The sequence below is a fragment of the Mycobacterium sp. NPDC051804 genome (genome assembly GCF_044452905.1).
Taxonomy (GTDB): Bacteria; Actinomycetota; Actinomycetes; order Mycobacteriales; family Mycobacteriaceae; genus Mycobacterium.
On record NZ_JBITCD010000005.1, the window covers coordinates 456,786 to 513,165 of the forward strand.

Annotated in this window: 54 protein-coding genes and 4 tRNA genes (2 of these 58 only partly in view); 38 read left to right on the plus strand and 20 right to left on the minus strand. The window is 65.0% G+C overall.

What is annotated here, in order from left to right; all coding sequences use genetic code 11:
- The 3 genes from ACIA48_RS21950 to ACIA48_RS21960 all read right to left on the minus strand — a co-directional run.
- Positions 1–101, minus strand: partial view of an LCP family protein gene (locus tag ACIA48_RS21950; RefSeq protein WP_396736281.1) — the 5' end (the start) only. The gene continues 2,014 nt to the left of window position 1, outside the view; only the first 101 of its 2,115 coding nucleotides appear in the window; the start codon lies at positions 99–101; its stop codon lies beyond the left edge, outside the window.
- A gap of 206 nt (positions 102–307) precedes the next feature.
- Positions 308–1,471: a tRNA dihydrouridine synthase DusB gene (dusB, locus tag ACIA48_RS21955; RefSeq protein ID WP_396736857.1), complete on the minus strand. Its 1,164-nt coding sequence runs from the start codon at positions 1,469–1,471 to the stop codon at positions 308–310.
- Complete coding sequence (locus ACIA48_RS21960; protein WP_396736284.1) at positions 1,459–2,466, minus strand: acyl-ACP desaturase; 1,008 nt, start codon at positions 2,464–2,466, stop codon at positions 1,459–1,461. The genes dusB and ACIA48_RS21960 overlap by 13 nt, the downstream gene beginning before the upstream one ends.
- 194 nt (positions 2,467–2,660) lie before the next feature.
- Here ACIA48_RS21960 and ACIA48_RS21965 point away from each other — a divergent pair, with 194 nt between their 5' ends.
- Together ACIA48_RS21965 and ACIA48_RS21970 are read left to right on the plus strand one after the other, a co-directional pair.
- Entirely contained in the window at positions 2,661–3,092 is a 432-nt protein-coding gene (locus ACIA48_RS21965; protein WP_396736859.1) for a hypothetical protein, read from the plus strand.
- Between the two features lie 85 nt (positions 3,093–3,177).
- Positions 3,178–3,603, plus strand: coding sequence for a hypothetical protein (locus ACIA48_RS21970; protein WP_396736287.1), 426 nt, complete (start codon positions 3,178–3,180; stop codon positions 3,601–3,603).
- A 3-nt stretch (positions 3,604–3,606) separates the two neighbouring features.
- Here the strand turns inward: ACIA48_RS21970 and ACIA48_RS21975 are convergent, their stop codons facing one another.
- The gene (locus tag ACIA48_RS21975) at positions 3,607–4,191 is read right to left on the minus strand and encodes a TetR/AcrR family transcriptional regulator (RefSeq protein ID WP_396736289.1); all 585 of its coding nucleotides are present in this window, start codon (positions 4,189–4,191) and stop codon (positions 3,607–3,609) included.
- A gap of 74 nt (positions 4,192–4,265) precedes the next feature.
- On the opposite strand from ACIA48_RS21975, the gene ACIA48_RS21980 reads away from it, so the two are divergent.
- Entirely contained in the window at positions 4,266–5,273 is a 1,008-nt protein-coding gene (locus ACIA48_RS21980) for an oxygenase MpaB family protein (protein WP_396736292.1), read from the plus strand.
- Between the two features lie 3 nt (positions 5,274–5,276).
- Here ACIA48_RS21980 and ACIA48_RS21985 read toward each other — a convergent pair whose 3' ends face one another.
- Positions 5,277–5,633: a DUF2510 domain-containing protein gene (locus ACIA48_RS21985; RefSeq protein WP_396736294.1), complete on the minus strand. Its 357-nt coding sequence runs from the start codon at positions 5,631–5,633 to the stop codon at positions 5,277–5,279.
- A 74-nt stretch (positions 5,634–5,707) separates the two neighbouring features.
- Between ACIA48_RS21985 and ACIA48_RS21990 the strand changes: the two genes are divergently transcribed.
- Entirely contained in the window at positions 5,708–6,025 is a 318-nt protein-coding gene (locus ACIA48_RS21990) for a hypothetical protein (protein WP_396736297.1), read from the plus strand.
- A 99-nt stretch (positions 6,026–6,124) separates the two neighbouring features.
- Entirely contained in the window at positions 6,125–8,116 is a 1,992-nt protein-coding gene (locus tag ACIA48_RS21995; protein ID WP_396736300.1) for a serine/threonine-protein kinase, read from the plus strand.
- 208 nt (positions 8,117–8,324) lie between these two features.
- On the opposite strand, the gene ACIA48_RS22000 is transcribed toward ACIA48_RS21995, so the two are convergent.
- A tRNA-Lys gene (locus ACIA48_RS22000) sits at positions 8,325–8,400 on the minus strand.
- Positions 8,401–8,556: 156 nt separating this feature from the next.
- Here ACIA48_RS22000 and ACIA48_RS22005 point away from each other — a divergent pair.
- From ACIA48_RS22005 to ACIA48_RS22040, 8 genes are all read left to right on the plus strand, one after another.
- Positions 8,557–8,629: transfer RNA gene (locus tag ACIA48_RS22005), tRNA-Glu, on the plus strand.
- Positions 8,630–8,662: 33 nt separating this feature from the next.
- Positions 8,663–8,739: transfer RNA gene (locus ACIA48_RS22010), tRNA-Asp, on the plus strand.
- Between the two features lie 44 nt (positions 8,740–8,783).
- Positions 8,784–8,857: transfer RNA gene (locus tag ACIA48_RS22015), tRNA-Phe, on the plus strand.
- A 1,325-nt stretch (positions 8,858–10,182) separates the two neighbouring features.
- Complete coding sequence (locus ACIA48_RS22020) at positions 10,183–14,226, plus strand: Ig-like domain-containing protein (protein ID WP_396736302.1); 4,044 nt, start codon at positions 10,183–10,185, stop codon at positions 14,224–14,226.
- 469 nt (positions 14,227–14,695) lie between these two features.
- Positions 14,696–15,034, plus strand: a complete 339-nt coding sequence (locus tag ACIA48_RS22025; protein WP_396736305.1) for a DUF4333 domain-containing protein — start codon at positions 14,696–14,698, stop codon at positions 15,032–15,034.
- A 93-nt stretch (positions 15,035–15,127) separates the two neighbouring features.
- A complete protein-coding gene (locus tag ACIA48_RS22030; RefSeq protein WP_396736308.1) occupies positions 15,128–16,486 on the plus strand; it encodes a cytochrome P450 in 1,359 nt (452 codons plus the stop codon).
- Positions 16,483–17,424 (plus strand): alpha/beta fold hydrolase, encoded by a 942-nt coding sequence (locus ACIA48_RS22035; protein ID WP_396736311.1) that lies wholly within the window; start codon positions 16,483–16,485, stop codon positions 17,422–17,424. Before ACIA48_RS22030 ends, ACIA48_RS22035 begins: the two co-directional genes overlap by 4 nt.
- Positions 17,421–18,266 carry an SDR family NAD(P)-dependent oxidoreductase gene (locus ACIA48_RS22040; protein ID WP_396736314.1) on the plus strand — a complete coding sequence of 282 codons (846 nt, stop codon included), beginning with the start codon at positions 17,421–17,423 and terminating at the stop codon, positions 18,264–18,266. Before ACIA48_RS22035 ends, ACIA48_RS22040 begins: the two co-directional genes overlap by 4 nt.
- On the opposite strand, the gene ACIA48_RS22045 is transcribed toward ACIA48_RS22040, so the two are convergent.
- The 4 genes from ACIA48_RS22045 to ACIA48_RS22060 are packed head-to-tail and all read right to left on the minus strand — an operon-like array spanning position 18,263 to position 21,031.
- Positions 18,263–19,267, minus strand: coding sequence for a zinc-binding dehydrogenase (locus tag ACIA48_RS22045; protein ID WP_396736317.1), 1,005 nt, complete (start codon positions 19,265–19,267; stop codon positions 18,263–18,265). The two genes, ACIA48_RS22040 and ACIA48_RS22045, sit on opposite strands and share 4 nt — an antisense overlap.
- Positions 19,268–19,270: 3 nt before the next feature.
- The gene (locus ACIA48_RS22050; RefSeq protein ID WP_396736320.1) at positions 19,271–20,056 is read right to left on the minus strand and encodes an MBL fold metallo-hydrolase; all 786 of its coding nucleotides are present in this window, start codon (positions 20,054–20,056) and stop codon (positions 19,271–19,273) included.
- On the minus strand, positions 20,053–20,508 hold the full coding sequence (locus tag ACIA48_RS22055) for an ester cyclase (RefSeq protein ID WP_396736322.1): 456 nt from the start codon (positions 20,506–20,508) through the stop codon (positions 20,053–20,055). Before ACIA48_RS22055 ends, ACIA48_RS22050 begins: the two co-directional genes overlap by 4 nt.
- A gap of 28 nt (positions 20,509–20,536) precedes the next feature.
- Positions 20,537–21,031, minus strand: coding sequence for a DUF2834 domain-containing protein (locus tag ACIA48_RS22060; RefSeq protein ID WP_396736325.1), 495 nt, complete (start codon positions 21,029–21,031; stop codon positions 20,537–20,539).
- A gap of 70 nt (positions 21,032–21,101) precedes the next feature.
- Here ACIA48_RS22060 and ACIA48_RS22065 point away from each other — a divergent pair, with 70 nt between their 5' ends.
- Both ACIA48_RS22065 and ACIA48_RS22070 read left to right on the plus strand, forming a co-directional pair.
- Entirely contained in the window at positions 21,102–21,695 is a 594-nt protein-coding gene (locus ACIA48_RS22065; protein WP_396736328.1) for a TetR/AcrR family transcriptional regulator, read from the plus strand.
- Positions 21,696–21,744: 49 nt separating this feature from the next.
- Entirely contained in the window at positions 21,745–23,307 is a 1,563-nt protein-coding gene (locus ACIA48_RS22070; protein ID WP_396736331.1) for a phytoene desaturase family protein, read from the plus strand.
- A 14-nt stretch (positions 23,308–23,321) separates the two neighbouring features.
- Here ACIA48_RS22070 and ACIA48_RS22075 read toward each other — a convergent pair whose 3' ends face one another.
- Positions 23,322–24,728, minus strand: a complete 1,407-nt coding sequence (locus tag ACIA48_RS22075; protein ID WP_396736334.1) for a DUF222 domain-containing protein — start codon at positions 24,726–24,728, stop codon at positions 23,322–23,324.
- 131 nt (positions 24,729–24,859) lie between these two features.
- On the opposite strand from ACIA48_RS22075, the gene ACIA48_RS22080 reads away from it, so the two are divergent.
- On the plus strand, positions 24,860–25,840 hold the full coding sequence (locus ACIA48_RS22080; RefSeq protein WP_396736337.1) for an NAD-dependent epimerase/dehydratase family protein: 981 nt from the start codon (positions 24,860–24,862) through the stop codon (positions 25,838–25,840).
- A 1-nt stretch (position 25,841) separates the two neighbouring features.
- Here the strand turns inward: ACIA48_RS22080 and ACIA48_RS22085 are convergent, their stop codons facing one another.
- Together ACIA48_RS22085 and ACIA48_RS22090 are read right to left on the minus strand one after the other, a co-directional pair.
- Positions 25,842–26,018, minus strand: coding sequence for a hypothetical protein (locus tag ACIA48_RS22085; RefSeq protein WP_396736340.1), 177 nt, complete (start codon positions 26,016–26,018; stop codon positions 25,842–25,844).
- A gap of 20 nt (positions 26,019–26,038) precedes the next feature.
- Positions 26,039–26,392: a UBP-type zinc finger domain-containing protein gene (locus ACIA48_RS22090; protein WP_396736341.1), complete on the minus strand. Its 354-nt coding sequence runs from the start codon at positions 26,390–26,392 to the stop codon at positions 26,039–26,041.
- 211 nt (positions 26,393–26,603) lie between these two features.
- Between ACIA48_RS22090 and ACIA48_RS22095 the strand changes: the two genes are divergently transcribed.
- Genes ACIA48_RS22095 through ACIA48_RS22130 form a run of 8 tightly spaced genes read left to right on the plus strand, consistent with a single transcriptional unit; the run spans position 26,604 to position 35,852 of the window.
- A complete protein-coding gene (locus tag ACIA48_RS22095; protein ID WP_396736861.1) occupies positions 26,604–27,368 on the plus strand; it encodes an MlaE family ABC transporter permease in 765 nt (254 codons plus the stop codon).
- Positions 27,365–28,168, plus strand: a complete 804-nt coding sequence (locus ACIA48_RS22100; protein ID WP_396736344.1) for an ABC transporter permease — start codon at positions 27,365–27,367, stop codon at positions 28,166–28,168. Before ACIA48_RS22095 ends, ACIA48_RS22100 begins: the two co-directional genes overlap by 4 nt.
- Before the next feature lie 4 nt (positions 28,169–28,172).
- Entirely contained in the window at positions 28,173–29,570 is a 1,398-nt protein-coding gene (locus tag ACIA48_RS22105) for an MCE family protein (protein WP_396736347.1), read from the plus strand.
- Positions 29,567–30,592, plus strand: coding sequence for an MCE family protein (locus ACIA48_RS22110; protein ID WP_396736350.1), 1,026 nt, complete (start codon positions 29,567–29,569; stop codon positions 30,590–30,592). The genes ACIA48_RS22105 and ACIA48_RS22110 overlap by 4 nt, the downstream gene beginning before the upstream one ends.
- Positions 30,589–31,947 (plus strand): MCE family protein, encoded by a 1,359-nt coding sequence (locus ACIA48_RS22115; RefSeq protein WP_396736352.1) that lies wholly within the window; start codon positions 30,589–30,591, stop codon positions 31,945–31,947. The genes ACIA48_RS22110 and ACIA48_RS22115 overlap by 4 nt, the downstream gene beginning before the upstream one ends.
- Entirely contained in the window at positions 31,944–33,254 is a 1,311-nt protein-coding gene (locus ACIA48_RS22120) for an MCE family protein (RefSeq protein ID WP_396736354.1), read from the plus strand. The genes ACIA48_RS22115 and ACIA48_RS22120 overlap by 4 nt, the downstream gene beginning before the upstream one ends.
- Entirely contained in the window at positions 33,251–34,372 is a 1,122-nt protein-coding gene (locus ACIA48_RS22125; RefSeq protein ID WP_396736356.1) for an MCE family protein, read from the plus strand. Before ACIA48_RS22120 ends, ACIA48_RS22125 begins: the two co-directional genes overlap by 4 nt.
- Before the next feature lies 1 nt (position 34,373).
- Positions 34,374–35,852 carry an MCE family protein gene (locus ACIA48_RS22130; protein WP_396736359.1) on the plus strand — a complete coding sequence of 493 codons (1,479 nt, stop codon included), beginning with the start codon at positions 34,374–34,376 and terminating at the stop codon, positions 35,850–35,852.
- On the opposite strand, the gene ACIA48_RS22135 is transcribed toward ACIA48_RS22130, so the two are convergent.
- Positions 35,849–36,292 carry a nuclear transport factor 2 family protein gene (locus ACIA48_RS22135; RefSeq protein WP_396736361.1) on the minus strand — a complete coding sequence of 148 codons (444 nt, stop codon included), beginning with the start codon at positions 36,290–36,292 and terminating at the stop codon, positions 35,849–35,851. The genes ACIA48_RS22130 and ACIA48_RS22135 overlap by 4 nt on opposite strands.
- Before the next feature lie 31 nt (positions 36,293–36,323).
- Here ACIA48_RS22135 and ACIA48_RS22140 point away from each other — a divergent pair, with 31 nt between their 5' ends.
- Genes ACIA48_RS22140 through ACIA48_RS22155 form a run of 4 tightly spaced genes read left to right on the plus strand, consistent with a single transcriptional unit; the run spans position 36,324 to position 38,829 of the window.
- Entirely contained in the window at positions 36,324–36,767 is a 444-nt protein-coding gene (locus tag ACIA48_RS22140; RefSeq protein WP_396736364.1) for an SRPBCC family protein, read from the plus strand.
- A 14-nt stretch (positions 36,768–36,781) separates the two neighbouring features.
- Complete coding sequence (locus ACIA48_RS22145; protein WP_396736367.1) at positions 36,782–37,861, plus strand: CaiB/BaiF CoA transferase family protein; 1,080 nt, start codon at positions 36,782–36,784, stop codon at positions 37,859–37,861.
- Positions 37,862–37,920: 59 nt separating this feature from the next.
- Positions 37,921–38,361, plus strand: coding sequence for an SRPBCC family protein (locus tag ACIA48_RS22150; RefSeq protein WP_396736369.1), 441 nt, complete (start codon positions 37,921–37,923; stop codon positions 38,359–38,361).
- 12 nt (positions 38,362–38,373) lie between these two features.
- The gene (locus ACIA48_RS22155; RefSeq protein WP_396736371.1) at positions 38,374–38,829 is read left to right on the plus strand and encodes an SRPBCC family protein; all 456 of its coding nucleotides are present in this window, start codon (positions 38,374–38,376) and stop codon (positions 38,827–38,829) included.
- A 3-nt stretch (positions 38,830–38,832) separates the two neighbouring features.
- On the opposite strand, the gene ACIA48_RS22160 is transcribed toward ACIA48_RS22155, so the two are convergent.
- Positions 38,833–40,005, minus strand: coding sequence for a pyridoxal phosphate-dependent aminotransferase (locus ACIA48_RS22160; RefSeq protein WP_396736374.1), 1,173 nt, complete (start codon positions 40,003–40,005; stop codon positions 38,833–38,835).
- 145 nt (positions 40,006–40,150) lie between these two features.
- On the opposite strand from ACIA48_RS22160, the gene ACIA48_RS22165 reads away from it, so the two are divergent.
- The 4 genes from ACIA48_RS22165 (at position 40,151) to ACIA48_RS22180 (ending at position 46,937) form a co-directional block, all read left to right on the plus strand.
- Positions 40,151–41,362 (plus strand): acetyl-CoA C-acetyltransferase, encoded by a 1,212-nt coding sequence (locus ACIA48_RS22165; RefSeq protein WP_396736377.1) that lies wholly within the window; start codon positions 40,151–40,153, stop codon positions 41,360–41,362.
- 14 nt (positions 41,363–41,376) lie between these two features.
- Positions 41,377–43,521, plus strand: coding sequence for a 3-hydroxyacyl-CoA dehydrogenase NAD-binding domain-containing protein (locus tag ACIA48_RS22170; protein WP_396736380.1), 2,145 nt, complete (start codon positions 41,377–41,379; stop codon positions 43,519–43,521).
- Positions 43,522–43,610: 89 nt separating this feature from the next.
- A complete protein-coding gene (locus ACIA48_RS22175; protein ID WP_396736383.1) occupies positions 43,611–45,446 on the plus strand; it encodes a S9 family peptidase in 1,836 nt (611 codons plus the stop codon).
- Between the two features lie 9 nt (positions 45,447–45,455).
- Positions 45,456–46,937 (plus strand): class I adenylate-forming enzyme family protein, encoded by a 1,482-nt coding sequence (locus ACIA48_RS22180; RefSeq protein ID WP_396736385.1) that lies wholly within the window; start codon positions 45,456–45,458, stop codon positions 46,935–46,937.
- On the opposite strand, the gene ACIA48_RS22185 is transcribed toward ACIA48_RS22180, so the two are convergent.
- Positions 46,934–47,359 (minus strand): pyridoxamine 5'-phosphate oxidase family protein, encoded by a 426-nt coding sequence (locus ACIA48_RS22185; protein ID WP_396736388.1) that lies wholly within the window; start codon positions 47,357–47,359, stop codon positions 46,934–46,936. The two genes, ACIA48_RS22180 and ACIA48_RS22185, sit on opposite strands and share 4 nt — an antisense overlap.
- Positions 47,360–47,404: 45 nt before the next feature.
- Positions 47,405–47,641, minus strand: coding sequence for a hypothetical protein (locus ACIA48_RS22190; RefSeq protein WP_396736391.1), 237 nt, complete (start codon positions 47,639–47,641; stop codon positions 47,405–47,407).
- A 157-nt stretch (positions 47,642–47,798) separates the two neighbouring features.
- On the opposite strand from ACIA48_RS22190, the gene ACIA48_RS22195 reads away from it, so the two are divergent.
- A complete protein-coding gene (locus ACIA48_RS22195) occupies positions 47,799–49,202 on the plus strand; it encodes an amidase (RefSeq protein ID WP_396736393.1) in 1,404 nt (467 codons plus the stop codon).
- 11 nt (positions 49,203–49,213) lie between these two features.
- A complete protein-coding gene (locus ACIA48_RS22200) occupies positions 49,214–50,203 on the plus strand; it encodes an LLM class F420-dependent oxidoreductase (protein WP_396736396.1) in 990 nt (329 codons plus the stop codon).
- Between the two features lie 3 nt (positions 50,204–50,206).
- On the opposite strand, the gene ACIA48_RS22205 is transcribed toward ACIA48_RS22200, so the two are convergent.
- Positions 50,207–50,815: a hypothetical protein gene (locus ACIA48_RS22205; RefSeq protein ID WP_396736399.1), complete on the minus strand. Its 609-nt coding sequence runs from the start codon at positions 50,813–50,815 to the stop codon at positions 50,207–50,209.
- Between the two features lie 295 nt (positions 50,816–51,110).
- On the opposite strand from ACIA48_RS22205, the gene ACIA48_RS22210 reads away from it, so the two are divergent.
- Positions 51,111–51,455 (plus strand): cupin domain-containing protein, encoded by a 345-nt coding sequence (locus tag ACIA48_RS22210; protein WP_396736402.1) that lies wholly within the window; start codon positions 51,111–51,113, stop codon positions 51,453–51,455.
- A gap of 8 nt (positions 51,456–51,463) precedes the next feature.
- Here ACIA48_RS22210 and ACIA48_RS22215 read toward each other — a convergent pair whose 3' ends face one another.
- Together ACIA48_RS22215 and ACIA48_RS22220 are read right to left on the minus strand one after the other, a co-directional pair.
- Entirely contained in the window at positions 51,464–53,113 is a 1,650-nt protein-coding gene (locus ACIA48_RS22215; RefSeq protein ID WP_396736404.1) for a DNA repair helicase XPB, read from the minus strand.
- Positions 53,114–53,121: 8 nt separating this feature from the next.
- Positions 53,122–55,368, minus strand: coding sequence for a helicase-associated domain-containing protein (locus tag ACIA48_RS22220; protein ID WP_396736407.1), 2,247 nt, complete (start codon positions 55,366–55,368; stop codon positions 53,122–53,124).
- Between the two features lie 57 nt (positions 55,369–55,425).
- Here ACIA48_RS22220 and ACIA48_RS22225 point away from each other — a divergent pair, with 57 nt between their 5' ends.
- The 3 genes in view from ACIA48_RS22225 to ACIA48_RS22235 are tightly spaced (each overlapping or abutting the next) and all read left to right on the plus strand, a layout consistent with a single transcriptional unit that may run on beyond the window.
- Complete coding sequence (locus ACIA48_RS22225; RefSeq protein WP_396736410.1) at positions 55,426–55,629, plus strand: hypothetical protein; 204 nt, start codon at positions 55,426–55,428, stop codon at positions 55,627–55,629.
- Complete coding sequence (gene moaC, locus ACIA48_RS22230; RefSeq protein WP_396736412.1) at positions 55,629–56,135, plus strand: cyclic pyranopterin monophosphate synthase MoaC; 507 nt, start codon at positions 55,629–55,631, stop codon at positions 56,133–56,135. The genes ACIA48_RS22225 and moaC overlap by 1 nt, the downstream gene beginning before the upstream one ends.
- Positions 56,132–56,380, plus strand: the 5' portion of a protein-coding gene (locus ACIA48_RS22235; protein WP_396736415.1) for a molybdenum cofactor biosynthesis protein B. 243 nt of this gene lie beyond the right edge of the window; only the first 249 of its 492 coding nucleotides appear in the window; its start codon is at positions 56,132–56,134; its stop codon lies off the right edge, out of view. Before moaC ends, ACIA48_RS22235 begins: the two co-directional genes overlap by 4 nt.

Below are 56,380 nucleotides of genomic sequence, written 5' to 3' on the forward strand. Positions count from 1 at the left end.
GCACTTCGGGTAAGCCATTGATGGGTCTCGGACGGGCCGTCCGGCGACGACGACTCATCCCGGCCATGACGGCCAGGAGTGGCGTTATCGCCGTCACTCATCCTTCTACCGGCCTCCGACTCATCAACCGCCGTACGCGACGTTGCTCCGACTTACGCGGGCGCTTCCTTACAGGTCACAGCACCCAGCGGCACCTTGGTGGCCCCGACGCTGGAGCCGATTTACGAACGAGACTCATATCGTACTGAGACATCCTGAGAGATGTGATGTCAGAGTCGTCTCAGGTGGGAGACGACTTTGAGACAAACTAACCTCCTGAATGCATGACCTCAGCACCCGCTGGAACGGTGCAGTCGTCGGGGTCCGTTAGCCAGCCCTCGGGTAGCGACACCGCGGCGGGTGAACCCTGCCGGCCCCGTGGCCCCGTCGCCGCGGTCGGGAACGGAACCTCCGGATCGAGACCTTCGAGAAGCGTTCGTAGTTCTGCCAGGGTCTTGACCAGCGCCAACGCCCGTCGCAGGTCGGCACCGGCGGGCAGGCCGTGCAGGTACCAAGCGATGTGCTTACGAATGTCGCGCATGCCCTTGTCCTCGCCGAAATGGGCGGCGAGGAGTTCGCCGTGGCGCAGTATGATCGCCGCGACCTGGCCCAGATTCGGCGGGATGGCCGCCGCGGTACCGGTGAAGGCCGCCGACAATTCGGCGAACAGCCAGGGGCGACCGAGACAGCCTCGGCCGATGACCACGCCGTCGCAGCCGGTCGCGTCCATCATGGCCAGCGCGTCAGCGGCTTCGAAGATGTCGCCGTTGCCGAGCACAGGAACCGTGGTGACGTGCTGTTTCAGCGCCGCGATCTGCTCCCAGTCCGCCTCGCCGGAGTACCGCTGGGAGGCAGTGCGCGCATGCAGCGCGACGGCGGCCGCACCTTCCTCGGCGGCGATCCGGCCCGCGTCGAGATGGGTGTGATGATTGTCATCGATCCCGATCCGGAATTTGACCGTGACGGGGATGTCAGTGCCCTGGCTCGCCCGCACCGCCGCTGCGACGATCTGGCCGAACAGCTTGCGCTTGTATGGCAGCGCCGCACCGCCGCCTCGCCGGGTGACCTTCGGGACCGGGCACCCGAAGTTCATGTCGATGTGATCGGCGAGGCCCTCGTCGACGATCATCTTGGCTGCCAGATAGGTGTTGTGCGGATCGACGGAATAGAGCTGAAGCGATCGCGGTGTCTCGTCCTCGGCGAAGGTGACCATGTGCATGGTCGACGGATGACGTTCGACCAGCGCCCGCGCGGTCACCATCTCGCATACGTAAAGCCCGCTGACCGTGCCGGCCCTGGCCAGCTCCAGCTCCCGGCACAGCGTGCGGAAGGCGACGTTGGTGACGCCCGCCATCGGCGCCAGCACGACAGGACTGCGCAGCGCGATGGAACCGATCCGCAGAGCGGGACGAGCGTCGGTCAGGACGCTGATGAGGTCACCAGGAGATTCTTGGCGGCCTTCTTCTCGGCCACCTTCGCGATGCGTTCGAGCCTGCGCTGCTTGGCGACCTCGAACTTCACGCAGGTGTCCTCGAGTTCCTCGACATGCGCGGCCAGCTCGTCGCGCAGTCGGCAGGCCTCACCGGTGAAGTCGTCGCGCTCAAAGATGCGCCACTTCTTGAGCACCGGCATCACCACATCGTCGAGGTGGATCCGCGGATCGTAGACACCGCCGGAGGCGATCGTGACCGCCTTGCGACGGAAGTCCGGGATCGTGTATCCGGGCATCTTGAAGTTGGTCAGCACCTTGTGCAGCGAGTGCATCGCCTGGTTGGGAGCGATGTCGAACCCGGCGGCCGAGACGTCGCGGTAGAAGATCATGTGCAGGTTCTCGTCGGCCGAAACACGTTGCAGCAGTTGGTCGGCGACGGTTTCGTTGCACGCCTTGCCGGTGTTGCGGTGCGAGACGCGGGTCGCCAGCTCCTGGAACGTCACGTAGATGACGGAGTCGAACAGCGAGTCGGCGAACAGGTCGGCCTCGATCTGCTGGTTCTGGCCGGGGGAGAAGCCGCGGGTGACCTGCTCGATGCGCAGCTGCTCGAGCTCGACGGGATCGATAGAGCGGGTGACAACGAGGTAGTCACGCAACGCAATGCCGTGCCGGTTCTCCTCGGCGGTCCATCGGTTCACCCAGAAGCCCCACGGTCCATCCATGCTGAAGTTCATCGCGATCTCGCGGTGATACGACGGCAGGTTGTCCTCGGTCAACAGGTTGGTCAGCATCGCCACCTGGGCGACCTCGGAGAGCTTGGACTCCTCGGGATCCCAGTCCTTGCCGCCGAGGGCGTAGTAGTTCTTGCCGTCCGACCACGGGATGTAGTCGTGCGGGTTCCAGTCCTTACGCATGGTCAGGTGTCGGTTGACGTTCTTCTCGACCACTGGCTCGAGCTCGGTGAGCAGCTGTAGGTCGGTCAGGTCTTTCGACATGGGCCCCTCCCGAGTTATCTGTACCTGTTGGTTGCACTCAATATATCTGTGTACCCCGGTGACATTCAAGTCGCCACGCTGTGTGTCACATAGGCAACACAGGACCCACTTGCATTGGCTAATATTTCGCCGGGCAAACAATTTGCGGCCCGGAAGCCAGGCGAAGACGAGTCGGAGGACGGGCACAAGTGGACATGCTCAAGATCGTTACCGGCGGGATGCTGGCGGCCGCAGTCGCGAGTGCCGGAATGTGTTTGGGCGCGGGGACCGCGAACGCTGCCCCGGATGTCGTCAATCGCACCTATAACGACGCCAAGCGGATGATCCAGCAAGCAGGTGGCACCGCGGTCATCGCGACGCGAACTGGCGCGGCGCTCGAAGACGGAAAATGTTTGGTGGTGAACGCCTGGGATGCCGGTTATCAGCGCATTGTCCGGGGCGGCATGCGGGCGAACAACGAGGTGCTGGTCGCCTTGAACTGCAACGGTGTTCTCGCTGGACCGGGCTCTTCGGGCAACTCCGTGGCGAGTCCGGTCGGTCGTGAGGCAAAGCTCGAGGCCGAGCAGGAAGCGGCCAAACGAGCAGCACAGCAGCGGCAGGCCCAGACGGCAGCGCCGAACGGATAGCTTCTGCGGTAGCGGCGCACGCCAGGAGGCCATAGGCTACGGTCATCAACCGTTTAGGTCCATGGACTGTGGAGGTCGGGCGCACGTGAAGAAGCTCATCGTTCTTGGGGCCGGCTCGGTATTCGCCGTCGCGGCTGCGTCGTCTCTGTTGTTCGGGGCGGGCATCGCAGCAGCCGCCCCTGATGTCGTGGGCGACAAGTACTCGGATGCCGAAGAGGCGATCAAGGACGGTGGAGGCACCGCGGTCGTCGCGTCGCGTTTCGGCGACAAGCTCGACGAGGGTGACTGCATCGTCACCAATGCCTGGGATGCGTCGTTCCTGCGTATCGACTCGTCCGACGATTCTCAGGTCAACGTTGTGTTGAACTGCAGCGGCGCCTACGCCACGGCTACCAATCCCGGCGCGTCGACGCAGAATCCGCTCGGTCGCGAGGCCAAGTCCCAGGCTGAAGAAGAGGCCGCGCAGCAAGAAGAGGAAGAGCTCGCGGCGCCCGAAACGCCTGGCGAATAGCGGTCAGAAGCTCGATACTCGGCTCAGCAGCATCTCGACGCAGTAGTCGATGAACTGCTCGCGTGATGCTGCGAGCCTGCCGTTCAAATAGGCGGTGAACAGCGCCGTCAGCGCACCGATCAGTCCGGTGGCCACCATGGCCGCTTGGGCGGGATCGCTGATGCGCGTCAACTTGCGCTGTACCAGCTCGATGAAGCTCGGCATCCATTCGGCGCCCGAGCGGGTCAGCACCGGCTCCTTCTCGGGTGCCAGCAACAGAACCCGCCCGCGCGCCGGATCGTCGACCATCAGCGCGACGAATTGCTCCACCGCATCGCGTGGGGTGTTCGCCGTGGTCAGCGCGGACATCGCTCTGGCGCAGACGTCGTCGTACACCGCGCGGACAAACTCGTCGCGGTCGGCGAAGCTTTCGTAGAAGTACCGCTCCGTCAGGCCGGCCGATTGGCACACTCCGCGCACGGTGAGGGCGGGGCCTTGCGCGCCGCCGAGGCGTGCGACACCGGCGGCGATCAGTTCGTCACGGCGCAGTGCCTGGCGGTCTTCCAGCGGTACGCCCGACCATCTGCCCCGTCGTTGACCCGAAGGCACATCCCTCCTAGACTTCATTTTGACAACGCCTGTAGTCAGGATAGGTCATTCCGACTGGATGGGGAGCTAACCCAGTGACTCAAGATACGTCCGCGACATGCCCCGTGGCCAACGACGAGGCGCCGGTCACGGCCGGGTGCCCTGTTTCGTCTGGTGGATATGACGCCCTGCCGCAGCCGTTGGGGCCCGACTCGCTGACGTGGAAGTACTTCGGCCGGTGGACGGGGATGCTGCAAGGGCCGTGGGCGGGTTCGATGCAGAACATGCACCCGCAGTTGGGTGCCGCCGTCCAGGAGCATTCGATCTTTTTCATGGAGCGGATGCCTCGGCTGTACCGGTCGGTGTATCCGATCGGCGGCGTGGTTTTCGACGGTGATCGCGCGCCCAAGACAGGTGCGCAGGTCCGCGACTACCACATCGGGATCAAGGGTGTTGACGATCAGGGTCGTCGCTACAGCGCACTTAATCCAGATGTCTTCTATTGGGCACACGCGACGTTCTTCAAATCGACACTGCTGGCCGCAGAGTGGCTCGGCGGTGGCCTCACCGAGGCGCAGAAGCGCCAACTCTTCGACGAGCACATTGTGTGGTACTCGATGTACGGCATGAGCATGCGGCCGGTGCCGAAGTCGTGGGAAGAATTCCAGGAGTACTGGGATCACATGTGTAACAACGTGTTAGAGAACAACTGGGCCGCACGTGAGGTGCTCGATCTGTCGTCGATGACCAAGCACCCCTCCCTGGAGTGGATGCCCGATTGGATGTGGAAGTTGAACGTCGCGGGGATGCAGCGGTTCTTCAACTTCACCACCGTCGGCCTGTTCGATCCTGCGGTGCGCGAGCTGATGGGGTACACCTGGACACCCCGCCAGGAGCGGCTGCACAAGCTGTTCGGCAAGGTGGTGTACCGGGTCGTCAAGCTGCTACCCCAACGCGTGATGATGCACCCGCGCAAGCGATCTGCATGGGATCGCGCGAGCGGCCGACTGCCCGCGGACTCACCGTTGGTCGAGACGCCCGCGCGCAATCTTCCGCCGTTGGAATATCGCGACAACCCGCATTACTACTCGCCGAAGGTCTGAGACCTAACGTAAAACGGTGTGCGCCGTCCAGGCGACCCCGTCAAAATATCTTATCCGGCAATGGTTTTGAGGATCTGCAAACCAGCCCGCCTGCACCGGAGGATACCGGCCGAACACGCCACGCTGATCGCCGCGCAGGCTCAACCGGTGTTCGTAGTCCGCGCGGGCGCGTAAGCCGGCGTTGCGGATGGCGAGAGCCTTCCTGCGGCGGTTGACGAACAGGAGTAGTCCAACGATTGCGGTCACGGCGATCGCTTCGTACCAACCGTTCACGAGCCACCAAAACGTCATCACTACCGCGACGCCGGTGACCACGGGGTGACGTCGCCAAAAGGCGCGGGGGATGTGCTCGTAGAGCATGTCGTGAGATTACGCCCTGCGGGTGGCGGCGCGAAACACCAGCTCAGCAGCGCGCGGCGAGGCAGAATACGGGAGTGACGAAAGCCGGCTTATGGCTCAACGTGTCAATCGCGGTGCTGGGCATCGTCGCGTTCACAGTCGCCACGGCCGTCATGGGCTACAAATGGCTGGGCACCGACGAGGCCAACCGGGTGTACGCGTGCGGAAGCGGCAGCCGAGGGGGCCTGTGCACGACCGGCGAGACGACGTTCATGGTTCTGACTATCGTCTTCGGCGCCCTCGCGATCGGGTTGATCCTGCTCCTCATCTGGGGCGTGCGATCGGAGCGGCGCAAGGCGCGCCGATCATCACCGCAGCGCACGGCTTTCGTCACCACCGTCAGGCGTTTGTAGCGCTGGACGTTCCCGTCGAAGTCGCACGTCCTCACCAGGAACTCCCAGGCCACCGGTGCCACAGCGCTAAGATTTAGGTGACCTGGAACGAGGGTGCGCATGACCGATCCGACTGTCCGCCAGCCCGCCGAGTTCACTCAAAATCGGGTGTCGACCGACACCGCGGACGAAACCGGAAGCGGCACCGGAACACTCGGCTCGGCGTATGACATTTCCAGGCCATTCGTCGAGATCACACAGATCGAGGTCGGCCAGCGCCTCGACGACTTCGATCTGCTCGTCGAACTCGGCAGCGGCGCGTTCGCGCGAGTCTTTCTCGCCCGGCAACTGTCGTTGCAGCGACTGGTGGCGGTCAAAATATCCGCGAACCGCGGCCACGAACCACAAACCCTCGCTCAGCTTGATCACGACCACATCGTTCGAGTCTTCGACCAGCGCATTCTCCGCGATCGAGACTGGCGGCTGCTGTACATGCAGTATTTGCCCGGCGGGACGCTGCTCGACCTCGGTCGAGTGATTTTCGCTGGGGAGCGGCCACCTGACTCCGGTCAGGCGTTGCTCGACGCGGTAGACATCGCACTGGAATCCCGCGGCGAGAGCCGGCCAACAGAATCAATCAATCGCGCTGAGCTAGCGACCCTTTCCTGGCCCGAGACTGTTGCGTGGCTGGGGAAACGACTCGCTGGAGCATTGCAATATGCGAATTCACGGGGCGTCCTGCACCGCGACATCAAGCTCGCGAACGTCCTGCTCGCCCCCGATGGCACCCCCAAACTCGCCGACTTCAACGTCAGCTACTCCCGCAATGTTTCGGGCGCAAGCCCTTTCGACTATTTCGGCGGCTCACTGTCGTACATGTCTCCCGAGCAGCTCATGGCTACCCGGCCCGGACACACGCATGAGGCGTTAGACCTCGATACGCGCAGCGATATCTACTCACTCGCGGTGGTGTTGTGGGAATTGCTGACGGGCAGGAAACCATTCGATGACTCCGAGGCGCGAGCGGCTCGCGAGGACTCGGCCCGATCGGTCGGTGACACCACCGCGCTCGATCTGATGCTGACCACCCGCGCAAGAGGGGTTACGCCGGAGGCAATCGCCGCGCTACCCAGTGACTGCCCTGCCGCGCTGCGCCGAGTTCTGCTGAAGGCGCTGAGGGCCGATCGCGATCAACGCTGGGCCTCCGGCGCGGAACTCGCCGAACAACTCCAGCTGTGCCTTGACCCTCAAGCTCGCGACTTGGTGGATCCGCCGGCGAACAGTTGGCGCCTTCGGCTGCGGCCGTTCTTTCTGCCGATCGCCGCGTTGGCCATCCTGGTTCCGAATCTGATCGCCAGCGCATACAACATTCAGCACAACCAGCTGCTTATCGTCAACCAGCTCACAGCACAGGCCCAGGACCGGTTCGTGCTGGTCACCACAATAGTCAACTTAGTTTTCTTCCCCCTGGGGGCTGCGGTTCTGCTCTATTGGTATCGCTACATCATCCTAATTCCACGACGTCTGCGGCGTGGGCCAGCGCCGCCCGCAGAGACCTTGGCCCGAGCTCGCCACGACTGTCTTGTCGCAGGTGACCGGGCGGTGGTCGTCGTGTTCAGCTTGTGGTTGCTGTCAGGGCTGACATTTCCGCTCACCATGCAATTCGCAGCGGGTGGGATACCTGGTAGGTCTGCAATCCATTTCTTCGGGTCGATCACCGTGTGCGGCGCGATCGCGATCGCGTACCCATTCTTCCTTTTGACCTTCCACATCGTGCGCAGCGTCTATCCAGAACTGGTCGCATACGGACAGACGAATGTGGGAGAGGCCGAGCAGTTAAATGCGCTCAGCCGCCGACTGTCGCGCTACTTGGCGATCGCAGCCTCCGTGCCGTTGCTCGGCGTTGTGGCCGTCAGCTTCCTGACCGCCCCCGAGATCGCCGCAGTCATCGTCCCGATCAGGGTGCTGTGCATCGGGGGAATTGCCGGGTTCGTGCTTGCGTACTGGCTGTCGAGGCTCATCGAATCCGACATTCGCGCGCTCGAGCGGGTGATTAGCCACCGAGCGCCACAAGAGCTCTCATATTTAAGCCGCCCTGCGCGAACACTCTGACAGACGAGGCGGAACCCGAAGAGCCCCACCGCCGCTGTCGACATTAAGAACTAAGACACGTTGAACGCCAAGGGTTTCCAGATATCTTGACTGTTTCGCGACAGGGCTGACGGAGTGGTTTGATGCTCGTCACGGTTGCGGAGTCGCAAGGCTCCGACGAGGTTCGGGCGTATCGGGCCCGTCGGTGCAGCTTGTCGACGGGCAGTTCTGGTGCCCCCACTAGGACTCGAACCTAGGACCTGCGGATTAAAAGTCCGTAGCTCTACCAACTGAGCTATAGGGGCGCGAGGCATCAGGATACTGGGTGCTCCGGTGGGCAGGAGCGGGGCGACCCGGGAATGTCGCCGGGCACCGCGTTTGAGGATTGGGGTGCCCGTACCCTAAGCTAGCGAGGCTCCCAGCGTCACAGCGTTGTGAGTACCCCGGAGAGATTCGGCTGGGCCCCCTTCGTCTAGCGGCCTAGGACGCCGCCCTTTCAAGGCGGTAGCGCGGGTTCGAATCCCGTAGGGGGTACGCGCGACGCATTACGATGGGTCGCAAAAGCAAGGCCCTGTGGCGCAGTTGGTTAGCGCGCCGCCCTGTCACGGCGGAGGTCGCGGGTTCGAGTCCCGTCAGGGTCGCCATGTAGTGGCGAGGCATTTGGTTATCGAGATGGCCGGTGCCTTCCGGCCAGGTAGCTCAGTTGGTACGAGCGTCCGCCTGAAAAGCGGAAGGTCGCCGGTTCGATCCCGGCCCTGGCCACGTCAGAGGTGTTCTGCGCTTAGCGCCACCCAGTATTGACGTCTCTTCGTCGATCTTGCCGACTGCTCGATCGAGTACGTACTTCTGTGTGCACCTGGCCGCGGGACATGTAGACGTCTTGAGTCATCGAGGGCGGGCGTGTCCCAGTCGGTCGGCGCCGATATGCCAGCGTCATCGATCAAGGTGGCCAACGTCTTCCAGGATGAATGCGACGAGACGTCCGGTAGCCCGAGCGATTCACGGACCTCGCGCCACTGCTTGCCGAAGTTGTCGGGGTCCCGCAGCGTGCCAGTGCGACGGGAAGATCACCCCAGCCACGGCAAGTTTCGGTATCGATGCGCACCACGCCAATCTCAATCGCGGTTGTCTTGCTGAAGGGTTCACCCGGCGCCCCAGGGGTTTGGCCTTGGCAGCATCGAATCATGAAACCGGTCACGCCCACTAAGAGAGTGGGAGCGGCCGAACACTAGCTACGCCGTTGGATGCACCAGTAGGGAAAACCCCCTTACCGGAGCACGGTCGAATCGGCAAAATAGCTGAAAGGTCCGCCGGGCAAACCCCTCCGCGGCCCGGCGGACCTTCTGCAGCAACCGGCGAAAGTTACAGACTGCACTAACCTAATTTTCGTTCCTGTCGCCAGTTCGCTGAAACAATACGCAAGGGTTGTGCGTTGCTTACCGTCCGGGGTGGCGTCGCGGGGCAGGCTCGCTGCTGAACTTCCAGGTTCACCCCGCCTGACGCTTCGCGCCGGAAGGAGGCGTCACCTCCTTCCAAGCGAGTAAATTTTGGAAGCGGCGTTTGGCGCGAGGCCGAAACAACAAGCTGGGACCTCAGCCCGGCCAGATCTGTTACAGATAACTTGGCCGGAATTATTGGGCGGCAATCACGACTCAGGGTGGGCTCATGTGCGGTGACCGTAATGGTGGGGTTCTCGAGGGCTGCTCGTTGCCCGGGTGAGGGCCGTCGGGGCACGCAGGGAAGTAAGGAGCATGTCTTAGCAGTCTGCACTCGTGTTCTGCGCAAGCCTTGAGGGCAGAGAACAAGGGATATCCGTAAGCCGCCTTACTGCAGTTCACACTGAATCTGGCTGACACTTGATCGTTCAAGACCCGGTCAGAAGCTTTTGTGACCTGCAATGTTAGCGTGGTCAAATTCAAATAGCGATCAGCAAACTCGTAGCGTATGCAACAACCGGCGCATCTAGTTTGCCCGCGGGGTAGTGATCTTGGCGACATCGTTTCTAAGCTAGCGACGGGGCCTGAGAATTCTCAGGGAAATTCTGTCGAGAACGACCGGTTCACCCGGTCTTCACACCGGGGACCTTAATGCGCACAGCTACGTCACTTCACCATGCCCTTCGGGGCCGGCACCTCGCAGCCGTATCGCGCCATTTCAGTTGCGCAACCTACATCGGTCGAGTCGGGGCGCTGGCGGTCGCGCTAGGCATCGGGTCAGCCGTCGCGTTCGCGCCAGGTGTGGCCTGGGCTGAGGGCACCGGCGAAGACACCGCCTCCGTCGATAGCGGGCCGGCCAATCCGCAACCGGTCAACGAAGCTGAGGACGGGGGCAACGAGGGAGATTCCAATCCGGGGAATCCGGGCGGTGTGACCCCCGCCCCAACCACGACGACGACGGGTAGTCAGTCCACCACGGTCATCGGTGGTGGGGGCTCGCCTCAGGTGACGATCAGCGGGTCGACGGTCGACCTGTCAGGTACGACCACTGAGCAGACCCCGGCGTCCAGCGCGCCGACAACCGCGAAAGCCACGCCGACCGCGACGGTGGAACCGACGACTCCGCCGCAGCCGAGTTACACCCCTGAGCCGCCGCCAAGCACCGTTCCCGAGCCGATAAGTTCGACCGTTCCCGAACCTGACCCGCCCGCCACTGCCCCTGAAGGTGGTGCGCAAGAGTTGAACGCGGGCGTGGGGGATTCGCAAAACTTCGTCGATGGTCAGGGTGATCCGTCGGGGACGACGATGATCACCGCATTCGACGGCGGCGCTGACCCTGGTGCCGGGCAGTTCGGGTTGCGGATGTCGGGCCCGACCGGGGTAGATGAGCCTCAGAATCTGATGGCCGCTGATTTTTCGGCGGGTTTGACGACGTTGGATGAACCGGCGCCACCACCGCCAGCTCCGGATCCGTTTGAGGCAATATCGGTGTTCGTTGGGTCGATCATCAGCCAGGTGGTCAATGCGGTGAGCGCGGCGCTGGCCCCGGTTTTCGGTCCTGGTGCGCCGCTCTATAACTCGGTGATTTGGGGCGCGATCGAGGCGGTGCGCCGCCAGACCAATCAGGCCTGGGCCAACTCGACGCCGGTCGTGGACTTGCAGACCACCGGTCAGCAAGATCTTGATGACCGCGAAATCCACGGCACGCTGAACGGTTCAGATCCCGACGACGACGCGTTGACCTACAGCGTGCCCACCAGTGGGGTGGGCGCCCCCACGAACGGCACGGTCACCATCGACGCCGCGGCAGGCACGTGGACCTACAAGCCCAATGAGGGTTACACCGGATCCGACAGCTTCACCATCACTGCATCAGACGAACTCGCCGGCTACCACATCCACGGCGCCGGACAAGCCCACACGGCAAGCGATTCCATCACGGTCACCGTGTCCGCGGTTACCCCGACCAACAACCCACCGGTGGCGGGCGCATCATCCGATCCGGTGATCGACCAGCTCACCGGCGTGGTCACCGGGCAGGTCAGCGCCACCGACCCCGATGTCGGCGACACAGTGACCTATGCGCTTGCCAGCCCGATCAACCCCGAGATCGGCGTAATCGACGTGAACCCGACCACCGGCGCGTGGACGTTCACCCCCGAGCCGGACGCCCGGCTGGATGCCTACCTGACCGACATCGACGACGACGTCGACTTCACCATTAACGCCACCGACAACAAGGCGATCACACCGATCGCCGTGTCGGCGCCCATCGATCCCGCCGAAGCTGTGGTCACGGACACCGTTGGCGTCGGTGACGGCCCGTGGGGAGCGGCGGTGAGCGGCGGCTACCTGTACGTCGCAAACTCTAGCGACGGCACCGTGACCGTTATCAACACCGCCACCAACACTGTCGTCGACACGATTCCGGTCGGCTCGGACCCGATCGGGGTGGCGGTCAGCGGTGACCGCCTCTACGTCGCCAACGGCCAGGACGGCACCGTGACAGTCATCAATACCACCACCAACACAGTCGTTGACACCAACCTGGCCACCCCCGAGCCCGATCCCATCATCGTCGGCGACGTCATCAACTCGCCCGGGATCGCGGCCAGCGGTGACCGCCTCTATGTCGCCCACGACAACGACATCGTGACCGTCTTCGACACCACCACCTACACCGTCGTCGGCGCCATCCCCGTCGGCACCACTCCGTCCGGGTTAGCGGTCAACGGCGACTACCTCTACGTCAACAATCAAGCCGACGGCACCGTGACCGTCGTCGACACCATCACCAACACCGTCGTCGACGCCAAACCCGCCACTCTGGAGATAGACCCCATCACCGTTGGCAGCGGTCCGATCGGCGTGGCAGCCAGCGGCGCCCGGCTCTACGTTGCCAACAGCGGTGACGGCACCGTGACCGTCATCGACACCACCACCCAAACCGTCGTCGACACCATCACCGTCGGCAACCCTGTGGGCGGGGTGGCGGTCAGCGGCGACCGCGTATACGTCTCCAGTCCCTTGGACGGCACCGTGACCGTCGTTGACACCACCACCAATACGGTGGTCGAAACTGTCGCGGTGGGCGCCTTCCCGGCGGGGATCGCCGTGAGCGGCAACACAATCTACGTCGCCAACTTCAGCGACGGCACCGTGTCGGTGATCACCAGCGTGCACGAGGGTCCCGAGCTGACTCCAAACGAGGACGGCACCTTCGACATGGAGCTGCGTTACGGCAGCCCGGGCGAGTTCGAGGACGTGGTCATCCCGGAAGCGGGTCAGCCTGGGGCGCCGCAGTATTGGCGCGTGGTGTCACAGACCTACGACCCCGAGACTGGCACATTCGTGGCGGTGTTGGAACCAACGCTGGGCGCTGAGTTGCTGGCGGGCCAGAACGTGACGCTCAATGACTCGTTCACGCTGCAAGCCACACCTGCCAGTGATACCCAGACGCAGTTCGCCACGTTCTCGCTGCGTGCCGGGTCGGCGATGATGGCGGCGCTGGACGATCCCGGCGGCGGGACGCCGCTGCCACAGCCCCCGGGCGCCAACCTGGAGGTTGTAGAGGACGCGATCGAAGTCGGCGGCAAGCCGACAGGTGTCGTGGTCACCGAGAAGTACGCCTACATCATGAACTTCGAAGAGGACGGCAGCGTCGCTGTCATCGGCGCGGACCCCGACGACACCGCCACTTACAACAAGGTGATCACCACGATCGACACGGGCAGCGCGCCCGTCGTGGGTACGGTGGCCGGCCACAACCTGTATGTGGTCAACACGGGCGTCACGGTGGCTTCCTATCAAAATCCCGAGCAAGCGCCGCCCTCGACCGTCACAGTGATCGACACCCGCGACAACACGGTCGTCGTCGAAGCAATCACCATGGAGCCGTGGTCGTACTCCCCGACGGCAAGCCACGACGGGAATCGCGTCTACGTCAGCAACCTAATGGACGGTCACGTGTATGTGATCGACAGCGACCCGAAAAGCCTCACCTATAACCAAGTGATCGACGAGATTGTGGTGTCCCCGCCGACCGATTTCAACACCGGCGACATGAATCAGTTGGCGATGGGACAGTTCAATTCCGACGGCACCCGCCTCTACGTCATGCATGCGAACGGGGCTCCCGGCGCGCAAGTTCCAGAGATCAGTGTGGTGGTGATCGACACCGATCCGACCAGCGGTACCTACCACACTGTTCTGGATGCGGACACCACGACGCCTGCGGTGGATTTCATCCCGATCGACGGTTTCGCGCCCGGTCTCGCCGCCACCAACGGGACGCGCTATTACGCCCCGACCTGGGATCCCTCTTTCGTTCAGAATCCCGGGCAGCTCCCTGCCTCTACGGTGACTGTGATCGATATCGACCCGAACAGCCCGACTTTCAACACGATTGTCGACGGGGACACTTCGACTCCGGAGATCGACGGAATCCCGGCTGGCACTGCAGCACTCAACGCGGCCGTCAGTCCGGACGGCAGCGTGCTCTACGTGGTCAACTCCGCCGACGGAACGGTCACGGTAATCGACACGGTGACCAACAACGTGATCACCACCTTCACTTACAACTCCGGGGCAGGAAACGCGTTCGACACAAACCTGCTCGGTGTCAGTCCCGACGGAAAGCAGATGTACATCAGCAAGAACGGCAGCGGCACTGTCACCTCGGTCAGGATCGTCTGAGTGGAAGGCGCGGAAACCAAGGCCAAGGAACGGTATTCACTGGAGTCGCCCCTTCTGCGGGCTGTAGCGAGCTAGGTTTGGCGATGCAGTCATCGCGAACTTTCAGAGCGCGGCTACTGAGTCGGGCGCCCGCGACGCGTTAGCAACAGCTTCGGGTCACCACCTCCTACTTGACGGTAATTCGTCGTTAATGCCTGCGACACAGCGAGAGTCACTGGGAACGAGCCGGGGTATAGCTCGATCAAAAGCCCAATGCGCACAGACCAACCGGGAACTGCATCCGCGTGTCGAGGATCATCAACCTAAAGCGGAAGGTCGAAGGGTCGATCCCGGCCCTGGTCTGCTTCGACTTTCCCTCGTCTTAAAGCGCTGATTCGTCGCGTGTCCTCGGTTCCCAAGAATCCGTCAAGGCCTTGCCCGCATCCTTGCGTGGACCGGCCACCGCGGCCGGGTGCGAAAGGAACGATCGATGAACCGATCTGCCACACAACGACCATTAGCGGCTCTGTTGGTATCCGGCGGGCTGAGCGTGGCCGCGCTGGGACTGGTCGCGGGAATCGCACAGGCCGAACCCGCGCCGGTGACCGTCATTCCCGAGGCAGCCGCGCAGACGGTCGTCGACGTGGTCTCCGAGAACACCGCTTTCACTCCGACCGACGTGACGTGCCCGTCGGGAGTGCAGGCAAAGGTGGGACAGCAGTTCGAGTGTCAGTTCACCGGTCCCGAGGGGCCGTACACCGCGTATCTGCAGATCAGCAAGGTTGACGGCACATACGTTGAGTACGCGATTACGACCCGTCGGGATTAGACGGCGCCGCTGCTTTCTGCCCTTCGAGGGTTGCGCGATCTCGGACGAGCGCATACCTTCCGTTGGTACGATGGTGTACCACGGAGGGATTAGATGGCTGAGCTGACGACGGATCCGGTGCGCATGCCTCCGGCACCGCGCATACCGAAACTTCTGCAAGGTGTGGGGTTTCTTGCCGCCAGGGAAAAGTCGGTCGCGGCGGTGGCCAAGCGACACGGCCCCACGTTCACGCTCAACCTGCCGATCTTCGGACCGACCGTCGTCGTCGGCGATCCGGCCCTCATCAAGGAACTGTTCACGGCCAAGCCCGACATGATCGCGCGCGCCGGGGTGCTCGGCGAGATGTTCGGCCCCGGTTCGACGTTCAGCCTCGAGGGAGCCGAGCACCGCGAACGGCGCAAGCTGCTGGTTCCGCCGTTCCATGGCAAGCGGATGGCCGGCTATGAGGCGATCGTCGAGGAAGAGGTCATGCGTGAGATCGCGTCCTGGCCCGAGGGCCAGGAATTCGAGACCATGCCCTCGATGATGCGCATCACCCTGAACGCGATTCTGCGGACGGTGTTCGGCGCCGAGGGTCGCGCTCTGGACGAGCTGCGCGAAGCCCTGCCGCAGATGGTGCTCTACGCCTCTCGGCTGGCCGTCATGCCGCCGGTGCTACGCCGGGACTTCGGTCGGCGCAGTCCCGGCCGCAAACTGGCCGACAACCGAAGGAGCTACGACGAGATCATCGGTCGACTCATCGCCGACATCCGCAGCGACCCGGCGTTCGAGGAGCGCACCGATGTCCTGTCGCTCATGTTGCAGGCACGGTACGAGGACGGGTCGCCGATATCCGACGACCACGTGGCCGACGAACTGCTGACGCTGCTGGCCGCCGGCCACGAGACCACGGCCACCACCCTGGCGTGGACGGTCGAGCGGCTGCGCAGGCACCCGCGCCTGCTGCACCGTCTGGCCGCCGATGTCGATGCGGGTAGATCCGAGCTCGTGCAGGCAACCATCTGGGAGGTCCAGCGCACGAGGTCCGTGATCAACGGGACCGCACGAATGACCAAGGCGCGAATGCGGTTGGGCGAATGGGTCATTCCCGAACGTCACGTCGTGATGGCCAGCATCACGCTGGCGCACTCGGCCGACGGTAGCTTCCCCGACGCGACGGCCTTCGATCCCGACCGGTTCGTCGGCAATCCGCCGGACAACTACGCGTGGATTCCCTACGGTGGCGGCGTCCGACGCTGCATCGGAGCCGCGTTCGCCAACATGGAGATGACGGTGACGCTGCGAACGTTGATGCGCGAGTTCGAATTCGGCACCACCTACACCGCTGGTGAGCGCAGGCATTCCCGCGGCGTCGCCATTGCGCCCGGACGCGGCGGCCGGGCGGTCGTCTACCGCCGCCGCGCCGCGGCTCCGCAGACCAGCCCTTCCAAAGCGGCGTGGGTATCGGCGTGACGGCGAACGAGACGATCGTCGACGTCGGCCGCGGCATCGAACTGTGTTACCAACAGATCGGTGATCCGGCCGATCCGCCCGTCATGCTGATCGCCGGGCTGGGCCAGCAATTGCATTCGTGGCCCGACGAATTCGTCGCGAGGCTCGTCGGCCGCGGCTACCACGTCACCCGGTTCGACAACCGCGACGCGGGCCGCTCCACCCACATGCGCTATCGGCCGGCCAATCCGGTGGCGATGTTCCGCGGAGGCGACCCCCGGCACCAGTACCACCTCGGCGACATGGCGCGCGACACCGTTGGTCTGATGGATGCGCTCGGATATCCAGACGCGCACCTGGTCGGCGTTTCGATGGGCGGGATGATCGCGCAGACCGTCGCCGCGCACCATCCGGGGCGGGTCCGTACCCTCACGTCGATCATGTCGACGACGGGGGCGCCCCGGCTCGGACGGCCCGCTCTGTCCACGTGGCGAAGGATGTTGACGTCGAAACCGCCGCGGACCAGGGCGGAGGAAATGGACCGTGCTGCAAACATCTTCGCCCACATCGGATCGCACGGCTTCCCCTTTGACGAGCAGGCGGTACGCACGTACGCAGGAATTGCCTACGATCGCGATCCGAGCCCAGCGGGCATCGTGCGGCAGCTGACGGGCATCTTCGCGTCTGGCGACCGGACCGCCGAACTCGCCCACATCGACGTCCCGACCCTGGTTATCCACGGCGACCGTGACCGCATGGTTCATCCGACCGGTGGAGCTGCGACCGTCCGAGCGATACCGGGCGCACGCCTGGAGACGATCGTCGGCCTCGGCCACGACCTGCCCGTCGGGGCATGGGACCGGATCATCGACCTCATCACCGAACACGTCACGTTTGCTGGATTCGCGGCCCGCCGCGGTGCAGCCCTTACTCACACCGAGCGCGAGGAGAACGCATGACCAAGCGGCACAGGACGATAAGTGGCCGCACCGCGGTCATCACCGGCGCGGCATCGGGTATCGGCCGCGCGTTGGCGCAACGGCTGTCCGCGCACAGCTGCCCGGTCGCCATCGCCGATGTCGACGAGGCGGGCCTGAAGGAAACCGAGGCTTCACTGCGTGGCCCAGCCCTACTGCGGGTGCTCGATGTCAGCGATGCGCAAGCGCAGCGCGACTTCGCGACAGAGGTACGAGACTGGGCGCCCCAGCCGATAGGCGCGGTGTTCAACAACGCCGGTGTAGCGGTCGGGTCGAGCGTGCTCGACGCTGTCCCGGAGGACGACGAATGGCTCTGGAGCATCAACTTCGGCGGCGTTGTCAACGGCACAAGGGCGTTTCTGCCCATCCTCGTCGAGCAGGATGAGGGCGTGATCGTCAACACGTCGAGCGTCTTCGGTCTCGTCGGCATGCCGACTCAGAGTGCCTATTGCGCAGCCAAGTTCGCCGTCCGCGGCTTCACCGATGCCCTTCGTCAAGAGCTACGGGGAACCGGCGTCACGGCCATCAACGTGCACCCGGGCGGGATCAACACGAACATCGTGCGCAACGGCCGGATGCGCAACGATCCCGAGGGTCGAGGCCGTACCCAGGAGCAGATGGCCCAGGAGTTCGCGAATATCACCATGACGCAGCCCGACAAGGCTGCCGAGATCATCCATCGCGGTGTCGAGTCCGGCAAGGCGCGAATACTCGTCGGACCCGACGCCTACATGTTCGACGCCTTGGCGCGAGTGGCGCCGACGCGCTACTACGACGTGCTCGGCAGGTTGCAGAGCGTCCTGAGGAAGCGCGCGGCCAGCTAGGGGACCAGCACGACCTTGCCGACGTTCTCGCGCGCGGCGAGGATGCGGTGCGCCTCGCGCGCGTTGTCGAACGGTATGGCGGCGTGCACGACCGGTGAGACGGAGCCGTCGGCCAGCGCCGTCGACAGCGGACCGATCCACGGTTCGAGGGTGCCGCGATCGTCCCACAGCGCCAGCATGTTGAGGCCGATGACGGCCTTGGACTCCGAGAGTTGTTTTGTCAGATTGAACCCGCGAAGCATCGGCAGCAACTGCGGCAAAGCGGTTCGCAGAGAACGCTTCTCGCCCTGTTGCAACGCAGAGATCCCGTATGCGATCAGCTTGCCGCCGGGTCGCAGCAGATTGTAGGAGCGGCGCAGCGACGATCCGCCGATCGCGTCGAGCACGAAGTCGTATGGAGGCAGATCCTTCCACCAGCCGTCACGTCGGTAGTCGATGGTGCGGTCGACACCCATCTCCTTCAGCGCCTGGTGCTTACCGGGTGACGCGGTGCCGTGAATCTCGGCCCCGGTGGGCTTGGCGAGTTGGATGGCCGCGATGCCGACACCGCCGGCGGCTGCGTGGATGAGCACGCGTTCCCCCGCTTTCGGTGATCCATAGCCGTGCAGCGCCGCCCATGCGGTTGCGTAATTGACCGGGACGGCGGCGCCCTGCTCGAAGGTCAGACTGTCCGGCAGGTGGACCGTGTCGGCAGCTTTGACGTTCACGATCTCGGAGTAGCCGCCGAAACGCGTTCCGGCCAAAACTCTTTCGCCGACACGTGAGCTGTCGACACCGTCACCGACCGCTTCGATCGTCCCTGCGACCTCGTAGCCGACCACGCACGGCGTTTTCGGTGCTTCGGGGTAGAGGCCGACGCGGGCGAGATGGTCGGCAAAGTTCACTCCGGATGCTCGCACCGCGATGCGCACCTGACCGGGCCCAGGAGGCGGCGGGTCGGGACGCTGCTCGACCTTGAGCACCGACAGATCGCCGTGCTTGGTGATGACGACGGCGCGCATGGCTTAGGCCGTCGCTTTCGCGTGTTCGTACAGATCCGCGTCGTGGGCGCAGACGATCAGCATGTCGGGCTCCTGACGCTGATAGAGCTCGGTGAGGCGAGCGTGGTTGTCCAGCACCTTCTTTCGATCGAATGCGAGAAGGGGCTCGATGATCCTGATGGGTCGGGGGACCTCGGAGATGCCGTCTAGGGTGCCCTGGTGGTAGAAGGCGTCTCCGCCGTGCAGCACCCACCGGTTGCCGGCGTCGACGGCGATGCAGGCGTGTCCGCGCGTATGGCCGGGCAGCGAGACGAGGACGATTCCCGGCGCGATCTCGTCGAGTTCCTTGGCGGCGGCGAACCCCCGCCATTTCTCGCCGTCGGGGTTGTGCTCGACAATCTTGGGATCGTGCGCCCACTGTGCGGCGCGAAAGCGCATCTTCTCCTGGAACGTCGGTTCGCGTACAGCGCCTTGTATCTCGGCGCTGGTGGCGTGTATCTGGGCGTCGGGGAAGTCGGAGATGCCGCCGATGTGGTCCATGTCGAAATGCGTGACGACGATGTGGCGGACGTCGGCTCGAGTGAACCCGAGGCGCTCCACCTGGCGCAGCGCGGTTTCCCCGTGGTCGAACACTGGCTTGAAGAGGTGGCGGGTGGGCCCGACCCGGCCGTGGTCGTCGCAGTCGCGCGTCCCGTATCCGGTGTCGACGAGCACCAGACCGTTGTCGGTCTCGACGAGCAGGACGTGGCAGACGATCTTCGGCGCGATGTACGGGTGCATCGTCCCGCAGTTGAGGTGATGGACCTTCACAGTTCACCCGATCCCGCCAGGGCGAGGAGTTCGCCGCGACCGATTTGCGTGACGAGGCTCGCCGAGTCGAAGTAAATGCGTTCGTTGACAACGCGGTCGCCGTCGAAATAGAACACCGCGATGATGGGTACCCGGAATGCCTTTCCCGTCGGAGGCAGACCGTAGAACTCGCCGAGATTGGTTCCCAGTAGGTCGAATTCGACGATGACGGCATCGTCGGCCACATGGAACCGGGCATTGTCGTGCCGCTGGTCCGGGAATGCGGTGCGGGTGGTCCGGTAGTAACCCATGACCTCGTCGTCGCCGTCGAAGACCTGGCCGGTGGCCATGATCTCGTAGTGCGGATGGCCGTTAAAGGTGGCCAGGGTGCGGTCGAACTCCTTGGTGACCTCGGTGTCCATGTGCTCCCGGATCACCTCGAGGCGGCGGTCGCGCAGATCGTCTGTGATCATGCGTCGACCTTATGCCGCCGCCCAGGGGTCAGACCGCGGATTGCAGCGGTGCCCCTAGCTGCTGGTGCCGGTGTTGGCGCTCGATGACGGCGAGATATGCCGCCCACGCGAATGCGGAGCTGGCGAACAGGATGAACCCGATGAACAGCCAGGCATGCTTGATGCCGCGCCTGCGGCCGTCGACGAGGCACCACACGGGGAAGAGCAGAACGCTCATGATCGTGTAGTCCTGGCTGGCCGAACTCGCGGCGGGGTTGGCGTAACCCAGCGTGATGAACTCCCACCAGCTGCCTGGGCCCCAGATGAAGTTGTGCACACCGCCAGCCGGCGCGTACTCCGCGACGTACTGGTTGTTGAAGTAGTAGCCGAGCACGACCGACGCGATGCCCGCGACCCAGTAGAAGAGCTCAAGCCCGGTCACTTGTGAACCGGACGAATAGCGCGCGAATATCGCCGGATTCGTCTTGACGATGAAGGCCATCGTCGCGAAGCCGAGGACGAGGTGGACGATCAGCGAAACCATAAAGACGGAGTCTCACCTCGGGCTCAAGTTTTGTCAATAATGACATAACTCTGTGCGGTAGTTTCTCCCCATGGTTCGACCCGCCCAAACGGCGCGAAGTGAACGCACGCGCGAGGCGTTGCGGCAGGCCGCCGTGGTGCGCTTCCTCGCCCAAGGCGTCGAGGACACCTCGGCCGAGCAGATCGCCGCCGACGCCGGGGTGTCGCTGCGGACGTTCTACCGGCACTTCGCGTCCAAGCACGATCTGTTGTTCGCCGACTATGCGGGCCTGGAGTGGTTCAGGGCGGCGTTGTCCGAGCGCGCTCCCGACGAGTCGATTCTCGACTCGGTCCACGCCGCGATGATGGCGCGGCCGTACGACGACTGGGCCGTCGCGCAGACCGCCGCCCTGCGTGCGCAGGAAATCGAACCGGACCGCATCGTGCGCCACATTCGTCAGGTCGAGGCCGATTTTGCCGAGGCGATCGTGCAGCAGTTAGCCGAGGAGAACCCGCCCGCACCGGGTGGCGACGACGGGATGCGCATAGCCATCACCGCGCGGTGTATCGCGGCGGCGGTCTTCGGTGCGATGGAGGTGTGGATGCTCGGCCAGGAGCGGTCGCTGCCCGAGTTATCGAGGCTGACCCGAGAGGCATTGGACACCCTGACGAAGGGGATCGGCTGAAAGTTTTGTCATTATTGACAAAACATGGAGTGCGTGCCAACCTCAGCGCATGGCTGACTTTGATGCGATCGTCGTCGGTGCGGGCCACAACGGGTTGACCGCTGCCGCACTGCTCCAGAAGGCGGGGCTGCGCACGCTCTGCCTCGACTCCAAGCTCTATGCCGGAGGTATGGCCTCCACCGTCGAGTTGTTCGACGGCTTCCGATTCGAGATCGCGGGTTCGGTGCAGATCCCGACCTCGGCCGTTGTCAGCCGCGAACTCGGACTCGACGAGTTGCCGACCGTGGACCTCGACGTGATGTCGGTGTCGCTGCGCGGCGTCGGCGACGAACCGCTGGTCTACTACACCGACCCGATGAAGTTGATGACGCACATCAACGAGGTGCACGGCGCAGAGGCCGTCAATGGGATGGCCGGCTTGATGGCATGGTGCCAGGCGCCGACACGTGCGCTGGGACGGTTCGAAGCCGGCCAGCCGCCGAAGACGCTCGACGAGATGTATGCATGTGCGACAAACGAATTCGAGCGCTCGACGATCACCGATCTGCTGTTCGGATCGGTCACCGATGTGATCGATCGTTATTTGCCCGACCGGGAGAAGCACGGCGCGCTGCGCGGCATGCTCTCGTTGCTGGCGTGCAACACCACCTATCGCGGTCCCGCGACGCCGGGTACGGCGGCGGCGCTGGCCTACGGATTCGCCGTTCCGGACGAGAACGCGCTTCTGGTCAAGAAACTCCAGGGTGGCATCGGCGCCTTGACGTCGCACCTGGTTGACGTGTTCGCTTCGGCGGGCGGCGAACTGCGGCTGCGCAGCAAGGTCGAGGAGATCCAGGTCCACGACGGTCGGGTGAGCGGTGTCCGGCTGGAGGACGGTTCAGTCATCACGGCGCCGATCGTGATCTCAGGCATCGCACCGGATCTCACGATCAACGGGATGGTCGACCCCACCGCGGTGCCCGCTGACGTTCGGGAGCGCTTCTCGGGCCAGGACCACCGCGGCAGCTACTTGCAGATGCACTTCGCGCTAGACGGTATCCCGGAATTCGCGGCACCCTATGAACTGCTCAACGATCCGGCGATGCAGTCGAATATCGGAATCTTCTCCACGCCTGAGGAATTGCAGCGGCAGTGGGAGGAATGTAGGAGCGGCATAGTGCCTGCCGACCCGTCGATCGCGCTGCAGATTCCGTCGGTGAACGACCCGGGGCTAGCGCCGGCCGGCAAGCATGCGGCCTCGGCGTTCTCGCTGTGGTTTCCGATCGAGGAGTCGGATTCGAGCTACGGCGAGATGAAGGCCGAGATGGGCCAGCGGGTGATCGACAAGATCACCAGGCTGGCGCCGAATTTCGAGAGCTTGATTCTCAAGCACACCACTTTCACTCCCAAGCACATGGGCACCATGTTCGGGGCACCGGGCGGTGACTACTGCCATGGGCTGATCCACCCCGATCAGATGGGTCCCAACCGGCCCGGCCCGAAAGGTTATGTCGACCAACCTATTCCGCTCGACGGCCTCTACCTGGCCAGTGCCGGCTGCCACGGTGGTCCCGGTATCACGTTCGTTCCCGGGTACAACGCCGCCAAGCAAGCGCTCGCCGACGCGAAGTAGGCCTCGGACGGTCTCTACGGTCCGCGTTCTGGGTTTTCGGTGAGTCGCTCCGGCGGTCGGAGAAGTAGTTCGGGGCGGTGGTAGAAGTTGATGCGGGCCTGTCCGGTGTCGAGGTCGGGTGGTGGGATCCATTCGACGTCACCGCGCTCGTTGATGGTGGTGGTCCAGCCGCCGTTCTTGTCGACGAGGCGGTTGTCCGGCCCGCAGGCCAGCGCCATGTCATTGACATTGGTGTTGCCGTCATCGGCCCAATCGGCCAGCGCATGGTGGGCCTGACTGCCGTATGCGCCGACGGCGCAGCACGGTTTGGTGCAGCCGCCGTCGCGCGCGATGAGCATGATGCGCTGGGCGCCTGAGGCGACCCGTCGGGCGCGGAAGAGATCCAGAGCTTGCCCCGTGGCCTTGTCGAAGACCGCCAGCCAGTGGTTGGCGTGGCTGGCCATGCGGATGACGTCGGTGATGGGAACGATGGTGCCGCCGCCGGTGACGCCCACCCCGGCGCGGGATTCGAGGTCTTGCAAGGTGGTGCGGATGATGATCGAGGTCGGCAACCCGTTGTGCTGACCCAACTCTCCGGATTCCAGTGCGCTGCGGCCCAGGGCGAGCAGGGCGTCGTGTTGGCGCTGCGCGAGCGTGCGGTAATCGGTGTCGATCTGGTTTTGTGACGGTGCGCCGCTGACGCAGGGGTTCTCGTCGTCGGGATTGCACATGCCGGGTGCGGCCCATTTGGCAAAGATCGGTTCCATGACCGCCCATGCTTCGGGGGTGAGGGTGCCTTTGATCTCGACGGTGCCATCGCGGTGTTGAGGACCGGCCTGCAGGCCCCGTTTGCGTTGGCGTTCGCTGTCATCGGGTTCGGGGCCGTCCTGATCGAGCAGGAACAGCATCGTCTCGGCGGCCTTCCTCAGTTCGACCGGGCCCACCTCTTCCGCTATGCGCACGAGGTCGGCTTCGATCTCTTCACGCGTCGCGGCATCGACGAACCCAGGGACCAGGTGCATCGCGTCGCGGATCCTGTCCACATGCTCGCCGGTGATCCGACCTGCGGCCTGGGCAGCCGCGGTGGCGGCGAGCACCGGCGCCAGTGGTTCGCCGGCCAGGGTGCGTCGCGGCCCGAGCACCTCGGCCTCGGATACTCGTCGCCCAGCCTCACCAGCCGAGATGCGCCACCGAATCTTCAGCACGTCCTTCCACGACTTGGCACCCATTGCCTTAGGCGTCGTCTCGGCTTGCAGCCGCACCAACGCGCGGCGCCATTGCGAAGGGAGTTGGCACGACAGGGTTTCCAGCCCATCGAGCACATCCAGTAGTTCGCGGTGGGTCAGTATCTCCAGATCGCAGGCGGCCAGTGATTCGTGCGCGGACCGCAGTGCGGTCATCGCTACTTGCACCGGGGTCGCCAACACCATTCGAACATACATTCGATCACCGACAAGTTCGGCGGCAAATGTGATTACTGAAACTAAAGGGGCACAAGGGAATTGACGGGAACGCGCTCTGCACCTCCAAGGGCGTCCGTTTCGATCCCGCGGGGGCGGGCACTCAGGGCGGTATGGGAATTACGGTCGCGGTCACCGGTCCGACAGGCGAAATCGGGATATCGGCCGTCACTGCGCTGGACCGTGATCCTGTCGTCGATCGGATCATCGGAATGGCCCGTCGCCCGTTCGACCCGGCGGGCCAGGGCTGGTCCAAGGTCGAATACCGGCAGGGCGACATCACCGAGCGTGCCGCGGTGGACGGTTTGGTCTCTGAGGCCGACGTCGTCGTGCATCTGGCCTTCATCATCATGGGCACGCGCGAGGAGAGCGCGCGAGTGAACCTCGCAGGCACACGCAACGTCTTCGAGGCGACCGTGGCCGCGCAACACCCGCGACGCCTCGTTTACACCTCGTCAGTTGCCGCCTACGGCTACCACTCCGGCAATTCCACTCCGATCACCGAGGATGTACCACCGCGCGGTTCGCCGGAGCACTATTACTCCGAGCAGAAGGCGTTGTGCGAGAAAGCGCTTCGCGAGATCACCGACGGGTCCGATCTCGAGGTGTATGTACTGCGGCCGTGCATCGTCGCCGGCCCGAAAGCGCCAGCCCTGGCCGACGTCATGCCGTGGAATCACCTGCCCGGACCGGTCAAACGCGTGACGCAAATGCTGCCGCTGTTGAAGCCACCGCTTCCCGATCCGGGCACCCCGATGCAGCTGGTGCATCACGACGACGTCGCTTCCGCCATTGCTCTGGCCGTGACCACGACGGCTCCTCCGGGCGCCTACAACTTGGCGGGTGACGGCGTGGTGTCGATTTCTGAAGTCGGCGAAGAACTCGGCGCTCGACCGGTGCGCGTACCGAAGGCCGCCGCGACCGCGGCATCAGAGGTGATGGCCAGGCTGCCGTTCATCCCATCGTCGCTGGAATGGCTGCACGCCAGCCGCACTTCGGTCGTCATGGACACGACCAAAGCGAAGACACAGCTGGGGTGGACGCCGAAATACACTGGCGCCGAGACATTGTCGGCGCTGGGTCAGTCCCTCTAGGTCACTGCGTGTGGTCGCCGGTGTCCGCGGGCCCACGTGGCGTCGCTCCGCCCTCGTCGGACCAGTCCGCGGTGTCCTCGTCGCCTTTGGCCGGGTCGCTCTCGACGTCGTCGTCCGCACCCTTGGGGCCAGCCTCGGTGGCAGCGGTGTCCGGCTTGTCGGGGTTGTTCTCAGTCATGCCCGCCCGGGTACCCAAAGTCAGTCGGAGCGACTCCGAAGTTGGGCCATCCAGTCCTTGGGGACACGGCCGGCCGGCCCGGGCGCGGGCTGGTCCTCGGGATGGCTCTCCGGCGGCGCGAGTTCGGGTCCGTCGTAGTACTGGTTGGTGTCGTAGTTCCAGAACCAGTCCTCACCGGGTTCGAACGACCTGATGATCGGATGTCCGGTGGCGCGTCGGTGCGCCGACGCGTGCCGGGCCAGCGAATCGTCACAGCATCCGATGTGGCCGCACGCGGCGCAGCGGCGAAGGTGCACCCACCACCCGCCGTGCTCATCGCACTCCACGCACCCGGTGCCGCTCGGCGGGACGTTCGGGTCGACGGCATCGCTCATAGGTGATGAGCCTAGGAGATTTCGGCGACGCACGCGGGCAACCATTTAACTCACTGCGATCCGATCCTGATGAGCGAAACCAAATGTGTTGACGCAGCCTGCGAATTGCCGTAATTGACGGCCTTGTTCGGCGATATGCACGCGTTGACAGCTAATCAGAGCTCTCCTAACGTTCGCCGAAAGCTTGGCGACGATAGGAAATCAGGTGGCCATGACGGAGGCGGCCTGGTCTAAGCCGGCCATCGCAATGGGCGATTTCGTGGTGCTCGCAGGCGAGACTTTCGCCGCGATATTCCGCAGGCCGTTCGCCCTCCGCGAACTGCTCGAGCAGATCTGGTTCGTCGCGAGGGTCTCCATCGTTCCCACGCTCGTACTGTCGATTCCCTACACCGTACTGATCGTCTTCACGTTGAACATCGTGCTGATCGAGGTCGGCGCGGGTGACCTGTCGGGCGCGGGCGCGGCTTTGGCATCGGTGACCCAGGTCGGCCCCGTCGTCACCGCGATCGTCGTTTCCGGCGCAGGTGCGACAGCGATGTGCGCGGACCTCGGCGCCAGGACCATCCGCGAGGAGATCGACGCGATGAAGGTCATCGGCGTCAACCCTGTCCAGGCGCTGGTCGTGCCGCGCGTGATCGCGGCGACTTTCGTTGCGCTGATGCTGTATTCGGTGGTGGCGGTCGTCGGGCTGACAGGCAGCTACTTCTTCGTCGTGTACGTCCAGAACGTCACACCTGGCGCCTTCGTCGCGGGCCTCACGCTGTTGACAGGGCTGCCACAGGTGATCGTGTCACTGGTCAAGGCGCTGCTGTTCGGGCTCTCGGCTGGCCTGATCGCCTGTTACAAAGGGCTGCACGTCGGCGGCGGGCCGACCGCGGTGGGCACAGCCGTCAACGAAACCGTCGTCTTCGCTTTCATGGCCCTGTTTCTCATCAACATCCTGGCGACCGCGTTCGGTGTGAAGGTCGCGCCGTGACTGTTGCCGAGCGCACCCGCAAGCTGGGGGAGCAGACCGCCTTCTACGGGCAGGCGCTGGCGTCCACTCCGGACGCCGTCCGGCGTTATCCCACGATGGTGCTGCGCCAGATCGCAGGCATGGGGATCGGGACCGGTGCTCTCGCCGTCATCGGTGGCACGGTGGTCATCGTCGGGTTTCTCACCCTGTCCACCGGGGCGTTGATCGCCGTGCAGGGCTACAACACCCTGTCCAATGTGGGCATCGAAGCCCTCACCGGCTTCCTCGGCGCCTTCCTCAATGTGCGATTCATCGCGCCGGCCACCGCGGGTGTGGCGCTGGCCGCCACCATTGGCGCGGGCGCCACCGCACAGATCGGCGCGATGCGTATCAACCAAGAGATCGACGCGCTCGAGGTGATGGGCATCCGCGTCGTCACCTACCTGGCGTCGACCCGAATCGTCGCGGGCGTGGTGGCGGTCATCCCGATCTACACCATCGCGGTGCTGATGTCCTTTCTTGCCACCCGGTTCGGCACCACGGTCGTCTACGGGCAATCAGTAGGCGTCTACGACCATTACTTCTCCTCGTTCCTCCACCCGACGGATTTGCTGTGGTCCTTCGTCGAGGCGTTGGCGATGGCCGCCGCCGTCATGGCGATTCACACCTATTACGGCTACACCGTGACCGGCGGTCCGGCGGGTGTGGGTGAGGCGGTCGGCCGTGCGGTACGCATGTCGATCACCGCGGGTGTCTTCATCCTGTTGACCATCACACTGTCCGTCTACGGGCAGTCCGGCAACTTCCATCTGTCGGGGTGATCGCATGACTGCACCGCTGAATTCACCTCGCCGCCGGGGTATCGACCCCATCTGGTGGGCGCCCGTCCTGTTCCTCGTTGCTGCCGCGCTGATCGCGCTCACGGCAATGCTGTTCTCCGGAACGCTGTCCAAGAAGGTCCAGCTGACACTCGTCTCCGACCGGGCCGGTCTGGTCATGGAGGACGGCGCCAAGGTGAAGCTGCGTGGTGTGCCGATCGGTGAGGTCAGATCCATCGGCACCGAACCCGGTGCCGGCGGTGAGCTTTCCACGCTGACGCTGAAAATGGACCCCGGCCCGTTCCGATACCTGCCGAGCAATCTCGAGGCTGAGATCAAGTCCAGCACCGCATTCGGCGCCAAGTACGTCGACCTCATCGTGCCACCTGCCGGCGCCAGTCCCGAGCCACTCAAGCCGGGTTCGGTGTTGCACTCGCGCAACGTCACGGTCGAAGTCAACACGGTGTTCCAGAATCTGCAGTCCGTGGTGCAGGCCATCGATCCGGCGAAGCTCAATGCGGTGCTGACCGCCGTAGCCGAGTCTCTACGCGGTAAGGGCGACGTCATCGGGCAGGCGATCACCGGCGGCAACGACGTGCTGGTCGCAGTCAACCCGCGGATGGACACCGTGCGGAAGGACTGGCAGCTGTTCGGCCAGACCACTGCGGCGTATTCGGATGCGGCGCAGGACATCCTGTCGGTATTGGACTCCTTCTCGACGACCAGCACCACGATCTCTGACAGTGCATCCGCGCTCGACTCCCTGCTGCTTTCGGCAGTCGGCTTCTCGCAGTCGGGGGTGAACACGATAGGCGGCAACCAGCCCAACCTGATACGCGCGATCAACACCGTGGTGCCCACGACGGATCTGCTGTACAAGTATTCGCCGACATACACATGCCTGTTCCTGGGCGCGCAGTGGTTTCTGGAGAACGGTGGTCGAGACGCGCTGGGCGGCAACGGAAAATCCGTCATCATGGATGCCGCGTTGCTGATGGGTGACGACCCGTATCGCTTCCCCCAGCATCTGCCGAAGGTCAACGCGACAGGCGGGCCCGGCGGCAAGCCCAGTTGCGGCTCGCTGCCCGACATCAGCAAGAACTATCCGGTGAAGTATCTGGTCACCGACACCGGATTCGGTACGGGTCTTGATGTCCGGCCGAATCCTGGCATCGGGTTCCCGGGCATCGCGAACTACTTCCCGGTCACGAAGGGCATCCCCGAACCTCCGAGGATCCGCTATCCCGGCGGACCGGCGCCGGGTCCACTGCCCACTTATCCTGGTGCGCCCCCGTACGGCGCAGCGCTGTACGCCCCGGACGGCACACCGCTCTATCCGCCGCCGCCTCCCGGCGTACCGCCGCAGGTCATGCCTGGGACACCGATACCAGTGGGGCAGCCATGAAAGGTACTGGGCGCGCCCTGACCCGCGTTGTGCTCTTCACCGTGATGTGCTTCGCCTTCATGTTCGTTCTCGTCACGGTTTTCGGGCAGTTCCGGTTCGACGCGAGTTCCAGCTACAGCGCGGTTTTTTCGAACGTCTCAGGCTTGAAGGGCGGTAATTTCGTCCGCATTGCCGGCGTGGAGGTCGGCAAGGTCAGGAACATGACCCTGCACAAGGACGGTACGGTCACGGTCGAATTCGCCATCGACCGAAATTTAACCCTCACCGAGGGCACCAAGGCGGCGGTACGTTACGAGAATCTGATCGGCGACCGGTACCTGTCGCTAGAGGACGGTCCGGGTTCGGTACACAAACTTCAACCGGGACGAACCATCCCGCTGTCTCAGACCTCACCTGCGCTTGACATCGACGCGCTTCTCGGCGGATTCCGGCCATTGTTCCGCGCACTGGATCCCGATCAGGTCAATGCGCTGTCCGGTGAATTGCTGCGCGTCTTCCAGGGCCAGGGCGGCACCATTTCGTCGGTGCTGTCGCAGACGTCGGCGCTGACCTCGACGTTGGCCGGCCGCGATCAGCTCATCGGTGAGGTCATCAAGAATCTCAACACGGTACTGGGGACCTTCGCGACCCGCGATGATCAATTCTCCGAAGGGCTGGAAAAGCTTTCACAGCTCGCGCAGGGACTCGCCGATCGAAAGGACGACATTTCCACCGCGACAGCCCATATCAACGCGGCGGCGGGAACGGTCGCGGACCTCTTGACCGACGCACGCCAACCAATCAAGGACGCAGTGACCCAGGCCGACCGGGTTTCGGGTCAGATCATGTCCGATCACGAGTACGTGGACGACCTGCTCAAGACACTTCCGGACGCGTATCAGGTTCTGGCACGCCAGGGGCTCTACGGCGACTACTTCGGCTTCTACCTCTGCGATGCCGTGCTGAAACTCAACGGCAAGGGCGGGCAGCCGGTCTTCGTCAAACTCGTCGGTCAGGACACGGGGCGGTGCGCAGCGAAATGACACGATTCACACGAAAGCGACCACAGATCAAGCCGCTGGCCGACCGCAATCGGCTCGCCGTAGGCGTGGTCGGCATTCTGGTCGTGGTGCTGGCGGTCATCGCGGCCTTCTCCTACGACAGGCTTCCGTTCATCAAGGGGACGTCCGACTACTCGGCATACTTCGCGGAAGCCGGCGGCATCAAGCCCGGCAGTGATGTTCGGGTGTCGGGCATGTCCGTCGGCCGGGTGTCTGATGTGAAGCTCGAGGGCACAAAGGTGTTGGTGGACTTCACTGTTCGCAACGGCGTCGAACTGGGCGACCGGACCGAGGCCGCCATCAAGACCGAAACCGTGCTCGGCAACAAGATGCTCGAGGTCACACCCCGCGGAGATGGGAGCCTCGAAGGCGCCATTCCGCTCGAACGCACCACATCGCCGTACGACCTGCCCACCGCGCTGGGAGATCTGACCACCACCATAAGTGCCCTGGACACCACCCAACTGTCCTCGGCGCTGACAACATTGGCCGACACCTTCAAGGACACGCCGCCGGATCTGAAGATCGCGCTCGAGGGCGTGGCGCGGTTCTCCGACACGCTCAACACGCGGGATGCGCAGCTGCGCAGTCTCCTCGCAGACGCCAACAAGGTGACCGCGGTTCTGGGCAAGCGCAGCGATCAGATCGCCAGCCTGGTCGTCAACACCAATGCGCTACTGAGTGAGATTCTGTCGCAACGGGATTCCGTCGACGCGCTCATGAGTAACCTGACCGCAGCGTCCGCGCAGATCTCGGGACTGGTGGAGGACAACCGGACCCAACTCAAGCCCGCGTTGGACAAGGTCAACGGTGTGCTGGGCATCCTGGACAGTCGCAAGCAGGAACTGCAACGCACGCTTTACCTGCTGCGGCGGTATGCCATGTCCTTCGGTGAGGTGCTCGGTGCTGGGCCGTTCTTCAAGGCCTCGTTGGTCAACCTCTTGCCCGGCCAGTTCGCCCAGCCGTTCATCGACGCGGCCTTCTCCGATCTCGGCTTGGACCCCAACGTGTTGCTTCCGTCGCAACTCGTCGATCCGGGTGTCGGTCAGCCCGGCACCCCGGCTCTTCCGGTGCCGTACCCACGGACGGGCCAGGGCGGCGAACCGCACTTGAATCTGCCTGACGCGATTACGGGCAACCCCGGCGACCCGGGCTGCGGTCCGCCCGGTCTGCCGCTGCCAGGGCCCACTGGCTGCTACCCGTACCGTGCACCGCTGCCCGCACCGCCGCCAGGAGGGCCGCCACCCGGACCGCCGGCGCTGGGACCTGCTCCCGGTGAACTGCCGCCGCCGACGGTCGGGCCGCCGGTGCCACAGCCCGTAGAGGGAGGGCAGTGACCATGTCGACCCGGAACTTGCGGATCGCGCTGGGGGCAGGCCTTGTCGTCATCTTGGTCGCCGCGATCGCTGTGGTGGCCACACCGTGGGGGGTAACCAAAGACACGTTCGTCGCCTACTTCGCCAATGCCAACGGCCTCTACACCGGCGACGAGGTACGCGTCCTCGGTGTCGCGGTCGGCACCGTCGACGCGATCGACCCGCAGCCGAACCGGACGAAGGTCACCTTCTCGGTCGACCGGGACGTCTCGGTGCCGGCCGACGCCAAGGCTGCAATCCTGTCGCCGTCACTGGTCAGTGCGCGAGCGATCCAGCTCGTCCCTGCCTACTCCGGCGGCCCGAAACTGGCTGCTGGGGCGGCGATTCCGCAGGACCGCACCGCGGTGCCCGTCGAATGGGACGACTTCCGCCAGCAGTTGGAGAAGCTCACCGACTCGTTGCAGCCGACGACGCCGGGGGGTGTGAGCCCGGTCGGGGAGTTCATCAACACCGCCGCGGACAATTTGCGCGGCAACGGGGAGACGGCGCGCGACACCGTCATCAAACTGTCCCAGGCGGTTTCGGCGCTGGGCGACCACAGCACCGACATCTTCAGCACGGTGCGCAATCTGCAGTTGCTGGTGTCTGCCCTGTCATCGAGCAGCGATCTGCTTGCGGCGTTCAACACGAACCTCGCTGACATCACCACGGTGCTGTCCAACACGCCCAATGAGGTCTCCGACGCCACGGCGGGCCTGGACGGCGCGGTGACTGACCTACGCGGGTTCGTCGCCGAGAACCGCGAAGGCGTAGGCGTGATCGTCGACCGGCTCGCCTCGATCACCACCGCGCTGAACGACAGCCGCGGAGACATCAAACAGGTCCTGCACATCACGCCGACGGTGTTCCAGAACTTCATGAACATCTACCAGCCCGCACAGAGTTCCGTGACGGGAATCCTCGCGCCGGTCAACTTCGCAAACACCGTGCAATTCATCTGCAGCGCAATCGAAGCGGCTTCACGTCAGGGCTTTGAGAAGTCGTCCAAGCTGTGCATGCAGTATCTGGCGCCGATCATCAAGAATCGCCAGTACAACTTCTTCCCGCTCGGTATCAACCCGTTCGCGGGCGCCTCGGCCAGACCCAACGAGATCACCTACAGCGAGAACCGGCTGAACCCGAACCTGCCACCGTCACCGCTGGCCAGCCTGAGCGACGCACCCCTGCCTGCGGAAGCGGAACTACCTCTTGCGCCGCTGCCCAATGTCACGTCGACCGATCCGACGCAGGGACTGGAAGGGCTGATGGTTCCCGGGGGTCCTCCGTGAGGCGTCTGCTGGCGGCGGCCCTCGCGATCGCCTGCGCAACAGTGTTGGCCGGCTGTGATTGGCGTGGCCTCAATTCACTGAGCTTGCCCGGCACCGAAGGTGACGGGGACGGGTCATACACGATCCAGGCGCAGCTGCCGGACGTGGTTGTCATCCAGCAGAACACCCGAGTGCGCGTTGCCGACGTCAACGTCGGGAACGTCACCAAGATCGAGGTGCAGGACTGGCACGCGCTGGTGACCATGCGCATCAACAAGGACGTGCATCTGCCCGCAAACGCCACCGCCAAGGTGGGGACCACCAGCCTGCTTGGTTCGATGCACATCGAATTGGCGTCGCCCACCGACGTGCCGCCCGAGGGCGAACTGAAAAACGGTGCGGTGATCCCGCTTTCGTCCGCCAGTACCTATCCGACCACCGAACAGACGCTGGCATCGGTGTCGGTCCTGCTCAACGGTGGCGGGCTGGGGCAGCTTCAGGAGATCAACCAGACGTTCGCCAGGGCGTTGGCCGGGCGCGAGAACGACATGCGCAGCCTGCTGACCCAGTTGGACGTCTTCATCTCGCAGCTCAACGTGCAGACCGATGACATCATCTCTGCCACCGAAAGTCTCAACGCTTTGGCGGGACAGGTCGCGGCCAAGGACGAGACCGTCGACCGGGCGCTGACGACCATTCCGCAGGCGATCGCGGTACTCGCGGATTCACGTGAGAAGTTGGCCGACGCCATCGACGCGCTCGGGAAATTCAGCGCCATCGCCACCTCGACGATCAATCAGACCAAGGAATCGTTGATCGCCAATCTGCGCAACATCGCGCCCGTCTTCCGCGAACTCGCCAACGCCGGACCGGCCCTGACCAAGGGTTTGGACTTCCTGTCGACCTATCCGTGGGTGAAAAGCACTGTCCCCAATTGGTTCCGGGGTGACTTCGCCAACATCACGCTCGTCATCGACTTGACGCTGAGCCGGCTGGATGCAGGTCTGTTCACCGGGACGAGGTGGGAGGGCGATCTGACCGAGCTCGAACTGCAGTGGGGCCGGACGATCGGCCAGAAGCCAAGTCCGTACACCGCGGGCAACCCGTTGATCGCTCCCTACCGATGGGGGGCCTACTGACATGCTGCGCCTGCCCCGCACCGTATGGATCCAGCTCGCGATTCTGGCGGCAGTCACGGTGATCGCCGGCGGCATCATGGCTTTCGGCTTCGTGAACGTGCCCGCACTGTCGGGTATCGGCCGCTACAACGTGACGCTCGAACTGCCGGCATCCGGCGGTCTCTACCCGACGTCCGTGGTGACCTATCGCGGATCCGAAGTCGGCAGGGTGACGTCGGTAGATGTGACACGCGACGGCGTACAGGCCGTACTCAAGCTCGATTCGTCGACCAAGATTCCGTCCGACGTCCGTGCGGAGGTGCACAGCCGGTCGGCGGTCGGCGAGCAGTTCGTCCAGTTGATACCGCAATCAGACGATTCCGACGCGGAGAGCCTGCGCGCCGGCGATGTCATTCCGGTGGGCAGAGTTGCCGTGCCGCCCGAGATCGGCAGCCTCCTCGACGCGACCAACCGGGCCCTGCAGGCGATTCCCCGCGACAACCTGCGCACCGTCGTCGACGAAGCCAGTACCGCGGTCGCCGGACTGGGGCCCGAACTGTCCCGCATCGTCGACGGGTCGACCGCGCTCGCGATTGACGCGGACAAAACCATCGACCCGATCACGACGTTGATCGACCAGTCACCACCGGTCCTCGATTCTCAAGTACGGACAGCGGATTCGATCGAGACATGGGCAAATCGCATGGCCTCGATCACCGGTCAACTGCAGGCACAGGACACCGCGTTCGCAGGCCTGCTGACTCAGGGTGGCCCTGCTCTGGAAGAGGGCAGGGCGTTCTTCGACCGGGTCGCCCCCGCGCTGCCGATACTGCTGGCCAATATGGTCAGCCTCGGCGACATCGCGGTGGCCTATCGAAGCGACATCGAGCAACTGCTGGTGCTGTTCCCGCAGGGCACCGCCGTGATGTCATCGATCATCCTGCCGAACTCCGGCACCAAACAGGATTACAAGGGCGTCTACCTCGACTTCAACCTCAACCTGAACCTGCCCCCGCCGTGCAACACCGGGTTTCTGCCCGTCCGCCAACAGCGTTCGCCCTCCGACCAGGACGCACCCGAGCGGCCGGCCGGTGAGCTGTACTGCCGGGTGCCGCAGGACTCCGATCTGAATGTCCGTGGCGTGCGCAATATTCCGTGCGAGACGGTGCCGGGCAAGCGTGCGCCGACGGTCGAGATATGTGAGAGCGACGAGCAGTACGTTCCGCTCAACGACGGCTACAACTGGAAAGGCGACCCCAACGCGACGCTGTCCGGTCAGGGGGTACCGCAGTACGCGCCCGGGCTCGACCCGCGACTGCCGCCGCCGGCGGGCACGGGTGCAGCGATCCCGCCCTCCGGTCCGCCGCCCCCTACGGTGGCGGTTCCCTACGACCCCGCCACCGGCGAGTACGTCGGCCCCGACGGTCAGCGGCACACCCAGGGCAACCTGGCGCCTGCAGGCAACCAGACCTGGCAGTCAATGCTGGTGCCGCCGGGTTAACCGGCCATGGTCGAGTTGGGTGCGTGCCAGTCAGTCGAGACGAACCGGTGGCGGATCAGCCACTCGTCGCCGGCGGGCACGAAGAGGTCCCGGTAGCGGCCGTAGTGGTCGAGCCCGATCTCGGTGACGACGGTGAAGTAGCAGGCGACTTCGGCGCGCTGAGGCGTCAACTCGGTGAACCGGATGTTCGTCACATTGTGGCGAACGATGCGCCGCACACCCGATTCCCGGGCCGCCACATTCGGCGATGCCACTGCGCCGCCGAGGAACTCGACAATCGCCTCGCGCCCACGCACCGGCTCAGCGCCGCGCAGCTCGAGTTCGCCGTCGATGCAGAAGGACTCGGCAAGCTCTGGCAGCCGCATCGCATCGCCCGACCAGTTGTAGCGGGCCAGGGTGTCGCGGATCCGCTCGCGCGCCGAAAGCTCCCAAAGTTCCATGCGGTCAACCGTATCGGGCTAGGGTCACGCCATGGCTACCAGCGATTCCCGCGAGGTCGTGATCGAAGCAAGTCCCGAGGAGATCCTCGACGTCATCGCCGACGTCGAGTCGACACCAGATTGGTCGTCGCAGTATCAGAGCGCGGAAATCCTCGAGTCCTATGACGACGGCCGGCCTCGGCGCGTCAAGATGAAGGTGAAGTCTGCTGGGATCACCGACGAACAGGTCGTCGAGTACACCTGGACCGACAACAAGGCCAGCTGGACTCTCATCAGTGCCAGTGCGCTCAAGGCGCAGGACGCGTCGTACACATTGACCCCGGACGGCGACAAGACCAAGGTCAAGTTCGATATCAAAATCGATCTGTCGGTGCCGATGCCGGGGTTCGTGCTCAAGCGGGCGATGAAGGGCGCGATGGAGACAGCCACCGACGGCCTTCGCAAGCAGGTGCTGAAGGTCAAGAAGGGCGGCTGAGTTAGCGTCCACCCGTGACGAACACGGGACCCCTGGCCGGGGTGAAGGTCATCGAACTCGGCGGTATCGGGCCCGGGCCGCACGCCGGGATGGTGCTCGCTGATCTGGGCGCCGACGTCGTTCGAGTGCGTCGGCCCGGCGGTCTCCAGATGCCCGCGGAGAACATCGACCTGATGCACCGCGGGAAGCGAACGGTCGATCTCGACGTCAAGAAGGAACCGCAGGTTCTGCTTGACCTGGCCGCCAAAGCCGACGTGCTTCTCGACTGCTTCCGCCCCGGCACGTGTGAACGTCTCGGAATCGGGCCCGACGACTGCGCTGCGGTCAATCCGCGACTGATCTTCGCGCGGATCACCGGTTGGGGCCAGGACGGCCCGCTGGCCATGACCGCGGGGCACGACATCAACTACCTGTCGCAAACCGGTGCGCTTTCGGCCATCGGATATCGCGACCGGCCACCCGTCGCGCCGCTGAACCTGGTGGCCGACTTCGGCGGTGGGTCGATGCTCGTACTGCTGGGCATTGCCACCGCGCTCTACGAACGCGAACGCTCCGGCAAGGGCCAGGTGATCGACGCCGCGATGGTCGACGGCGTCAGCATCCTGGCGCAGATGATGTGGACGATAAAGGCCGGCGGCACACTCAAGGACGAACGCGAGTCGTTCATGCTCGACGGCGGCGCACCGTTCTATCGCACCTACGAAACCGCCGACGGCAAGTACATGGCCGTCGGTTCGATCGAGCCGCAGTTCTTCGCGCAGCTGCTAGATGGTCTCGGGCTGTCGGCCGACGAGGTGCCCAACCAGTTCGACGCCGCCGCGTACCCAGAGATGCGCAAGGTCTTCACCGACCGGTTCGCCAGTAAGACCCGCGACGAGTGGACCGCCGTCTTCGCGGGCACCGATGCGTGCGTCACGCCCGTGTTCACATGGACAGAAGCAGCGCAGAACGAGCACCTGCTGGCGCGCTCGACGGTGATGACCGCCCATGGCGTCGAGCAGGCGGCTCCGGCGCCGCGGTTCTCTCGCACTCCGGCAGGTACGGTCGGGACTCCGCCGCAGGCCGCCACGTCCGTCGAGGAGATTGGCTGGTAATTGGGGTTAGCTGCGAATTCCATTACATGAGGCACGCCAGGTAGCTATTATTTGCCACTATGACCGTTCGCGCGTCGAGAGAGGTGGTTTTCGACGCCTCTCCTGAGGCGATCCTGGACGCGCTCGCCGATATCGAACACGTCCCGTCGTGGTCGCCGTTGCATAAGCACACCGAAGTCCTCGACCGCCACCCGGATGGCAGACCGCACCACGTCAAAGCGACGTTCCGCATCATGGGGATCACCGACAAGGAGCTGCTCGAGTACCACTGGGGCGACGACTGGATGGTCTGGGATGCGACCGAAACTGGTCAGCAGCGGGGTCAGCATGCCGAGTACACCCTGACCCCCGAGGGCGAAGGTAGGACGCGCGTGCGGTTCGACATCATCATGGATCTGGCGACGCCAGTTCCACGTTTCCTCGTCCGGCGGGGCAAGGAAATGGTGCTGGCCATCGCGACCGAGAGTCTGCGTAAGCGCGTGATGGCTGGGACGACATAAACCGGGATCATCGTGGCTGTCCGCACGTCACGAGAAATCGTGATCGAGGCACCGCCGGAAGCCGTCATGGACGCGCTCGCCGACGTCGAAGCGATGCCCACTTACTCGCCGGCATACAGACGCGCTGAGGTCATCGACAGGTACGAGGACGGACGCCCGCACCATGTACGCATCGCGATAAGGGTGCTGGGACGCGTCGATGAGGAGACGTTCGAATATCGTTGGGGGCCAGACTGGCTGGTCTGGGATGGAGAGCCATCCGCGTTGCAGAACGCCCAGCACATCGAGTACACGCTGCGGCCCGACCCGACCCGCACGTCGACCGTGCTGCGGGTCGAACTGACTGTCGAGCCCGACTCGCTCATTCCGCATTTCCTGCTCAACCGGATCGGTTCGGCGGTGATCGAGGCCCAAACCGAGGGTTTGCGAAAGCGGGTGCTTGACCGGGCTACCGGCGAGTCCGAGTAATCCTCAGACCCGCTTGAGCACGCCCAACCGTCGGATCGCCTCGTCCAGGGTGTCGTCGCGCTTGCAGAATGCGAAGCGCACCAGGTGGTTCCACGCGTCGGCATGCGCGGCACCCGCGTCACAGAACGCAGACATCGGGATCGCGGCCACGCCGGCCTTCTCGGGCAATTGCGCGCAGAATTCTGTGCTGTCGTCGAATCCCAGCGGTCGGGGGTCGGCGCACAGGAAGTACGTGCCGAAGCTGTCGTGTACCTCGAACCCGAGGTCGTCCAACGCATTGCCGAGCCGATCCCGCTTGGTCTGCAGCGAATTGCGCAGTGCGCTCACCCAGGCATCTTCGGTGTTGAGCGCGTGGGCGACGGCCGGCTGAAACGGTGAGCCGCCAACGTACGTCAGGTATTGCTTGGCGGCGCGGACACCGGCAATGAGTTCGGCTGGACCGCAAGCCCATCCGATCTTCCAGCCGGTGACGTTGAACATCTTCGCCGCGCTGGAGATGGTGATGGTGCGCTCGGCCATACCGGGATAGTTGGCCAGCGGAAGGTGTCTGTGGTCGTCGAACACCAGATGCTCGTACACCTCGTCGGTGATCACCAGCAGGTCCTTATCGACCGCGAGCTGCGCGAGCGCCTTGAGTTCGGCGTCGCTGGCGACCATGCCCGTCGGGTTGTGCGGCGAATTGACGATCAGCGCCTTGGTTTTCGGCGTCACGGCTCTGCGCAGTGCGTCGACGTCGATCGCGAATCCACGGCCGTCGGCCACCATGGGGACGGCACGCCGCTCACAACCCGCCATCGCGAGTACGGGGGAGTAGGAGTCGTAGAACGGCTCGATCAACAGCACTTCTGAGCCGGGTTCCACGAGACCAATGACCGAGGCGGCGATGGCCTCGGTGGCGCCGACCGTCACCAACACCTCGGAGTCGGGGTCGTACTCGGTTCTGAAGTTGCGCTTGCGCTGCCCGGCGATCGCCTCGCGTAGCGGCGCGATGCCCAGACCCGGCGGGTACTGGTTGACGCCCTCGGCGATCGCGTTCTCCGCGGCCTTGAGCATTGCGGGCGGGCCATCTTCGTCGGGAAACCCCTGGCCGAGGTTGACCGCGCCGATGCGCGCGGCCAGTGCCGACATCTCGGCGAAGATCGTGACCGCATACGGCTGCAGACGTCGGACTGTCACGGTGTCCGAGCCTAATGCCGCCGCGAACGTGGGTACTTAGACCGACCAACCAACAGGTTGGCCGAGCCTGTTAGGCTGCGGGGAGAGGACTACCGCCTATGTGGGCCGGCTCCCAACAAAACCCATCTGAACAGGAAATATCTTCATGTCTGAAGAAGCCTTCATCTACGAGGCCATTCGCACGCCTCGCGGCAAGAACAAGAACGGCGCCCTCAACGAGGTCAAGCCTGTCAACCTGGTCGTCGGCCTCATCGACGAGCTGCGCACCCGCTTTCCTGACCTGGACGAGAACCTGATCAGCGACGTCATCCTCGGCGTCGTGTCGCCCGTCGGCGACCAGGGCGGCGACATCGCCCGCACCGCGGCGCTCGTGGCGAAGCTGCCCGAGACCACCGGCGGATTCCAGCTCAACCGCTTCTGCGCGTCCGGCCTGGAGGCCGTGAACACCGCAGCGCAGAAGGTCCGCTCCGGCTGGGACGACCTGGTGCTGGCCGGCGGCGTCGAATCGATGAGCCGCGTGCCGATGGGCTCTGACGGCGGCGCGTGGGCCACCGACCCCGAGACCAACTACCGCATCGGCTTCGTCCCGCAGGGCATCGGCGCCGACCTGATCGCCACCATCGAGGGCTTCTCCCGTGACGACGTCGACCGTTACGCGCTGCGCAGCCAGGAGAAGGCCGCCGCGGCATGGTCGGGCGGGTACTTCGCCAAGTCCGTCGTCCCGGTGAAAGACCAGAACGGTCTCGTCATCCTCGACCACGACGAGCACATGCGTGCCGACACCACGCTCGAAGGCCTGGGCAAGCTGAAGACCGCGTTCGACGGTATCGGCGCGATGGGCGGCTTCGACGACGTGGCGCTGCAGAAGTACCACAACGTCGAGCGCATCAATCACGTCCACACCGGCGGCAACAGTTCGGGCATCGTCGACGGCGCCGCTCTGGTGCTCGTCGGCAGTGAGAAGGCGGGCAAGTCGCAGGGCCTGACCCCGCGGGCGCGCATCGTCGCGACCGCCACGAGCGGTGCCGACCCCGTCATCATGCTGACCGGCCCGACGCCCGCCACGAAGAAGGTGCTCGATCGCGCCGGCCTGACAGTCGACGACATCGACCTGTTCGAGCTGAACGAGGCCTTCGCGTCCGTCGTCCTGAAGTTCCAGAAGGACCTGAACATCCCGGACGAGAAGCTCAACGTCAACGGTGGCGCCATCGCGATGGGCCACCCGCTGGGCGCCACCGGCGCCATGATCACCGGAACCATGGTCGACGAGCTCGAGCGTCGCGGTGCCAAGCGTGCGCTCGTCACGCTGTGCATCGGCGGCGGCATGGGCGTGGCCACCATTATCGAGCGCGTCTAGGAGAACGAAAGACCATGGCAGAGAACACCATCAAGTGGGACAAGGATGCCGACGGCATCGTCACCCTGACGCTGGACGACCCGACCGGTTCGGCCAACGTGATGAACGACCACTACCGCGAGTCCATCCACAACGCGGTGGAAAAGCTGGTGGCAGAGAAGGATTCGATCACCGGCGTCGTCATCACCAGTGCGAAGAAGACCTTCTTCGCCGGCGGTGACCTCAAGGCGATGATCAATATCGGCCCGGAGAACGCAGGCGAAGCCTTCAGCCTCGTCGAGGACACCAAGCGCGATCTCCGCGCCCTGGAGACCCTCGGCAAGCCCGTTGTTGCCGCGATCAATGGTGCGGCTCTTGGTGGCGGCCTCGAGATCTGTCTCGCGTGCCACCATCGGATCATCGCCGACGTGCCCGGCGCGGTCGTGGGCTTCCCCGAGGTGACCTTGGGCCTGCTGCCCGGCGCCGGCGGCGTCGCTCGCAGTGTGCGGATGTTCGGCATCCAACAGGCGTTCATGGAGGTGCTGAGCCAGGGCACGCGTTTCAAGCCGGGCAAGGCCAAGGACATCGGCCTTGTCGACGAGGTGCTGCCGAGCGTCGACGAGTTGGTGCCCGCCGCCAAGGCGTGGATTAAGGCCAACCCCGATGCGCACACCCAGCCGTGGGATGCCAAGGGCTACAAGATGCCAGGCGGTACGCCGAGCAGCCCCGGCCTGGCCGGCATCCTGCCGTCGTTCCCGGCGCTGCTGAAGAAGCAACTCAAGGGTGCGCCGATGCCCGCGCCGCGGGCCATCCTGGACGCGGCAGTCGAGGGTGCGCAGGTGGATTTCGATACGGCGTGCCGTATTGAGAGCCGCTACTTCACCACGCTCGTCACCGGGCAGACCGCCAAGAACATGATTCAGGCGTTCTTCTTTGACCTGCAACACATCAACGGTGGTGGCTCGCGACCCGACGGTATCGCCAAGCAGGAGATCAAGAAGATCGGCGTGCTCGGCGCGGGCATGATGGGCGCGGGCATCGCCTACGTCTCGGCCAAGGCCGGGTTCGACGTCGTCCTCAAGGACGTCTCGATCGAGGCCGCGCAGAAGGGCAAGGGCTACTCCGAGAAGCTGGAAGCCAAGGCTCTGGAGCGGGGCAAGACCACGCAGGAGAAGTCCGACAAGCTGCTGGCCCGCATCACGCCGACCGCCGACGCCGCCGACCTCAAGGGTGTCGACTTCGTCATCGAGGCCGTGTTCGAGTCGGTTGAGCTGAAGCACAAGGTTTTCCAGGAGATCGAGGACATCGTCGAGCCCAACGCGCTGCTCGGGTCGAACACCTCCACGCTGCCGATCACCGGTCTGGCGTCCGGCGTGAAGCGCCAGGAGGACTTCATCGGAATCCACTTCTTCTCACCCGTCGACAAGATGCCGCTGGTCGAAATCATCAAGGGCGAGAAGACCTCTGACGAAGCGCTGGCCCGCGTGTTCGACTACACGCTGGCCATCGGCAAGACGCCGATCGTCGTCAACGACAGCCGCGGCTTCTTCACCAGCCGCGTCATCGGCACGTTCGTCAACGAGGCGCTGGCCATGCTGGGCGAGGGTGTCGCGCCGGCCAGCATCGAGCAGGCGGGCTCGCAGGCCGGCTACCCGGCGCCGCCGCTGCAGCTGTCCGACGAGCTCAACCTCGAGCTGATGCACAAGATCGCCGTCGCGTCCCGTAAGGGCGTCGAGGACGAGGGCGGCACCTACACGCCGCACCCGGCCGAGGCGGTCGTCGAGAAGATGATCGAGCTGGATCGCCCGTCGCGACTGAAGGGCGCCGGCTTCTACGAGTACGTCGACGGCAAGCGCACCGGACTGTGGCCGGGCCTGGCGGAGACCTTCAAGTCGGGCTCGTCGACTCCGCCGCTGCAGGACATGATCGACCGCATGCTGTTCGCCGAGGCGCTGGAGACCCAGAAGTGCCTCGACGAAGGGGTGCTCACGTCGACCGCCGACGCAAACATCGGCTCGATCATGGGCATCGGCTTCCCGCCGTACACCGGTGGGTCGGCGCAGTTCATCGTCGGCTACGAAGGTCCCGGCGGCGTCGGTAAGGAAGCGTTTGTCGCACGCGCCAAGGAACTGGCGGCCAAGTACGGCGATCGGTTCAACCCGCCGAAGTCGCTGCTCTAGGCCCTACGCCGAGCAGGCGCGAAAACCCCCGAAAAGTCGAACTTTCGGGGGTTTTTGCGTCTGTTCGCCAGATCAGTGACGATATTTCGATGGCCGACGTGAAGCTCATTCCGCTCGAAGTACTGCTGGGTAATCCGGAGCGAGCGGGAGCGCAGATCTCGCCGGACGGCAAGCGCCTGTCGTACATGGCGCCGTTGAACGGCGTGATGAACGTGTTCGTCGGTGACGCGGGGGAGGGCAACGAGCGGCCGGTCACCCACGACGCCGAGCGCGGGATCCAGGGGTACTTCTGGACGCACGACAACCGCCACATCATGTACGTGCGGGACAGGGACGGCAGCGAGAACTACCGCCTCTATGACGTCGACATGGAGACCGGTGTCGAGCGCGACCTCACTCCGTTCGACGGCGTGCAATGCCAGATCATCGCTCACCGCAAGGAGTTTCCGAACGACGTGCTCCTCGGCCTGAACAAGGACAATCCTCAACTACACGACATCTACCGCCTGGACCTGACGACGGGAGAACTCGAGAAGGTCGTCGAGAACCCCGGATTCGTCGGCTGGGTCGTCGACGTCGATCTGAAAGTCCGCGGCGCGGTGCAGCCGCTGCCTGACGGTGGCGCGGTGTTCCTGGTGCGTGACGACGAGTCGTCGGACTGGCGTCCGCTGCTCGAGGTGCCGCCGGAGGATGCGGAGACGACGGGGCCGCTCGGCTTCACCAGAGATGGCCAGAGCATGTATGTGCAGACCTCTGTCGACGCGAACACCGGTCGTCTGGTGAAGATGGACATCGCGACCGGGGCTTTCGAGGTGATCGCCGAGGATCCGGAGTACGACATCACCGGCGCGATGCTCAACCCGGATACGCGCGAGATCGAAGCGGTGCTGGTGTACCGGGATCGCCTGGAATATCAGGTATTCGACGACTCGATACGTGGTGACATCGAAGCGCTGCGAAAGCTGAGCCGCGGGGATCTGTCGATCAGCGATCGAAGCGACGACGACACGACCTGGCTGGTGACCTTCGACGACGACAGCGGACCGGTGAAGTTCTACACCTGGGACCGCGGCACGAAGACGGCGACGTTCCTGTTCGACCACCGACCGCAGCTCAACGACTACCCGTTGGTGCCGATGGAACCGTTCAGCTTCACCTCGCGCGACGGGCTGACGATTCACGGCTATTTGACCGCCCCCGCCGGGGTCGAGCGCACCGGTCTGCCAGCGGTACTCATCGTGCACGGCGGCCCTTGGGTCCGCGACGGCTGGGGCCTTGACCCCGAAGCGCAGTGGTTGGCCAACCGGGGCTACGTGGGTGTGCACGTGAACTTCCGCGGCTCCAGCGGCTACGGCAAGAACTTCCTCAATGCCGGGGACCGCGAGTGGGGCGCCAAGATGCACGACGACTTACTGGATGCTGTCGAATACCTTGTCGCGCAAGGCATTGTGGACCGCGATCGCGTCGCCATCTACGGCGGCTCCTACGGAGGATATGCCGCGCTGATCGGTGCGACGTTCACCCCCGACACCTTCAGATGTGCGATCTCGATGGTCGGGCCGTCGAACCTGAACACGCTCATCGCGTCGATTCCCGAATACTGGAAACCGTTGCTGTCGATGTTCCACAAGCGCGTCGGCGACGACGAGGACTTCCTGTGGTCGCGTTCGCCGCTGTCCAAGGTCGACAACATTCGAATTCCCATACTGATCGCGCAGGGCGAGAACGATCCGCGCGTGAAGCAGGCGGAGTCCGAGCAGATCGTCGCCGCCATGAAAGAGCACGGCATCGACTACGAGTATGCGCTGTACGAGAACGAAGGCCACGGTCTCGTCAAGCCCGAGAACCGCCTCGACTTCTATCGCCGAGCCGATCGATTCCTCGCAAAGCATCTCGGCGGTCGCGCGGAGAACTTGACTCGCTAGATTGACGTGATGCCCGAGAGCTTCACCGAGTCGTTCGCCGCAGGCCTGGCGAGCTACGGCGACCGCCAGTGCATCCAATTCGAGGGCCGGTGGTACTCCGGTGACGAGATCGCCGCTTACGGTGCTGCGATCGCCGATGCGCTGCGCGACGCCGGGGTGGTCGACGACTCTCCCGTCGGTCTCGTGGTCCGCAACCGTCTGCAGCACGCGGCCGCGATCATCGGCTTTCTCGCCGTGGGCCGGCCGATCTCGATGATCTACTCCTTCCAGTCGCCCGAGGCGATCGGCCGCGACATCGAGAAGCTGGAACTGTCCGCGGTCGTCGCCGACCGCGAGGACTGGACCGACGAAGTAGTCGCCGCCTGTAGGCGCACAGGTTGTGCGGGCGTGGCGATCTCGCTGACCGACCCGACGGTGCTCACGGTCGGGGGCCTTGAGCGCCGTGACCAGTCCCGCACGCACGCCGACGTCGAACCCGGTGTGGCACTGCAGATTCTGACCAGCGGTACCACTGGACCGCCCAAGCGTCAGGCGATAATGACGCCGGTGCTGGAGCGGACGGTGTTCAGCGTGACCAGTGGAGAGACTGCGCCGTCGGACGCTCCGCCGGAACTGGCCTATTGGCAGTTCGGCGGCATCGGGGTCTGCCAGCTCGTCGCGGGGGTGTACAACGCCCGACGGATCGTGATGCTGGAGCGCTTTTCGGTCGATGGGTTCGTCGATGTGATCAAGACACACGGCATCACACGTTCGGGTGTGCAGCCCGCGGTGGTACGGATGCTGCTCGACGCCGAGGTCGCCAAAGAGGATCTCGCATCGCTGGATTTTCTGATCAGCGCGTCGGGTCCACTTGACCCAGAGACCCGCGCCGAGTTCGAGAAGCACTTCGGTATTCCCATCCGGTTGGCCTACGGTGCAACAGAATTCGCCGGTTCGGTGTGCGCGTGGACACCGGGCCTCGTCGACGAGTTCGGCGAAGCCAAACGCGACAGTGTCGGCAGAGCGCTGCCCGACACGCGGGTTCGTATCGTCGACCCGGAAACCGGGGCGGAACTGCGGACAGGCGAGCAGGGTCTGCTCGAAGCGAAGGTGGCGCCGATCAGTCCGGACTGGATCCGCACCACCGACATCGCCTCGATCGACGCCGACGGCTTTGTTTACCTGCACGGTCGTGCCGACGGCGCGATCAATCGCGGCGGTTTCAAGATCATGCCGGAAACCGTTCGGCGCGTGCTGATCTCACATCCCGCCGTGCGGGACGCATGCGTCGTCGGTGTACCCGACCCACGGCTCGGGCAGGTGCCGTTCGCGGCAATCGAGGTGGTTCCGGGGGCGCAGGCACCGTCGGATGACGAGCTCGCCGACCTTGTCCGCCATGAGTTACCGGTCTACAACGTACCGGTGGCGTTCACCGTCGTCGACGACCTACCGCGCAACCCGGCGCTGAAGGTGAGCCTGCCCGCGGTGGCCGCGCTCTACCCGTCGGGCTAGACCGCTCCGAGATCGGCCGACAGCCAATGCTGCGGCTTCATGTAGATGACAACGCCCTCGCCGTGCTCGCGGCGGGCGAATTCGAGATAGCCGTCGACCTTGTCCGGCGGCAGGTAGCGCTTGACCATCTCGACAAGCTGTTCGTCGGTGGCCGGCTCGATGCGGCTGACCGGCCCGTCGACCGCGACGTAGCGCACCGTCGGCTCGAGGCGCTGTGCCATCAAAGTGAATTCGCCCTGCGACTCGATCAGGCGATGCTTGCGTGAACCGGCGCCCGTATGCACCCACGGTTCACCGCCGGGACTGTACTGATACCAGATCGGCACCGTCAGGGGTCCGCGCTTGTCGCCAGCACTAACCGACAGCGCCCCGATATGAGGCTCGGCGAGAAATTGTTCGCGTTCGTCCTTGGAGAGGGCCATGGCGCCAGGCTAGCGCCGGCCCCCGTCAGGTGGCTCCGAGCTGCGTCAGCAGCCGATTCGCGAGAAGAACGCCACGGTCACGAGACCGATGATGAACGCCACCTGCGGCTGTCCCATCGCCATGGTGCTGACGATGCCCGCGATCGCCGCAATGGCGATCACGACAAGCAGGAGGACGTAGAACCACCGAACGTGATGATGGCTGTCGGCACGAACCGGGTGCGACTCCAACCCCGTTAGCGGGTCACGGACCACAACCGCCTCCTCTGTGGCATATGTCACATAGATGTTTGCTATGTGAGCCACACCATACAACACCGATCCGGCTTGCGCGAAGGCGATCAGAAGATGTCGCCGTTGCAGCCTGATAACGGCCCGACCACTACGTTTCTGGTGGACACTGCGACGTGAACCCCGGGGAAATACGAGACGAGCGAGCATGACGGATCCCTGTCAGTTGCCGGCCCATCAGTTAGTTGAACTAATTGCTGGGGGCGCGATCTCGTGTCGCGAAGTCGTGCAGGCGCACCTCGAACGCATCGACGCGGTCAACCCCGCCCTCAACGCCCTCGTGCAGGCCACCGACCCGCAGCAGTGCCTGGCGGCCGCAGCCGATGCCGATGAGCGCGTCGCCCGCGGCGCCCCGCTGGGCCGGATGCATGGGCTGCCGATCGTGGTCAAGGACGTCATGCATGTCGCCGGGCTGGAATGTTCCGGCGGAAGTCCCGTGCTGCGGGCGACCGCCGACACCGATGCGACAGCCGTCGCGCGGCTGCGCGGCGAAGGCGCCATCGTGCTCGGCCTGACGAACGTGCCCGAGATGGGCCGCGGCGGAGAATCGAACAACAACGTCTACGGTCGCACCAATAACCCGTTCGACCTGACCCGTACGCCAGGCGGCAGCAGCGGCGGATCGGCGGCCCTGGTGTCCGCCGGCGGTGCCGCACTGAGCGTCGGGTCGGACGGCGGCGGCAGCATCCGTCAACCGTGCCACAACACCGGAATCGCCGGGCTCAAGCCCACCCACGGTCGAATCCCGCGCACCGGCAGCGTGTTCGGCGACGCCATCGGCATTTTCGGGCCCTTCAACTGCTACGGCCCGCTGGCCCGGACGGTCGCCGATCTGTATCTCGCCCTGTCGATCATGAACGGCCCGGATCTGCGCGATCCCTACGCCGTGCCCGCGCCGCTCGGCAACCCGGACGACGTCGACGTCGGCGCCCTGCGCGTTGCCACCTATCTCGATGACGGCATCTCGCCACCGAACGAGGACGTCGCCGCCGTCGTCGGGGACGCCGTCCAGGCACTGAAGGGGATGGTCGGCCTCGTCGAGCACAACAGCCCGCCCTGCCTCGAACGCACGATGGCGCTGTTGTGGGAGTCCGTGTTCCTCGGCGGCGATCGGGGGCAGGGGTTCGAGGCGGACCTGGCGGCCATCGGTGCGACGAATCCGTCCGAGGAACTCTCCGAGTTCCTCAAACAGGCACGCCTGGTCGACTTCTCGCTGTCCGACGCGCGGAGCAGGCTGACCGACATCGACACCTACCGCATCGAGATGCTCGAGTTCATGGCCGACTACGACGTGCTCGTCGGTCCCGTGATGCCGACCGCGGCCAAGCCCCACCACCACGGACTCGTCGAGATCTCGGACTTCTCCCATCTGATGGCGCACAACCTGACTGGCTGGCCCTCCGCGGTGGTTCGGTGCGGCACCTCCAGGGAAGGTCTGCCCATCGGTGTGCAGATCGTCGCGAGACCGTGGCAGGACGCGACGGCGCTCGCGGTCGCGGGTCGGCTCGAAGCGGTGTTTGGAGGATGGCGCCCGCCGCCATTGTTTGCATAGAGTTGCAAGCCATGCGCTTTGGACTCTTCATCCCGCAGGGCTGGCGTCTCGATCTCGTCGACATTCCGACCGAACAGCAATGGCCCGTCATGCGCGACCTCGCCGCGTATGCCGACGCGGGCCCTTGGGATTCGCTGTGGGTGTACGACCATTTCCATACCGTTCCCGTGCCGACGGACGAGGCGACCCACGAGGCGTGGTCGCTGATGTCGGCCTACGCCGCAAGCACATCGCGCATCAAGCTCGGTCAAATGTGCACGGCGATGGGCTACCGCAACCCGGTGTACCTCGCCAAGGTCGCCGCCACCGCGGACATCATCTCCGGTGGCCGGGTGCAGATGGGGATCGGCGGCGGCTGGTATCAGCACGAGTGGGAGGCCTATGGCTACGGGTTTCCGTCGGCCGGCACCCGGCTCGGCATGCTCGACGAGGGCGTCCAGATCATGCGCGACGCCTGGCGTGACGGGCGGGTAAGCCTTGCCGGCAAGCACTATCAGGTCGACGGCGCGATCGTCGCGCCGAAACCGTTGCAGGATGGCGGACCGCCGATGTGGATCGCCGGTGGCGGCGAGAAAGTGACGCTGCGCATCGCCGCGAAGTATGCGCAGTACACCAACTTCACTTCGGAGCCAGATGGTTTCGTACACAAGTCGCAGATCCTGGCCGACCACTGCCGGGCCGTGGGCACCGACTACGACGCGATCGTGCGGTCGGCCAACTTCAACGCAGTGATCGGTACGTCGGACAGCGACGTCTCCGAACGGATGGCTCGACTGCGCGCCCAGCAGGTCGCCAAAGCGGACGGAGCCGCCGTCGACGTCATGCTGGGCACCGTCAGCGCACCTGAATCCGCAACCGGCACAACAGAGCAGGCGATCGAGAAGCTCAAGCGCATGCAGGAACTCGGCTGTGAGTACGCGATCATGTACTTCCCGGAGGCGGCATACGACCGCACCGGGATCGAGCTTTTTGAGCGGGAGGTCATCCCCGCGCTGACGTAACCGCTACGGCGTGACGGGAATGGGACCGCCCGGCGGGATTGCGTTCGGGTCGACCGGAGCGATCGTGCCCGGAGGCGGCGGCGCGTCGAAGTATCCCGGCGGCGGCGGACCGGTCAACGGGTAGTAGCCCTCCGGCAGCGGCGGCCCGCCCGTGCTGGTCCCGGCGGGCGCCGGCCCGTTGGACGCGGGGTCGGTCAGCGACGTGTATCCGGGTGGCAGCTGCGGCGCCGGACCGGCTCCCGGTGGGGGGACGGACGGTTTGATGTCGCCGGGCTGCATCGAGCCGGTGTAGTTCTGCGGGTCCTGGGCCATGTGCCAGGCATCCCGTAGGAAGCCCAACGGTCCCGAGGTGTTGCCCTGCCCGTACTGCTGGTTGGCCATCTCCGGCACGGGCGGCGCACCGATCGGCGGCGGCGCCGGCGCGGCCACCGGCTCGGCTCCCGGAACCTCCATCACGGGCTGACCAGGAGGTGCGGGCTGGCCCGGGAGTGGCGGTGGCGGTGCTGGCTGGGCATTGGCCTGGGTCGACGCGACCAGCGCGCCCAGGCCGATCACGACGCCGGCAAGCGCGATCTTCGCGACCTGCCGAAGTGAGGAGGTATGTCCGCTCATGTGTGGCGTGTGTGCTTCCTGCTAGAGCCCGTGGGCTGCTGCCGACTCGTGACGAGGCTAACGCGTATGCGTGGCCCGTGCGCAGTCCAGGCCGATGTCAGTGAAGTCGTCCGGCCCAGTCGGGGCGTTACGGCTTCTAAGCGCCCGCAATCGGCGTTCGGCCCTTGCCGCTGCTGCCGATGACGAGAATGGTGTTATTGCCGTGGTCATGTCTCGAATTCACCAGCCCGAGTCGAGACGACTCAAGGTCAATACGGTCTACGACGTATCCGATCGTCTGAAAGGAGATGCGGGTATGACCAAGGTTTCACTCAAGGCGCTCGCGCGGGAGCATCTGGAAACAGCGCGGGCCGCGAAAAGCGGACGCAGCGCCCACACCGTCTACGGCGGTCACGAACACTCGCTGCGCCAAACTCTCATCGCACTCACCGCGGGCACTCAGTTGGACGAACACGAAAGTCCCGGGGAGGCGACGCTGCACGTGCTGCACGGCAGGGTGCAGCTCACCGATGGTGGCGTGCACTGGGACGGGTCCGAGGGCGATCACCTCGTCATCCCGAGGTCCCGGCACGGCTTGCGCGCCGACCAGGATTCGGTGGTGCTACTGACCGTCTCCAAACCCGTTGGGCCGCATACCTAGTCTGCCGGTCAGATGGCGGGGCCAAGCAGGTCGTCGGCGTCCTTGATGATGTAGCCGTAGCCCTGTTCGGCCAGGAAGCGCTGGCGGTGCGCGGCGTACTCGGCGTCCAGGCTGTCGCGTGAGACCACCGAGTAGAAGATCGCACCGCCGCCGTCGGCCTTGGGCCGCAGCAGTCGGCCCAGCCGCTGCGCCTCTTCCTGACGCGACCCAAACGTGCCTGAAACCTGAACGGCCACATTGGCTTCCGGTAGATCGATCGAGAAGTTGGCGACCTTGGACACGACGAGCGTCGGGATCTCGCCACGACGGAACTGATCGAACAGCGCCTCCCGCTCCGCGGTCTTCGTCGAGCCCTGGATCACCGGGGCGTTGAGCTCCTGGCCGAGTTCGTCGAGCTGGTCGAGGTAGGCGCCGATCACCAGCGTCTGGTCGCCCTGGTGTTTCTCCAGGATCGACTTCACCACCGCGATCTTGGAATGCACGGTCGAGCACAGCTTGTATCGCTCGTCAGGTTCGGCGACGGCGTAGAGCATCCGCTCGTTGTCGGTCATCGTGACCCGCACCTCGATGCATTCGGCGGGGGCGATCCAGCCCTGGGCCTCGATGTCCTTCCACGGTGCGTCGTACCGCTTCGGCCCGATCAGCGAGAAGACGTCGCCCTCGCGGCCGTCCTCCCGGATCAGCGTGGCGGTAAGGCCCAGCCGTCGCCGCGACTGCAGGTCCGCGGTCATCCGGAATACGGGTGCGGGCAGCAGGTGCACCTCGTCGTAGATGATCAGGCCCCAGTCGCGACTGTCGAACAATTCGAGGTGCTTGTACTCGCCCTTGGTGCGGCGGGTGATCACCTGATAGGTGGCGATGGTGACCGGACGGATCTCCTTCTTCTCGCCCGAGTACTCGCCGATCTCGTCCTCCGTCAACGACGTTCGGTTGATCAGCTCGCGCTTCCACTGTCTGCCCGCCACCGTGTTGGTCACGAGGATCAGCGTCGTCGCGCCCGCCTTGGCCATCGCGGCGGCGCCGACGAGCGTCTTACCCGCACCGCACGGCAACACCACGACGCCGGACCCGCCTTCCCAGAACGAGTCGGTGGCCATCTCCTGGTAGTCGCGCAGATGCCAGCCGTCCTGCGCGAGGCTGATCGGATGCTTTTCGCCGTCCACATATCCGGCGAGATCCTCTGCGGGCCAACCGATCTTGAGTAACATCTGCTTGACGCGGCCGCGCTCGCTGTTGTGTACCTGGACGGTGTCGTCATCGATCCGCGCGCCGAGCATCGGTGCGATCTTCTTGTTGCGCAGCACCTCCTCGAGCACCGCGCGGTCCAAACTCACCAGCGTCAGACCGTGTGCGGGATGCTTCACCAGCTGCAGACGCCCGTAACGCGCCATGGTGTCGACGATGTCGACGAGCAGCGGCTGCGGCACCGCGTACCGGGAGAACGACACCAGCGCGTCGACGACCTGCTCGGCGTCATGCCCCGCGGCGCGCGCGTTCCACAGCGCCAGCGGGGTGATGCGGTAGGTGTGGATGTGCTCGGGAGCACGCTCCAGCTCGGCGAAGGGGGCGATCGCGGCGCGGGCCGCGCCGGCCTGCTCGTGGTCGACTTCGAGCAGCACCGTTTTATCGGACTGCACGATCAGGGGGCCGTCGGTCATTCGTTCCATTATCCAGAGTCGGCCGACACCACCGAGGTGACGCGGTGGATGGCGAACTCGCGGACCCGGCCGGACGCCGGATCGTAGGCGGTCAGCTGCCCGCCGCGGACGTTGATGGGGGCCACCACCCGCTGGGTGGCAACTCCGGCCGGGTCGACGTAGCCGATCACCACCGACGCCTGGAGGTGGGCGGCCTCCTGAAGCTGGGTGATCGCGGCGGTCGGGTCCAACCGCATGCCGATGGACGGTCCGGCCGCCACCTTGCGCAGCACCGCGACGATCGCGCCCAGCGTCTGACTGGTCGGGGATGACGGCCGGTGGGAGCGCCGGCGCGACGCCGGGGCGGGCACCCTGGCACCGCGGGCACGTATGTCGACGATGGTGCCCGTCGAGTCCTCGGCCGCGGGGGCGAAGCCGGCGTTCCGGAGAGCAGCCAGCACCTCGGAGATCGGTGCCTGCGACACCGCGACGGTCGGGGCCAGCAGCCTCATCTCCAACTGTTCGGCGGCCGGTGCGGCGATCGCCTGTGCCAGCAGCGCCGCGTCCTCACACCGCACGAACGAGGCGGCCATGCCGACTCGCAACTGCCCGTGCCGGCGGGCCACATCGTCGATCAGGTACGTGAGCCCCTGCGGCACAGGCGTTTTCGAGTGCCGTGCAAAGAAGGCGTGCAGGTCTGCTGCGGTGCGCCCGGTGTCGAGTGCGACGCGGATGGACGCCTCGCTGACGCGATACACCATCGCCGCACCCGCCGACTCGACCCTTGCGACGGCGCCCAACTGCTCGGCCAGATCGCGTTCCAGCGGGCCCGGCACCACGACCGTCAAGTCGGCCTGCAGCAGGAAATGGTCGATCGGCTGCGGCAGCACCTTGTCCATCGCCTTGACGACATCCTCGGGCGGCGCACCGGTCAACAGGGCGCGGGCCGGGCTGGAGATCGCCCCGCGGCCCACGACGCCGACCATGTGTGCCTCCGACAGCAGCGCGCCCACCGGGCCCGGTTGCAGCCGATTTCCCCAGCGGGGCCGTCGCCAGATCATCGCGCGCGCCGCCGAGGTGGCGTCGACACCGGCGCCGGGCGCAAGATCGGCGAGCGACTCCAGTAGCAGCCGTCGGTCCAGCGGTGCGGCGGTGGAGTACAGCGAATCCGAGAGCGCCGCATAGGGTTTACCGTCGGGCCCGCGACTGCCGACCAGACTCGGCCGACCGGACAGCTCCAGCCACGTCGACGCCAGCAGGTGCCACTTGTGCTCAGTCGGAGATTCGAGGAAGCGGTCGGTGGCCACCGTCGGCGCCCAATACGGGCCCGTGCCGTCCTGCGGTTCCGGTTCCGGCATGCCGGTCGCGATCAGCCCGGCCGCCGCGGTCACCTCGAGAATCAGTCCGAGCCGACTGTCGTCGATGCCGGTGATCTTGGTCAGCCGTTTGACGTCGCGGACGCCGAGCCCGCCACTGCGCAGCTCGGGAATCGGTGCGGCGCTGAGGGTTTCGAGCACGACCTCGACCTCTCGCAGCAGATCGATCACTGCGCCCGCGGCCACTGCATCGACATCGGCGGTGGTGGTCGTCGACACCACAGGATCGGGTGCGGTCAGCCCGACGGGTCCGGGAAGCTCACCGCGCAGGGCCTGGCCGACGAGTCTGGGCAGGATCACCGTTTCGTCGTCGACCTGACGCAGGAGTCCTTTCGACAGCAGCCGCTGCACCGGGCGATCGGGCGGGGTGCCGGCAGCGGCATCGCGGGTGCGGCCCACCGGCGAGCCGTCCAACAGACGCTGCAGCAGGTCGGACTGCGCCTCGTCGAGTCCGGCGAGGCTCTCCGCGAGATCCGTCGCCACGGTGTCCTCGACAGTGGCCTGACCGACATACCAGGGCAGGCCGACCGCGGCCTCGGTCGTCACCCGCACCGCATCATCGCCCCACACGAGCGCGCGCTCGCGGAGGTCGTCGACGGCCGCGGTGACCACTGCCTCGGCCTCCGCGCCGATCAATTCCAGCAGCTTGGACAGCGGTACCGCGGTCGTATCGGCATGCAGGACCAGCAGCGCGTCGATCACCGCGAGGTGAAGAAAGTCCAGGTCATCGGTGGCAGCCTTTACCGACTGGCGTGCTTGAGCCCGCGCCGCCAGCGCCGCGATGGTCCCCGGCGGGGGCTGTGTCAGATCAGGCCGCAACTCGAGCAGCCGGATCAGCCGCTCATCGCCGAGTTCGGCCAGCCAGGCGCCCAGAGGGATGCCCGGCGCGTTTTCGGTCATTGCTGACCAGCGTAAAGCAGCCCGCCGGTGTCGCCACTGCTCGCGTTGCCTGCCACAATGTCAGGCGTGGCTGACAACAAACGGCAGAAGAAGCAGTATGTCGACCCGGGCTGGCCCGCGACCGACGGCGACGACGATCACGCAGTCAGCGAGCTGGCTACCGATCGCACCGGTGCGTTGTCGCCATTCGGGGACCTGACCTTCCCGATGCCGACCGACGAGGTCCTGTACCTGCACCCGGTCACGGTCGTCAACAAGTAGTGACTGAACCGGCTGGAGCCGCGGCCGCGCGCTCCGCCCGCCCCGCGCTTTCGCATATCGACGAAGCAGGCGCGGCGCACATGGTCGACGTCACCGCCAAGGACGCCACCAAGCGCACCGCCGTCGCCGCAGGTGCGTTGCACACCACCGCCGAGGTCGTCGGTCTGATCGCATCGGGTGGGCTGCCCAAAGGGGACGCACTGGCGACCGCACGAGTGGCCGGGATTCTTGCGGCCAAACGCACCAGCGATCTGATTCCGCTGTGCCATCAGCTGGCCCTGACGGGGGTCGACATCGACTTCGTCATCGACGGCGCCCAGGTGGCCATCGCCGCGACCGTGCGCAGCACCGACCGCACCGGGGTGGAGATGGAGGCCCTGACAGCGGTGAGCGTCGCTGCGCTGACGCTGTACGACATGATCAAAGCGGTCGACCCGGCCGCACGCATCGACGACATCCGGGTGCTGCGAAAAGAAGGCGGCAAGTCCGGCACGTGGGTCCGGTGACGACTGCGCGCACGTGGTCGGGTCGGGTGGTGATCGCCTCCACCCGCGCGGCGGCAGGCGTGTACGAGGACCGCAGCGGACCGATCGTCGCCGACTGGCTCAATCAACGAGGCATCGATACGCCCGCGCCGACCGTCGTCGCCGACGGAATCGGAGTCAACCGGGCGTTGTTCGCCGCAGTCGGCGAAAACGTCGACGTTGTCATCACTTCCGGCGGCACCGGCATATCGCCGACGGACGGCACC

What these genes read in the sequence shown, in the direction of transcription:
- ACIA48_RS21965 (WP_396736859.1), top strand. Translation starts at nt 2,661, where the DNA reads ATGCTCAAGATCGTTACCGGCGGGATGCTGGCGGCCGCAGTCGCGAGT.
- ACIA48_RS22115 (WP_396736352.1), top strand. Translation starts at nt 30,589, where the DNA reads ATGACACGATTCACACGAAAGCGACCACAGATCAAGCCGCTGGCCGAC.
- ACIA48_RS22040 (WP_396736314.1), top strand. Translation starts at nt 17,421, where the DNA reads ATGACCAAGCGGCACAGGACGATAAGTGGCCGCACCGCGGTCATCACC.
- ACIA48_RS22195 (WP_396736393.1), top strand. Translation starts at nt 47,799, where the DNA reads ATGACGGATCCCTGTCAGTTGCCGGCCCATCAGTTAGTTGAACTAATT.
- ACIA48_RS22060 (WP_396736325.1), bottom strand. Translation starts at nt 21,031, where the DNA reads ATGGTTTCGCTGATCGTCCACCTCGTCCTCGGCTTCGCGACGATGGCC.
- ACIA48_RS22025 (WP_396736305.1), top strand. Translation starts at nt 14,696, where the DNA reads ATGAACCGATCTGCCACACAACGACCATTAGCGGCTCTGTTGGTATCC.
- ACIA48_RS22175 (WP_396736383.1), top strand. Translation starts at nt 43,611, where the DNA reads ATGGCCGACGTGAAGCTCATTCCGCTCGAAGTACTGCTGGGTAATCCG.
- ACIA48_RS22045 (WP_396736317.1), bottom strand. Translation starts at nt 19,267, where the DNA reads ATGCGCGCCGTCGTCATCACCAAGCACGGCGATCTGTCGGTGCTCAAG.
- ACIA48_RS21995 (WP_396736300.1), top strand. Translation starts at nt 6,125, where the DNA reads ATGACCGATCCGACTGTCCGCCAGCCCGCCGAGTTCACTCAAAATCGG.
- ACIA48_RS22135 (WP_396736361.1), bottom strand. Translation starts at nt 36,292, where the DNA reads ATGGAACTTTGGGAGCTTTCGGCGCGCGAGCGGATCCGCGACACCCTG.
- ACIA48_RS22105 (WP_396736347.1), top strand. Translation starts at nt 28,173, where the DNA reads ATGACTGCACCGCTGAATTCACCTCGCCGCCGGGGTATCGACCCCATC.
- ACIA48_RS22070 (WP_396736331.1), top strand. Translation starts at nt 21,745, where the DNA reads ATGGCTGACTTTGATGCGATCGTCGTCGGTGCGGGCCACAACGGGTTG.
- ACIA48_RS22170 (WP_396736380.1), top strand. Translation starts at nt 41,377, where the DNA reads ATGGCAGAGAACACCATCAAGTGGGACAAGGATGCCGACGGCATCGTC.
- ACIA48_RS22130 (WP_396736359.1), top strand. Translation starts at nt 34,374, where the DNA reads ATGCTGCGCCTGCCCCGCACCGTATGGATCCAGCTCGCGATTCTGGCG.
- ACIA48_RS22110 (WP_396736350.1), top strand. Translation starts at nt 29,567, where the DNA reads ATGAAAGGTACTGGGCGCGCCCTGACCCGCGTTGTGCTCTTCACCGTG.
- ACIA48_RS22210 (WP_396736402.1), top strand. Translation starts at nt 51,111, where the DNA reads ATGACCAAGGTTTCACTCAAGGCGCTCGCGCGGGAGCATCTGGAAACA.
- ACIA48_RS22020 (WP_396736302.1), top strand. Translation starts at nt 10,183, where the DNA reads ATGCGCACAGCTACGTCACTTCACCATGCCCTTCGGGGCCGGCACCTC.
- ACIA48_RS22090 (WP_396736341.1), bottom strand. Translation starts at nt 26,392, where the DNA reads ATGAGCGATGCCGTCGACCCGAACGTCCCGCCGAGCGGCACCGGGTGC.
- ACIA48_RS21985 (WP_396736294.1), bottom strand. Translation starts at nt 5,633, where the DNA reads ATGCTCTACGAGCACATCCCCCGCGCCTTTTGGCGACGTCACCCCGTG.
- ACIA48_RS22205 (WP_396736399.1), bottom strand. Translation starts at nt 50,815, where the DNA reads ATGAGCGGACATACCTCCTCACTTCGGCAGGTCGCGAAGATCGCGCTT.
- ACIA48_RS22220 (WP_396736407.1), bottom strand. Translation starts at nt 55,368, where the DNA reads ATGACCGAAAACGCGCCGGGCATCCCTCTGGGCGCCTGGCTGGCCGAA.
- ACIA48_RS22150 (WP_396736369.1), top strand. Translation starts at nt 37,921, where the DNA reads ATGACCGTTCGCGCGTCGAGAGAGGTGGTTTTCGACGCCTCTCCTGAG.
- ACIA48_RS22225 (WP_396736410.1), top strand. Translation starts at nt 55,426, where the DNA reads ATGTCAGGCGTGGCTGACAACAAACGGCAGAAGAAGCAGTATGTCGAC.
- ACIA48_RS22185 (WP_396736388.1), bottom strand. Translation starts at nt 47,359, where the DNA reads ATGGCCCTCTCCAAGGACGAACGCGAACAATTTCTCGCCGAGCCTCAT.
- ACIA48_RS22095 (WP_396736861.1), top strand. Translation starts at nt 26,604, where the DNA reads ATGACGGAGGCGGCCTGGTCTAAGCCGGCCATCGCAATGGGCGATTTC.
- ACIA48_RS22075 (WP_396736334.1), bottom strand. Translation starts at nt 24,728, where the DNA reads ATGTATGTTCGAATGGTGTTGGCGACCCCGGTGCAAGTAGCGATGACC.
- ACIA48_RS22085 (WP_396736340.1), bottom strand. Translation starts at nt 26,018, where the DNA reads ATGACTGAGAACAACCCCGACAAGCCGGACACCGCTGCCACCGAGGCT.
- ACIA48_RS22200 (WP_396736396.1), top strand. Translation starts at nt 49,214, where the DNA reads ATGCGCTTTGGACTCTTCATCCCGCAGGGCTGGCGTCTCGATCTCGTC.
- ACIA48_RS22165 (WP_396736377.1), top strand. Translation starts at nt 40,151, where the DNA reads ATGTCTGAAGAAGCCTTCATCTACGAGGCCATTCGCACGCCTCGCGGC.
- ACIA48_RS22065 (WP_396736328.1), top strand. Translation starts at nt 21,102, where the DNA reads ATGGTTCGACCCGCCCAAACGGCGCGAAGTGAACGCACGCGCGAGGCG.
- ACIA48_RS22030 (WP_396736308.1), top strand. Translation starts at nt 15,128, where the DNA reads ATGGCTGAGCTGACGACGGATCCGGTGCGCATGCCTCCGGCACCGCGC.
- ACIA48_RS22215 (WP_396736404.1), bottom strand. Translation starts at nt 53,113, where the DNA reads ATGACCGACGGCCCCCTGATCGTGCAGTCCGATAAAACGGTGCTGCTC.
- ACIA48_RS22140 (WP_396736364.1), top strand. Translation starts at nt 36,324, where the DNA reads ATGGCTACCAGCGATTCCCGCGAGGTCGTGATCGAAGCAAGTCCCGAG.
- ACIA48_RS22080 (WP_396736337.1), top strand. Translation starts at nt 24,860, where the DNA reads ATGGGAATTACGGTCGCGGTCACCGGTCCGACAGGCGAAATCGGGATA.
- ACIA48_RS22055 (WP_396736322.1), bottom strand. Translation starts at nt 20,508, where the DNA reads ATGATCACAGACGATCTGCGCGACCGCCGCCTCGAGGTGATCCGGGAG.
- ACIA48_RS21960 (WP_396736284.1), bottom strand. Translation starts at nt 2,466, where the DNA reads ATGTCGAAAGACCTGACCGACCTACAGCTGCTCACCGAGCTCGAGCCA.
- ACIA48_RS22180 (WP_396736385.1), top strand. Translation starts at nt 45,456, where the DNA reads ATGCCCGAGAGCTTCACCGAGTCGTTCGCCGCAGGCCTGGCGAGCTAC.